The sequence below is a fragment of the Loktanella sp. Alg231-35 genome, assembly GCF_900143545.1.
Classification (GTDB): Bacteria; Pseudomonadota; Alphaproteobacteria; order Rhodobacterales; family Rhodobacteraceae; genus Yoonia.
The window spans coordinates 512693-570363 of sequence record NZ_FREV01000003.1 but is presented as its reverse complement, the minus strand read 5'-3'; the positions used below and the strand labels follow the sequence as shown (position 1 = coordinate 570363).

Genomic DNA, 57671 nt, shown 5'->3' with positions numbered 1-57671 from the left:
GCCCAGACATCTACCTCGACGCCGCGCGTATGCTTGTCGACGAAGGCTTGGCGAATGAGGCTGACTTCCCGTGGGACACTGACGGGTTCAAAGCCCCGACCCCTGCCAGCGATATCATTGATGCCATCTCCTACGATGGTCGTGCACCCAATGCCTATATCGACAGCCTGCCGATTGGCCTGAAGTCCGGCCAAACCGTCCTTGACGGCGAAATCCAAGGCTAAGCCCGATCGCCCGCCTTGCGTAAATGCGGGGCGGGCTAATCCATTTCCAAAAGCAGCAATTGGATACCCGATATGACCGCGATTGACCCCACCGCACTTGATGATGAAACCCGCCGCGCGCGCCGCTTTGCACGTATCAACAAGGCTGATGCATGGTTTCGTGTGCTTGGCCTGTCATGGTTGACGCCGGTTCTAAGGGCCGCCGCAGGCGACAACCCACGCGCGCAGGCCGGGGAAATCTGGCAACTGCTTGGTGTGCCACTTCTTGCGATTGCGGTATTTGTGACACTGTGGGCGACACTTGCCCCAACGGTGCAAACGTCACTTGGGGCAGTGCCAGGACCCATGCAAGTCTGGGAACAGGTCGGCGAGCTGCGCCAAGACGCCATACGGGAAGGCGAAAAAGAGATTGCCTTCTACGAGCGCCAAGATGCGCGCAACGCCGAACATATCGCCAACGGTGATACAGACCGCGTCCGCGACCGCATCTACACCGGCAAACCCACCTATTACGATCAAATCTGGACCTCGATCAAAACCGTTTTCTTCGGGTTTCTGATTGCCTCCATTGTGGCCATTCCGTTGGGTATTGCTGCGGGTTTGTCGGTTACAGCAAATGCCGCGCTGAACCCGCTGATCCAGATTTTTAAACCGGTTTCCCCACTGGCGTGGCTGCCGATTGTCACCATGATCGTCTCAGCGGTTTACACAACCAATGACGGGTGGTTCGAGAAATCATTCCTCGTTTCTGCCATCACGGTCACGCTGTGTTCGCTTTGGCCCACGTTGATCAACACGGCCCTCGGCGTCAGCAGCATCGACAAAGACCTTGTTAGCGTGTCGCGCGTTTTAAGAATGAACACCTACACCAAGATCACCAAATTGGTTCTGCCTTCGGCTTTGCCATTGATCTTCACCGGATTGCGCCTGTCGCTTGGCGTGGGTTGGATGGTTTTGATCGCCGCAGAAATGCTGGCCCAGAACCCTGGCCTTGGCAAATTCGTCTGGGACGAGTTCCAGAATGGATCGTCCCAATCGCTGGCCCGCATCATGGTCGCCGTGTTCACCATCGGCATTATCGGGTTCCTGTTGGACCGCGTGATGTATGCGCTTCAGTCCATGTTCACATTCTCGAACAATCGGTGATCAGCATGAGTATTTTACAAATCAAAGGTGTTTCAAAAAGCTATGGCGACATGGCGGTTCTGAAAGACATCAATCTTGATGTAACTGAGGGAGAATTCGTTGTCCTCCTCGGGTTTTCCGGCACAGGTAAAACCACGTTGATCAATCTTATGGCAGGGCTGGAACAGCCCACCTCAGGCACCCTTACCTACAAGGGCGCGCCAATCACGCAGCCCGGTCGCGAAAGGGGCGTCATTTTTCAAAGTTATTCGTTGATGCCGTGGCTGACTGTGAGCGGCAATGTGGCGTTGGCCGTGGACACGATGTTTCCTGAATCGTCCAAAGCCGACCGCGCCGCAAAAGTCGATCACTACGTTGCCATGGTGGGCCTGTCCCACGCCGCCACGCGCCGTCCGGCCGAGCTGTCAGGCGGGATGCGCCAACGCGTGAATGTGGCTCGCGCGCTGGCCATGGACCCCGAAATGTTGCTGCTCGATGAACCCCTGTCAGCGCTTGACGCGCTGACCCGTGCCAATCTTGCGGACGAAATCGAGGCGATTTGGGACACGGACAAAAAGACCTGCGTGTTGATCACCAATGATGTGGACGAAGCGATCATTCTGGCCGACCGCATCATCGCGCTGAACCCTGACGGCACTTTGGGTGATGAATTCAAGGTCGATATTCCCCGCCCGCGCGACCGGATCGCGATGAACAATGATGCCATCTTCAAGGCGTTGCGTGGTCAGGTCACGGCCTACCTAATGGACGTTGGAATTGCCTCTAAGGTCGAAGAAACCCGCACCCTGCCAAATGTGACGCCGATTCACGGAGTGCCTGCGGCGGTGGCTAAAGTACAGGAAGGCGGGATCGAGGAGCGGTTCTTGAATTTCTCGCAACTCGACAAGGTCTACCCCACGCCCAAAGGTCCGTTAACGGTGGTCGAGAATTTCGATCTAAAAATCAACAAGGGCGAATTTATCTCACTCATCGGGCATTCGGGCTGCGGTAAATCCACGGTGCTGACCATGGCCGCTGGTCTCAACCCGATCTCCAAAGGGGCGATCCGGCTGGATGGCTGGAACGTGGAAGGCGCAGACCCCGAACGCGCCGTGGTTTTTCAATCGCCCAATCTGTTCCCATGGCTGACGGCCAAGGAAAACGTCGCGATTGGTGTGGACAAGGTTTACCCCAAAGCGTCCCAAGCGGAACGTCAGGACGTGGTGGAATATTATCTTGAACGGGTCGGCCTAGCCGACAGTATGAACAAAGGGGCCGCGAGCCTGTCGAATGGAATGAAGCAACGCGTTGGAATTGCTCGTGCTTTTGCTTTGTCACCTAAACTCTTGTTGTTGGATGAACCATTTGGAATGCTCGACAGTCTGACCCGCTGGGAGCTTCAGGAAGTCCTGATGGAAGTCTGGTCGCGCACCAAGGTCACCGCGATCTGTGTCACCCATGACGTCGATGAGGCGATCCTCCTGGCGGATCGCGTGGTGATGATGACGAACGGGCCGCAGGCGACGATCGGCAAAATCACGGATGTGAAACTGCCCCGCCCCCGTACGCGCAAGGCGCTGTTGGAACACCCCGATTACTACGCCTACCGCCAAGAGGTCCTCGATTTTCTTGAGGAGTACGAGCACGGCGCGACCCCGAAACTCAAATCCATCGCAGCGGAGTAATCGGTATGACACAGAAATTGATCGTCATCGGTGCAGGTATGGCCACGGGCCGAATGCTTGAAACGCTGGTCGAGGCAGAGGCGGATTACGACATCACCTTGATCAACGGTGAGGCGCGCGGAAACTACAACCGCATCATGCTGTCGCCCGTTTTGTCAGGGGACAAAACCTACGATGAAATCGTCACCCACGACGATGAATGGTACAAATTGTACAATATCAAAACGCGTTTTGGCTGCTTTGTACAAAACATTGATCGCGCAAAACGAACTGTGACGACCGACGCGGGCGAGGTGCTGCCCTACGACAAACTGGTCTTTGGTACGGGGTCCAACCCGTTCATGATCCCGCTGCCAGGGCATGACCTTGAAGGCGTAATTGCCTACCGCGATCTCGAAGATACACAGCGAATGATGGACCTTGGACCGGCGCACAAATGTGTGGTGATCGGCGGCGGTTTGCTGGGCCTTGAGGCCGCCGCAGGCATGGCCGCGCGTGGCATCGATGTGACCGTCGTGCATATCATGGGCCACCTCATGGAACGCCAATTGGATGAGGCGGCAGGGTATTTGTTGCGCAAGGCACTGGTGGACAAAAGGATCACCGTGAAATGCACGGCGAACTCAAAGGAAATTCTGGGCGATAGTGGCAAGGTAAAAGCGTTGCTGTTGGATGATGGCACGGAATTGCCGTGTAATCTGCTGGTGATGGCTGTTGGCATCCGCCCCAATATAAAACTGGCGCAGGACGCGGGACTCGCGGTGGGGAGAGGCATCCATGTGGATGACCAGATGGTCACCTCGGATGCGGATGTTCTGGCCGTTGGAGAATGTGTGGAGCATGACGGGGCGATCTTTGGCCTTGTCGCGCCGCTTTATGATCAAGCTCGCGTGGCGGCCCAGACGTTGATGGGGGAAGACGCGCAGTTTGTTCAAAAGGAACTATCGACCAAACTGAAAGTGACAGGCTGTGATTTGTTCAGCGCGGGTGATTTCGCGGATGGCGAGGGGCGCGAGGACATCGTGTTCCGTGATCCTGGACGCGGTGTTTACCGCCGATTGGTGATTGAGGAAAACACCGTCAAAGGGGCCGTCATGTATGGCGATACCGCCGACAGCAATTGGTTCTTTGGTCTGATCCGCGACAAGACTGACATCAGCGATATGCGCGACACGCTGATCTTTGGTCCTGCCTATCAGGGGGGGACCCCCCTGGACCCTTTAGCAGCTGTTGCAGCCTTACCGCGTGACGCAGAGATCTGTGGCTGCAACGGAATCTGCAAAGGACAAATCGAAGATGCGATCGCAAACGGGGCCACTGATCTAGGCACCGTACGATCAGCCACGAAGGCCAGCGGATCCTGCGGAACCTGCACGGGGCTGGTCGAACAGGTCTTAGCTGTTACGTTGGGCGACGAATTTGTCGTGCCTGCGGCAGCGGCCATTTGTGGCTGCACCGACATGACTCACGAAGACGTGCGCCGCATGATCAAGTCACAGCGATTGATGTCTATGCCCGCCGTCTGGCAGGAATGCGGATGGAAGACATCCTGCGGCTGCCACGTCTGCCGACCCGCGCTGAATTTTTATCTGCTGGCCGATTGGCCGCTGGAATATCAGGACGATCCGCAAAGCCGTTTCATCAACGAACGCAAGCACGCCAATATTCAGAAAGACGGTACGTTTTCAGTTGTGCCGCGCATGTGGGGCGGGATCACCACGCCCGATGAATTGCGCGCGATTGCCAATGCTGCCGATAAATACATGGTGCCGACGGTCAAGGTCACGGGTGGTCAGCGCATCGACCTGTTGGGTGTGAGAGGTGAGGATTTGCCCGATATCTGGGCTGATCTCAACGCCGCTGGCATGGTATCGGGACACGCCTATTCCAAAGGTCTGCGTACGGTGAAAACCTGTGTTGGGACGGATCACTGCCGCTTTGGAACGCAAGACAGTACGGGCCTCGGGATCAAGCTGGAAAAAGAACTTTGGGGGTCATGGACGCCACATAAGCTTAAGCTTGGCGTGTCTGGCTGTCCGCGCAATTGCGCCGAGGCCACGTGCAAAGACATTGGTGTGATCTGTGTCGATAGCGGCTATCAGGTCAGCATCGGCGGGGCCGCTGGCATGGATGTGCGCGAAACCGAATTGATGGTTCAAGTCGCGACTGAGGAAGAGGCGATTGATGTCATCAAGGCTGTGACCCAGCTGTACCGTGAGAACGCCAAATACCTTGACCGGATTTACAAATGGATGGGCAAGGTGGGCCATGATTGGATCAAAGAACGGGTTGAGGCCGAAGGTCCAGCCTTGGTTGATCGGTTTGAATTGAGCCAGTCGATCTATCGCCAAGACCCTTGGGCAGAACACGCGCAAACCAAAGCGGATCGTTATCAGCCATTGGCAAACTTGTCGTTGGAGGCCGCAGAATGACCGACTGGATTGATATTGCTTCGCTCGAAAACGTCCCAAAGCGGGGAGCGCGCATGGTGAAAACAGCGTTTGGCTGCGTGGCGGTTTTCCGGACCGCTGAGAATGAGGTGTTCGCGCTAGACAACGCATGCCCACATAAGGCAGGGCCTTTGGCCGAAGGCATCGTGCACGGAAAATCAGTGACTTGTCCGCTGCACAACTGGGTGATTTCGCTGGAAACCGGTGAGGCGCAAGGCGCTGATGAGGGCCGCGTCGCAACCTATCCGGCGCGGGTGGAAAACGGGCGTATTCTGCTGGATCGTGTATTTTTAAAAGCACGGGTGGCCGCATGAGCCTGACCCGCACCACATGTCCCTATTGCGGCGTGGGCTGCGGTGTTCTGGCGGGGTCTGATGGCACGATCAAAGGTGACCCGGATCATCCGGCGAATTTCGGACGGCTCTGTTCGAAAGGTGCCGCCCTTGGCGATACGATTGATCTTGAGGGGCGGCTTTTGCACCCGAAGGTCAACGGAGCGGATACCGATTGGGACACTGCCCTTGATTTAGTTACGGAGAAATTCAGTGCGGCGATTGCCGAGCATGGCCCAGAAAGTGTGGCGTTTTATGCATCTGGCCAGCTGCTGACCGAGGATTACTATGTCGCCAATAAGTTGATGAAAGGGTTCATCGGGGCTGCCAATATCGATACAAATTCGCGGCTTTGTATGGCGTCCTCTGTTGCGGGACACAAACGTGCCTTTGGGACCGATACGGTGCCGGGAACGTATGCAGATTTAGAACAGGCTGATCTGGTCGTGCTGGTTGGGTCCAACCTCGCCTGGTGCCATCCCGTGTTGTATCAGCGGATTGCTGCGGCGAAAGAGGCACGGCCCGACATGCGTATCGTCAATGTTGATCCGCGCCACACCGCCACGACAGATCTTGCAGATATGCATCTGCAAATCGCCCCTGATGGCGATATCGCGCTGTTCAATGGGCTGCTTGCCTACCTCGTGGAGGTTGGTGCCGTCGATTTGGCATATGTGCAAGAGCACGTGCACGGTTGCTTTGATGCGGTGAAATCTGCACAGCTGGGTGATCCGTTGAACAGCGGACTTGGTGCGGGCGACCTTGCCGCGTTTTATCAGCTTTGGACGCAGACCAAAAAGGTCGTCACGATCTATTCCCAAGGGGTGAATCAATCCAGTTGCGGAACTGACAAAGTCAACGCGATCCTGAATTGTCATTTGGCGACAGGCCGGATTGGACGCCCGGGCATGGGGCCATTTTCCGTTACCGGACAACCCAATGCGATGGGCGGGCGCGAAGTCGGCGGGCTGGCCAATATGCTGGCCAATCATCTTGAACTGGACAATGCAGATCATCAACACCTGGTGCAGGATTTCTGGGATAGCCCAACCATTTGCACAAAGCCGGGCCTAAAGGCTGTCGATTTGTTTGAGGCCTGCGCACGCGGCCAGATCAAGGCGCTTTGGGTGATGTCGACCAACCCCGCGGTATCGATGCCAGATTCCAACGGCGTAGCGGCTGCGATCGCGGCGGTTCCCTTTGTTGTCACGTCCGACATCATGAAAAAGACGGATACCAACAATCTGGCGCATGTCCTTTTACCTGCCACCGGTTGGGGCGAAAAGGACGGCACCGTCACCAATTCTGAGCGCCGTATTTCGCGCCAACGGGCTTTTTTGCCGTCACCCGGCATTGCGCGGCCCGATTGGGACATCATCAGTGATGTGGCTACGCGCATGGGGTTTGGGGATGCCTTTGCTTATAAAAAACCCGCCGACATTTTTGCGGAATACGTGGCGCTGGATGGCGCTGCGTCGCACATCGCGCGTGATCTGGACCTGAGTATTTTCGCCGATGCTGATTATGCCAAACTGATCCCTACTCAGTGGCCGCAAGATGATCATCGGTTTTTTGCCGACGGGCGTTTTTATCATCCTGACGGCAAAGCGCGGATGATCGCGGTTATTGCGCCGATACTCACAAAACCACGGTTCACGCTCAACACAGGCCGAAATCGCGATCAGTGGCACACGATGATGCGGACGGGTAAATCGGCTCGGCTGAGCGCGCATTTGGCCGAACCCTTTGTCGAGATAAATCCCGCTGATGCCGTTGAATTGGGTGCTGCGGCTGGTGCGTTGATTGAGGTGGAAAGCGTGTACGGTCGCACGTTTTTGCGGGCCCTTATTACGCCGGGTGTGGCCAAAGGGCAGCTTTTTGCGCCGATGCATTGGACACGACAGCGCACGACCAACGGCACGGTCAATAGCGTCGCTGCACCACTGACGGACCCGGTTTCAGGTCAGCCTGCGTTGAAATCCAATGCAGTGATTGCACAGGTCTACAAGGCGAAGTGGTGCGGCTTTCTGGCGTGCATCAATGAACCGACCCCGCAAACACCCTACGCGGCCATCTCGCCCACAAAGACGGGCTGGCAGGTGGAGTTGGCTGGAAGCAAAATGCCTGTCGATTGGGAAGCCGAGGCACGTCGTCTTTGTGGCCAAACGGGGGGCGATGCATCAACCCAAACTGACGCGACCATTGGAAGCACCCGCATCGCCATAACGCAGGACGGTAAAATTACCGCGCTGTTCTTTGCCTCCCCGACCCCTGTTGTCGTGTCGCGCACAGCGATCATTGACATGATCGGCACCGACACAGCGCCGCTTGCCGCATTGGCCGGGCGCAGCCCATCCGATCGACCGGACGCGGGCGCGACCGTTTGTGCGTGCTTTAATGTGGGCCGAAATACTTTGTTGGCCGCCGTTACGAATGGTGCGCACAGCGTTGCCGCTTTGGGTGACGCAACCTGTGCAGGCACCAATTGTGGGTCCTGTAAGCCTGAATTGACCGCCCTTTTGGCGCAAGCCCAGATTCCGATGGCGGCAGAATGACCCTCGCGCCGTTTGTACAGATCGTGGCACGTGGCAAGGGACGTGCGCGGGCGATGACGATGGATGAGGCTCGCGAGGCGATGGCGCTGATCCTGACGGGAGGCGCCGCCCCCGAGGCGGTTGGCGCGTTGCTGATGGTCATGCGCCTACGTGGGGAAACCGAGAGCGAAATTGCGGGGTTCACCGCCGCCTTGCGGGCCCATGTTGCGGGAATATTGCCGAAAGCAGACCTTGATTGGCCATCCTATGCCGCAGGGCGCAGTCGTGGTTCGCCGTTGTTTTTGCTCGCCGCGCGGCTTGTTGGTCAGGCGGGATATACCGTGTCGATGCACGGTTGGAATTCGCATCAATCAGCCACTGCGTCTGTGCGCGAAGCGATTGACCTTGCTGGGCCGCATGTCATCTATTCGCCGCTGGAAACGTTAAGCCCTGAGGCGTTTGCGGTGTTGAATTTGCGCGATACCTTCGGGTTGCGGTCGTGTTTCAACACGGTGCTGCGGATGTGGAACCCGTCGGGTGCCCGCGCCACAGTTCAAGGCGTATTTCATCCGTCATACCGCAGCCTTCAAGCGCAAGCCGCAGCACTTTTGGGGCAAAAAGACCTAAGCATCATCAAAGGCGGCGGCGGTGAATTTGAACGACACCCGTCCAAGGACACCGTGGTTTTCGGGTTGCGCGATGGTGCCCATTTTCAAGAAACCGCAGAGCATATTTTACAAGGCACCCGCAGACTGCATGAAGCAGGTGAAACGATAAATCTGGCTGATCTTTGGCAAGGGCGCACGCATGACCCGTTCGCTATCGCCAAGATCACCGGAACGGCAGCGTTGGCGCTTTGGACGCTAAAGGTGGCCCCGACACCTCATGAAGCACACCAAATGGCGCAGGGCCTTTGGGCCTCGCGTCATCACACAGAAAGCCTATCCGCATGAAAACCTTTCCCATGTTTTTGCAAATGTCGGGGCGCCGCGTTGTTATTGTTGGCGGTGGTGAACAAGCCGCCCAAAAGACGCGGTTGATCCTGAAGACCGAAGCGATAGTGGAAATCTGGGCACCAACGCTCGATCCTGAATTGTCGGGCCTAGCGGTTACGGGGCGGATAACACATCAAACTGGCCCTATTACGCCGGACACGTTTTCAGATACCGCACTGGTGTTCATCGCTTCAGGGTGCCCCGGCATCGACATAGCGCTGCATGCATTGGCAAAAGAGGGCGGTGCGACTGTAAATGTGGTGGACCAGCCCCAGCTTTGTGACGCTATCACACCGTCGATTGTGGATCGCGACCCCGTGGTCGTGGCCATCGGCACCGAAGGTACAGCCCCCGTTCTGGCACGCCAAATCAAGACCAAACTTGAGGAGGCACTTGAACCGCGCCTTGGCGATCTTGCGGCCCTTGCAGGACGTATGCGGGGTGCTGCGGCGGCCAGTCTTGGCCCGCGCGCGCGTCGGGATTTGTGGCACTGGGTGTTCAATGACACGCCGCGTCAGCTGTTCACCAGCGGGGCCGCGCGCGACGCGGCCAAGATGATAAAGACGGCGATTAAGACCGGTGAATTCGAGGCATCAATAGGCGGCAGCGTGAGCCTGGTGGGCGCGGGCCCCGGTGCTAAGGATTTGATCACCCTGCGTGGTGTCCAGCGCCTGCAAGAAGCAGATGTCATTTATTATGACCGCCTTCTTGATCCCGAAATCCTTGAACTAGCGCGCCGTGACGCCGAACGTGTTTATGTCGGCAAAGCCCCGGGCTGTCATAGTTTGCCACAGGAAAAGATCACTCAAACACTGGTCGCTGCCGCCAAACGCGGGCAACGGGTGGTGCGCCTGAAATGCGGTGACCCCGGTGTGTTCGGACGCAGCACTGAAGAAACCGATGCCCTCAAAGCCAGCGATATCCCGTTTGAAATTGTCCCCGGCGTTACGGCAGCCTGTGCGGCAGCGGCGAGTATCGGCCAAAGCCTCACGGAAAGAGGCAAAGTTGACACACTTGTGCTGACCACAGGTCACCGCCAAGACGGATTTACGGTGCCCGACCCCATCAAGGACATCAAACCGGGTACCTGTGTCGCGCTCTATATGGCTGTCGGCGCAGCCCCGCAGATCGTTGCACACCTTGAAACGTGTCATCCTGATGTTCCATTTGACGTTGAGGTCGTCGCAAAAGCCCAGCGAAAGGGACAAATCGTCCTGAACTGCTCTCTCGGCGATTTGGCGCACACCTTGAAGGTCCATAATATTATGGGCGAAGCCATGCTCTTTGTGCGTTGGTCTTTTGGCGTCCAAACGTCAAATGGAGCCATCCCAAGAGCCTTTGCGACCGTGTGACTTGGCGAGCCGCCTCAGCTTGTCGCTCTCTGAAAGCAAGCATACATCGCTAAGACGTCGCGAAACGCGAATTGAAATCCACCTGAATCGGTGGCGTTGAACGGCTGCTTTAACGACACAGGCTGAAACGCAGCAAAAATGCTGCTGCACCTGCGAACGAATGCTGCGTGAGCAATAGCCGCGAGAGCAAAAGGCGGCTTTGTCCGCTCAGCCGCCATTGAAGGAGTTCGTGTGTCCTGAAAGCCCGAGTGAAACCGTCAGATGTCGGTTAAGAGCCCAAAGTGCCAATTGCTGCATGTCGCACGAATGCTCACGAACCGCAGCAGAGCAGACATTGGCAATGGAAGGGGCGATCATTGATGCCAGCTCAAATTGTTGGCAATTTTGCTGCGCTCGACCATTAGCTACCCAGATATGTAGAGTATGAATATGGCGATAGCAGCAGCGGCACATGAAAGTGTATGTGTCGCGTCAACTTGAAAGTTATTGGGATAATGTCGAACAGCGCTTCGCTTTCTGCATAAGCATCTATGCTAGCAAGATATGCGCCTGCAGAGAACGAGAGCTGATAGCTCCCGAACACGAACTCGTCTTCGGGTATGACCAATTCGTCGGTTCGGCCATCCGCGTTTGAAGTCAACGTCCGAATGAGATCATCTCCAGTCTCAGAAAGCCTGAACAGTTCAATCTTGACCCCTTGCGCGGGGCAACCCCGGGCGGTGTCCAGAACGTGGGTAGAGAGATAGCCTGCCATTTCCTATCCTTCGAATGTTCGGGCTGTCCCATCCGTAGACGGGACAGCCACCAGGGAGGTTACTCAGCGATGCCTGCTGCGATGATAAGCGGCTTCCAAACCTCGATCAGTTCACCGACCAAAGTGGAGTAGTCCTCGGTCGACATGGCTGTGTGGGTGATACCCAGCTCGGTCAGGCGGTCCCGGACTTCGGGGATCGCGAAAACTGCCAGTACTGTTTCATTAATTTTTGCGGCCATTGCTGGATCGATCCCGGCCGGACCCGACAGGCCAACCCAATTCTCGATGACGACATCATAGCCCTGTTCCTTGAACGTCGGAACGTCAGGAAGCTGTGGGTTGCGTTCGGGGGACGCAATCGCGAGAGCCACGGCTTCGTTATCTTCGATCATGTCGCTATTTTGAACAACCATGTCATAAAAACTGTCTAGGACTCCTGCTCTGAAGTCCTGAATGGCTGGGGAGCTGCCTTGGTAGGGAACGTGGATCGACTCGACCCCAACGGCGGCATCTACTGCTTCGCCTAGGATGTGTGAAATCGAGCCAACCCCGCTTGAGCCATAGGTCATGGGCGCAGTTTCCACAAATGCAACGTATTCTTCCAAGGTCGTAATCCCTGAGGAAGGATGAACAAAGAGGCCGGGCGCCGAAGCACCGATATAGGCGAGGTGCGTAAACCCGTCGATTGGCTCATAGGGGATCGACTTGAACCGTGTCGGCGCAATTGTGAAGGGCGCGTTGTTGGCCAGAAGCACCGTTGTGCCATCGGGATCCTGCTGGGACACAAAATCAGCCGCGACCGTGCCTGCAGCGCCGGGGCGATTGTCAACCACGGCTTTCTGCCCGAATTCGGTATCAAGATATTGCGCCACCAGACGTGCGACCAGATCACTTGTGCCACCGGGAGGGAAGGTGACGACAATGCGGACTGGCTCATCGCTCCATGGGCCGGGTTCTGCCATTGCAAATGAAGCCGAGAGCGCTGTTAAAGCTGCCAGACTTGTTCCCAATATTGTTCTGCGATCAAGTTTCATACGGTTTACCTTCCTGTTGAGTTTTGTTGAGCCGCACGTGTCTGGCGGCGTTTGCGTTGGGTAGAATACAGACCGAAGATTAGAATTCCGACGGTGATCGCGATCAGTGTCGCGCTGATTGGTCGCTCCAGAAACACCATCGGATCGCCGCGAGAGAGCAGCATGGTCCGACGCAATTGTTCCTCCATTATGGGGCCAAGAACGAAGCCCAAAAGAAGCGGAGCAGGTTCAAATCGAAACAGCCGCATAATGTAGCCCGCAGCGCCGATCACGAGGGTCAGCCAGATGTCGAATACATTGTTGTTCAGGCTGTAAACGCCCATACAAATCAAGACGATAATTGTAGGGTACATGTATTTGTAAGGGATCTTGAGCAGCCGCACCCACATTCCAATCAGCGGCACATTCAGAACAAGAAGCATGATGTTGCCGACCAGAAAACTGGCGACCAGCCCCCAGAACATATCCGGCTGTTCCGTTAACAAGCGTGGACCAGGGGTGATTCCGTAAATCATCAGGGCCCCGATGACGATGGCCATGGGCGGGCTGCCGGGAACGCCCAGGGTCAGCGTCGGGATAAAGGCGGTCTGGGTCGCCGCGTTGTTGGCCGCTTCGGGCACGGCGACACCAGGAACGACACCCGTGCCAAAGCGCTTACGCCAAGGCGAAACGCGCTTTTCGACCGCATAGGCAATGGCGGCGGCGATTGTTTGACCTGTACCGGGAAGGGCTCCAAAGAACGACCCGATCGCACTGCCGCGCAGGATCGGCGCCGGCAGTGATTTCCATTCCTCTTTTGAAGGATAGAGATCGTCGAAATCGACCTCGACGTCGGACTTGCCTTTTAGGTTCGTGCGGATCGACGCGATCAGTTCGGTCACGCCAAACAAACCCATGGCGACGATCACAATATGCACTCCGTCGCGCAGTTCCGGTATGCCCATCGTGAACCGCAGATCCCCGGTTGTGAGGTCAATGCCTATCGTGCCAAGCATCAGACCCGTGACCACCATGGCAATCCCTTTGAGCGCGCCACCATTACTGACCGCCGAAGCCGCAACCAGCCCGAGCAAGATCACCGCGAAATAGTCCGCGGGCCCGAACGACAGCGCAAGTTTGGCAAGTGAGGGCGACAAGAATGCAATGACAATCATGCCAAAAACACCGCCTCCAAAAGAGGCCGTCGCAGTTGAAAACAGAGCAACCCCGGCACGGCCTTTCTTGGCCAGTGCATGCCCTTCGATTGCGGTGATCGATGCTGCAGGCGTCCCGGGCACATTCATCAGGATCGCCGCCGTCGATCCGCCGTATTCAGCACCATAAAACACCGCAGCGATCATGATAATCGCCGGGGTCGGGTCGAGGTAGAATGTCAGGGGCAGGATCATCGCGATTGCGGCCATAGACCCAATGCCCGGCAACACGCCAATGAAGGTTCCCAAGAACACCCCGATGAAACAATACATCAGGTTTTGCGGTTCCAGTACGACCAAAAGGCCCTGACCAAAGCTTGCGAGAATATCCATTACCAGAACCTCACGAAGGGTTTGACGGGAAGGTTCAGCAACTCAATAAAGAGAATCCAGCAGGCCACTGATACAACGACGCCGAGAATTGCTTTTCCCAGCAACGAAAGGCTGGTGTCAGGCAGGCTTGCTATAATGACCGTCAGGAACGCCGCAGGCACCAGTCCGACTTGGTCAGCGGTCAGGGCGAATACCGCAAGGGCCGCGCTTATGGCCAGAAAAGCGATCCAATCAGGTGTGTCGGCAATGCCATCGCCGCGTCGTTCATCAATGCAAATGGCGCACGCCAGAACGGCCAGTATACCGCCCGCAAAGAACGGGAACGCGCCGGTCCCCAGCCGTGTCGGAACACCAAGCCCAAGGCGCCACCCCCCAGCCATAAAGATAATGCTAAGAACGAGTAGTAACAGCCCGCCAATCGCAGACCCCCAACCCAAGGATGTTGCCTCTGCCGGTTCTGCGCCAAGCTCTGTACTGTGGTCAGGCAGTTTTGTCATTATGCCCCATTTCCCGATTTGCCGAAGCTGTTTTCGACGCGCGACCGCATGATCGCAATAATGTGGTCCAAGGCGGTTTTGATCTCTGTGGATTTATCGCCAGTCAGGCGATCTTCGAATTCGGCCAGGACACTGGCCATATCCTCGTGCCGAAAGACCGCGGTGATAAAAGGGAATCCGAATTTCTCGCGGTACGAGACATTCAATTCAGAAATGCGGTTGCGCTCGTCACCAACGCTATCGGTCAAATTCAGGCGTCCCTGCTCAGATTGGGACTCTGCCGTCATAGCCGAGGGATTATCCGGTGCCAATTCCGGATGGGCACAGAACAGCTGAATTGTCTCATCATCGCCCAGCCGCACCAACTCTTTTTGGATGACGGCAGCCAATTTCGTGGCAGTCCGGAAAGGGCGTTGGGCCGCCACTCTTTCGGCAATGTCAGGCGAGCGTTCGATCAGCGGGAGGATATAGGCCTGTGCGGTTTTATCGTCCGAAATGTCGATCTGGGCAATGCTTGTCATTTGGGACCCCATCCGTTTTGTCACTCTTTGATCAAAGGCTACGATTGGTCTGTCGTTGCTGTCTATAGATTAAAAATCAGCCTGCCGTTCTGAAAAATAGAACGCAGAGATGGCGTGTTAACCTATTGATCCTCGGTGTTTCGGCTCATGAGCGGCCCTCAATCCGAACCGATGTGCAATCGTGAACTGTAAAAATCAGATTAAGAAACTCTTTGGGTTGAGGAAAGCGATGCCGCCGTACGTTGAAAATTCTGAACCGCCATTGAAATGACTTTGACAGTCAAATCGGTTTCCATCGCATCCACATTCGAAATGACGCTGATCGTTTGCTGAAGGGCATTCTCATCTTCAACGGGAATGAACTCCAGCAGTCCGGCTCTGATTTCTGACGCCGCATCCAATTCGGAGGTAAGTGCGATGTAGTCGCCCGACGCGGCCAGAACCTTGATGAGATGCGGGGAATTCGCAACGATTGCGCGGGTCGCTTTCTCGAATATCCACCCATGGCGCGCTTCAAGGTGCTTCCTGATAGAAATATAGCTGCTTTGAAAAACCACAGGGTGGGAAATGAATTCTTCCAGAAAGATGGAGGCCCGTCCGGCCAATACGTGCTGGGGAGATACGATACATCCTAGCGGGAAGTCTTCTTTCCAGTGGCAAACCAGCTTTCTGTCCGGTGGGGCATTGGCCACGATGCTGAGGTCATAATCTCCTTGCAGGATACCTTTGACCGCATTGTCCGGGCTAAGAATGTCGATATCGACGTATACTTTCGGCAGCGCCTGGGACACATCCCTGAGTAAAGTAGGAACAAGTCCGTTCACCATCCCATCCATGGCGGCAATCCTGATGTGACCATGCTCGATGCCGCGGTTCGCTTGCACCGCCGACCAAAGCCGGGCGTTGCCCAGCCGCCAGTCCCGCGCAAGGTCCAAGATCAAACGCCCGGTTGGCGTCAGTATCATTCCCTTCGGGTCACGCTCAAACAAGGCCTCGCCAACGGACTCTTCGATCATCACGATCTGGCGTTGAATCGCTGAGGCCGAAATGCCCAATTCACGTGATGCCGCCTGGATCGAACCTTGCAGCGCAACCTGTTCGAAATACTGCAAAGAGCGTGGCACAAGATGGAGGGACATAGCGTTACCTTTTTGAAGGGCCCGTCTTGCCCCTGATGGGAATGGATCGATGACGTCAGTGCTTTGTTCTGAAATTTTGAACGCGCTTGTGATCTTTTTATCGTGGATCAGATTGGCGCCCCATGGCAAGCTTGTTTGGAGAGATGGTACCTTGGAGGGGCAGCGCTCAGGGGTAAGAGCGCGCGCAATAAACAGATGGAACAGGCGAACGACATGGGAACTTCAACCAAAGACCAGCATCGGGTTGGCGGCATTTCAATTCACGCAGTAGATATCGCGCGCGGTGTCCCAGCGGCTGGTTTGAACGTGAGATTGGTCTTTCTAGATGAAGCCCGCCGCGAGATCGCCAGAGGTCAATGTAACGATGACGGCCTATTGCAACACCCGATTATCCAAGGAATTGGCACTACCCGCGGCATGTATGAGGTCGAGTTTGACGTGGGCCCTTTCTATCGCATGTGCGGCGTTGAAGTGTCCGATCCTTCATTCCTAGAAATCGCTATCTTTCGCTTCGGGATCAATCATTTAGAAGAACATTTTCACTTGCCATTCAAATTCACACCATGGGGCTTTTCGTTGTTTCGCGGTGGTGCGTAGAACTTCGTGATTTGGATGCATCGATGAGATTCATTTAAGTTCTTCTCTGACGGGTGCGTATATCAGAACGCGCGCCCTAAATGTTTAACACTCTAATATTGGTTGTGTTTGGCGTGGGTAAAATTCTTGCCCGTGGTTAAGCACCAGGCTCACCGATGTCGCAAAGCGCCCAAAAGAGCCGTTGGGGGCGCCGCAGCGAAAGAGGGCTTGGTCCGCCTTGCCGACCTTGGAGGCCCTCATGCGGGTGAGACGGAACTGACCGCAATTTCAGCTTGATAAAACGGAAGGTTCGCCCACTTTTACCGATTTGGGAAACTTGGGCGATTTATCCAATTTTACCTTGCCGCCTCAACTCAACCAACCTCTTTCGGATTGCCTCCGCACCTATGATCTTGCCTGAACTTCGTATTTGCAGCTCTCGCGGTCTTCTCTCTGTTGCCATGGCAAAAATGGCTTGAGCGGCATTGCTATCGCGCTTCATCACCTCGGCTCCGTGTTCCTGCAAAGCCCTATGCCAATACATGACAAGAACAGTATCCTTGGCTGTAGCTTGCTCTTTCATCCGTAGTTTTTTTGCTAAGTTGGCACGATCTAAAGATCTTTGGTTCTCTCGACCTCGAATTGCCGCATCCTCTTGCTCAAGTTTCCACCACATCTGCGAAAGCAGAATGCCAATCGTCATCGCGTGATCAGGAAGTTTGTGATCTTTGAAGTAGAGATAACTGGCCTTAGCATAGTACCACTCTTGGCTATAGATCAGATCATTTAGTTCGAGTTCTTGGCAAAGGTCTTCAAGGTAGAATTCTAAATCAACTCGCGTTGAGTTTCCCCATTCCGCACGCCAACCATCTACGACAATTTCACTGAATGGGGGCAACCCAGTGGTAGAAAACTGAACGTTGGCATCAAACCATTCGCGACCTTGCAAAAAGCGCAGAGCAACCGATATTTCCGATGCAATATCATACAAAATTGCCTTGGATGCCGCTTGTAACGATACAACAGGAACTCCATCGCTACCGACTTGCGACTCATAAAAAATCTCGGAAAAATAGTTTGTTGTGAGGCCATGGTTGATCTTCCCAAAGACCATCCCAACACCACCATACTTCATTTTTTGAGAGAATCTGTCAAAGCGAATTATTTCAACAAAAGCTTCATTGCTGCCACTCAAGATAGCCCCCCAATGCTTGGGTCAAAACGAATACTGACCACTGCTCTATCAACACCCGCCGCTTATCCAGCAAGTCTGACCGCGCATAGGCACGCTCTACATCTGACCCTACTCTATGTGATAGGCTCATTTCTGCAATCTCTCGCGGTGCATTGGCAACCTCAGACGCCCAATCGCGGAAAGTTGATCGAAAACCGTGGACCGTGACCCCTTGGACATCCATCCGCCGCAACAGCATTAGCATCGACATATTGGATAGCGGCTTGTGGCGTTTCTGGCCCTCAAATACGTACTCAGACTTAAGAGCCTTGAGCGGCTCAATGATCGACAGCATTTCATCTGTCAAAGGAACGCGGTGTTCCGCGCCCGTTTTCATTCGTTCCAACGGACAGGTCCACAGCCGTGCATCAAAGTCTATTTCACCCCAGCGCATCCCCAAGACTTCGCTTGTCCTTGATCCAGTCAAACAGGTGAACCGCAAGGCATGGGCTGACATTGCATTGAGGGTTTTTAAATCGGCGTAGAAGGCTGGCACATCCTGCCAGCGCATAGCCTTGTGGTGTTTAACCTTGGCTTTCACCTTGGGTAGCGCACCTGCGTCCTTGATGGAGTTTACGGGGTTTTCGCCGGACCGAAAGCCCTTGGACTTGGCCACGTCCAGAACCGTCTTGATCCGCTGAGATAACCGCCGCGCGGTCTCGTGCTTTTCCGTCCAGATTGGCGATAGGCACATCATCACTTCAGGTTGGTCGATGCTGTCCAGCGGCATCCGTCCAATCTTGGGAAAGGCATAATCGCGCAGTGTGTTGATCCATTGCTGCCCATGCTTGGCGTTCTTCCACGTCGGCATCCGATCAATGTGAACCTGTTGCGCAAATTCTTCGAAAGTCGGGATTTGGCGCTGGGCATTGAAACGGGGGTTCAATCCCTGTTTTGCCATGCGGCGATATTCCAGCGCACGGTCGCGGGCTTGGTTGATGGTCACTACATCCGCGCCACCCAAACCAAAATCAGTCCGCAATGGCGCACCCTTTTTGTTTTTCTGGCCTTTAACCACAACCCGAACAATCCAGCGCCGCGCGCCGGATGGATCAACCACAAGATAAAGCCCGCCGCCATCGCCGTGACGCCCTGCCCCAAGGTTCTCAACCAGCTTCTTTGTAAGCTTGCCAGATATGGCCATCCAAAATACCACCTTCCATACCACTTCATGAACGAACATAGACATCATCGAAAGAAACTCAAGGTAAGCGGTGAACTGCACATCAAGCATATAAACAAAGCAAAAAAGCCGCCCAAGGCGATCTTGCGAAACTGCTTAAAATGGGATGGTGGCGGACAGACAGGGATTCGAACCCTGGAGACGGTCTCCCGCCTACACACTTTCCAGGCGTGCGCCTTCGACCACTCGGCCACCTGTCCGTGGCGGCGGTTTAGCCCCTTCTGGCCATTGATTGCAAGACCCCACAGCTATGTTTGTGCGTGCCGCATTCCCGGTCTTTACATCAGACATCGATATGGTGAGACTTCACGCCGATGTTGCACGATCCGCCCAAGACCGCCCCCGCCGAAAGGCCCAATGAAACAACGCGCCTGCAAACCGGTGCGCTGGTCATTATTGCCTTTGCTGTGGTGTTGTTCTTGCTGGTGCAGGCGCGGTTTGTTCTGATATCTCTGGCGACGGCCATCATTCTTTTCAGCCTGACCAGTGATGTGATCAACTTTATCGCGCGCCAGCGCATCGGCATGATCCGAATTCCCAACGCGATTGCCAGTATTGCCGCACTGTTCTTGATCTCTGCCGCCTTGCTGACGCTCACGTCGATTCTGCTGGCACAGGTGAACACCGTGCTGGTGACGACCCTGTCTTATACCGAACGCGCACCATCTGCTGTGGCATCGCTTTTTAGTTGGGCGGGTGATGACAGCCAATTGGCGATTTCCAACGCCCTGCGCTCTGTTGATGTATCAAGCTATCTGCGCTCTGCTGCGGGACAGGCAAGCGGGATCACACAGGCCACCGTGCTGGTCATCCTCTTTGTGGGCTTTCTCTTTGTTGAACGTCTCTGGTTTGAAACCAAGCTGCTCAGCTTTCTGGGGGATGAGGAACAGGCCGAGAGGGTGGGCAAGATCATCCGGTCGATCATTCACCGGGTCAACTATTACTTACTGGTCAAGACGCTGATCAGCGCCATTACGGGTGCGATGATATATGTGCTTGCCCGCGCCTTTGAGCTGGAGCTGGCCACATCCATCGGCATCATCACCTTCGTGCTGAATTTCATTCCCAATATCGGGTCTATCGTGGCGACCGCCTTGATCGCCTTGGTGGCCCACGTACAGATCGGTGACGCGACAATCACAGGCATCATTTTCGTCATCTCTGGCGTCATCCAATTCGTGAACGGCAGCATCATCGACCCCATGCTGATGGGGCGTGCGCTGCGCCTGTCCTCTTTTGGAATTATCCTGTTTCTGGCCTTCTGGGGCGCTGTCTGGGGAGTGCCGGGCATGTTCCTGTCGGTGCCGATCATGGTGATGATGCTGGTTGTGTGCAGCTATGTGCCCAAGCTGCGCCCCTTTGCGGTGCTGCTATCGCGCGAGGGGCTGCCGGAAACCGAAAGAATGCTGGATCAACCTCTGGAACGTGACTTATTCGGGCAAGAGGTCGAACCAGATTAACGATCTGCACGCGGCGCTGGTGGCGGTTTGTTTGTCAGTGGCTGACGGGCAAAATAGGTCACATCTTCAGTATAATACTGGTAGCTGTCGGCGTTATCGATGGCACGTGTCGCATCGTTGCTTGCCATTTCTCGACAGATGAGCCGTGAATAGCAGTGATCGTCGGTCCGGGCGACACGCAGGAAATGCGAAATCTCGTGGATCAGCGTCCCTTCGCGGGTACCGTTCTCGCTCCAGCGTGAACCCGGTTGCAGCCGTTCCAGCACAGGCAGGTTAAAGAACGAAGGGCACAGATGTATCAGATAGGGTTCATCCGCATAGACCCAAGCATATTCCCCGGCCGAGCATCCATCCTGTGAAATCTGATCGCATTGCGCGGTCACGCCCCCGCCCCTGATGGCTGTGACAATGGCCTTGAGGTTTGCGCGCACCTCATCTGCATTGGCTTGGGAATAGGTGCCGAACCAGCGATGATAGTCAGGCGTGTCCCCCACGACAGCGGCAGCCTTCAACGTGAGGTCTTTGGCAGAGCGCATCGCCTCGTCGATAATGCGCGCCTCACTGAAATTGCAGCCTTGATAGGACTGCGCAGCGGCGGGTTGGGCCACCCCCCATAACATCAAAAGCGAGATCACAAATGAACGCAAAGCCTTACTCCAAATGCAGATAAACACGCCGGTTCTGGCGGCCTTTCTTTTCAACTTTCCCAAGGCGAACGCGACCGATTTCTTCGGTATTGGCCACATGGGTGCCACCACAGGGTTGCAGATCGGCGGTTTCATTGCCAACCCCAATTCGGATCAGACGGATCTGGCCGCTGCCACGCGGTGGCTGCACCGACATTGTTTTCACAAGATCTGGCTGCGCGTCCAGTTCTGCATCTGTGATCCATTCATCAGTCACGGCCATGTTACAGGCAATCAGACGGTTAAGGTCATCCTCAAGTGCGGCCTTGTCTTCGGGCGCTTCGGGCATGTCAAAATCCAGCCGACCTTTCTCTGCGCCAATGGACCCGCCTGACACTGGCAGCGGGATCACGACCGACAGCAGATGCAATGCGGTATGCACACGCATATGCCTATAGCGGCGGTCCCAGTTGATCACTTGCACAACTTCATCACCTACTGCGGGTATGCCAGCCGGTTCAGCACAGAGCAGCAGGACATCATCGCCCTCGCCTTTCTGGGCGGTTGCAATCTCGACCTCTTTTTTGCCCCAACGCAGACGGCCACTGTCGCCGGGTTGCCCACCAGACGTGGGGTAAAAGATCGTTTGATCCAGCACGATCCCCCCTTCCGAGGTGATCGCAGTTACCGTTGCTGCCGCCTCTCGCAGATAGGCATCGTCGCGAAACAAAAGTTTGGTCATTCAGGTCGCTCCTTGAGCACTTCGGGATTGCGCAACCAGATATCGCGCTGGGCAAATGGGATCTCGATCCCGGCTTCGGCAAATTGCCGGGCAATCTCGACATTCATTTCCGATTGGGCCACCAGAACATAATTCACATCGCGCAGGATTGCCCGAATTTCGAAATCGAGGGAATCCGCGCCAAACCCACGAAACAGCACCGAGGGCGGTGGCGTCATGATCACCAGCGGATGGGCCTCGGCAATGCCGCGCAGGATCTCTGTCACCTTGTCAACGTCGCTGCCGTAAGCAACGCCAACAGGTACAATGACCCGGCCCACCAAATTGCCACGGGTCCAGTTTGTCACCTGCCCGCTGACCAGATCGGCATTGGGGATGATCACATCGGTGCGGTCGAACGTCTCAATCCGAGTTGAGCGTACAGAGATTGACCGGACATAACCCATTTGCCCGCCGACCTCGATCCAGTCGCCTTCGCTAACGGGGCGTTCAATCAACAAAATAATGCCAGAGACAAAGTTTGAGACGATGTTTTGCAGACCAAACCCGATACCAACCGACAAGGCACCGGCCACAATCGCCAGACTGGACAGATCGATGCCCGCGCTGGTGATCGCCACGATCGCCGCCAGAATAACCCCGACATAGCCAAAGCCCGCGACAATGGCGTTCTGCCCACCCAGATCAAGCCGTGTGCGCGGCAGAACCGACTTTCGCAAGGTGCTTTGGATGAACCGCGTCAGCAGATAGCCCAAGGCAAAGACCAACGCGAAGGTCAGGAAATCAGTGGGCGAAATCTGCGTGTCGCCAATGGTAAACCCTTCGCGGAATTGCGTCCAAACCTCGCGCAGGTCGTCCACGCGCGCGCCCCAGATCAGCGCAAAGACGGGCAAGCTTAGCAGATAGATCACAAAACTGGCAAAGACCGGCAGCAGCGCGCGCAACCCTTGTGCTTTCTCTGCGTCCTCGGCGGTGTTCAGATCATGCACGATGCGTTGCAGCAGCAAAATGACCCCGACAAGCGTCAGCGACAGAATGAATGCCAGCATCAACTCCTGACCAGCAACCGTATACCCCAGACCGGCCAGCAGCGGGCCCGCGACAGCCACAAGCGTACACAACCGCCCCACAAGGTTTCGCATCTGCCCCGCCGATACGGTTTTGCCTTCAATCTCCTCTGGACTGGTCTGGACGGCACGGCCCAGACGCCACAATAGAACTCCAAGCACCACCAGTACCGGCCATCTGATCGCGGCCAATGTGGCATCGGTCACATCCATCGTGGTCAAAACGACCTCAAGCAGTGCTACGACGGCCATAACCCAGGCCAGTGCAAGCGCATAGCGGCGACCCGATGCCCGGACCGTTTTATCATAGCCCAGAAATCCGTTGGACGCTCCGCTTGGGAACAGATGCCGGGCCAGCCACCAACCAAGAATGACAAACAGACCTGCAACAGGAATTGCCTCAACAACAAGATCCCCCCGCAGCCCGAAGATATCAAACTCCTGCAAGCTCGCCGTGAGCAGCACCAGCCCCAGCAAAGGAACAATGATCTGCACCAAAGACAGCAAGAACAGACGCAACGTCAGCCACCGCCCGCCACGCTCGGCCAGATTTGCGCGCAGGCGGGTGATGTAGCGGCGACCGCCACCGATCAACGCGATGCCGACAACAAGCAAGGCCAGCGCGCGCGGCAGCACGGCAAGCAACGCGCCCGACCCAAAGCGCACGCCGATCTCAGTTGTGGTTTCGGCACCGATGAACCCGAGTATCTGCCAGATAGCCGCAACTGCCGCCGCCAGATGCGTGGGGTTCAGCGGCGATGGCCCTCGTTGGCCCAGTTGTGCCGTCTGCTCGCGCAAAACAAGGCCATCGAACTCGGAAATAATACCATTTGCCCGCGCATAGGATTCTTGCGCCAGCAGACGCGGCGCGGTCAGATTGGTAAGTTGTGCCTGAAGCGCAGCACGCCTTGCCGCCACGGCTTCCGGCTCTATTCCGCTTTCCGGCACTGGGCCAAGGGCCGCAATTTGCGTATTGACCGTGCCAATGCGCCCGCCATTGACGGCACTGTCCGCCAGAAACTGATCACGCCATTTGACAAGCTCTGCGCGCAAGCGCTGGATAGTAAATAATGACGGGTCTTCTGATCCGGCCAATGCCTCAGCGCGGGTGGCCAGTCTTTCCCAGTCGTTTTGTTCTGCAATAACGTCAACCGGACCGCTGGCGTCTTGCGCCATTGCAGCAAGGGGCAGTGATATCGCGACGATTGCGACCAATAGGAAGGCAGAGAGGCGCCGGATCATGCGTCCTCGAACACAGTGGGCACATCGACGTCAGCTTCGAGCCATGCAGGCACCGGCAGGCCCTTGCCCCGCAAGAAATCGGGGTTGAAGATCTTGGACTGATACCGCGTGCCATAGTCACACAGGATCGTCACAATTGTATGCCCCGGCCCCATCTCACGGGCCAACCTTATCGCACCGGCTATGTTGATCCCAGTCGAACCGCCCATGCACAGCCCTTCGTGCTGCAACAAATCAAAGATGAGCGGCAGCGCCTCGGCATCGGGGATTTTATAAGCGAAATCAGGGGTAAAGCCTTCAAGGTTCGCGGTAATCCGCCCCTGCCCGATCCCTTCGGTGATCGAGTCGCCCGCCGGGGGCACCTTGTCGGTATAGAGTTTGTAAAGACCAGATCCATCAGGATCCGAAACGCCAACCTTCACGCCCTTGGGCTGCAAAACCTGCGCGACACCGGCCAGCGTGCCTCCCGACCCACAGGCACAGGTAAAGCCATCAACCTTGCCACCTGTTTGTTCCCAAATCTCGGGGCCTGTTGTTTCGACATGGGCTTGCCGGTTGGCGGTATTATCGAACTGATTGGCCCAGATCGCGCCATTTGGCTCTGTCTCGCTGAGTGCGGCCGCCAAACGGGCCGAATATTTGACGTAGTTATTGGGATTGGAATAGGGCACCGCCGGAACTTGGACCAGATGAGCCCCGGCTACGCGGATCATCTCTTTTTTCTCTTCGCTTTGGGTTTCGGGGATCACGATCACCGTTTTGAACCCCATGGAGGCACCCACCAGCGCCAACCCGATACCGGTGTTGCCTGCCGTGCCTTCGACAATTGTCCCACCGGGTTTTAGATCACCGCGTGCAATCGCATCCTTGATCATGAAAAGGGCCGCACGATCCTTGACCGACTGGCCGGGATTGAGGAATTCAGCTTTGCCTAGGATGGTACACCCCGTTGCCTCTGAGGCGGCGCGCAGCTTGATCAGCGGCGTGTTTCCAACGGCATCTGCAAGGTTCTCTTTGATGGTCATGGCCCGGCCCCTTTATTCGGTCCTCTCTGTGTAGGACTGCACCCTGCCAACATCAAGTCATCTGCGTTGATCACACTGCCGCAAGACGTGCCCGATGGCGCAAAATCCAGTAGAGCAGAAACAGCGCCGGGCCAGTTGCGATTTCGCCACTGTCAGCCAACGCCAAACCTTCATCCAAGGACATCGGGTGCAGGCGTAAATCCTCGGCCTCATCGGGCAGACCGCCCAGATAGGTTTCGCTCTGCGGCAGATCGCACAGGCCGACGTAGGTGTAAAAGTAATCGGTCGTGGCCCCCGGCGAGACATAGAACTGCCCTGCCCGCTCCAGCGAGGTAAACGTCAGCCCAGCTTCTTCGTGGCCTTCGCGCATTGCGGCCTGTTCCGGCGTTTCGCGGGCATCAACGATCCCGGCCACAGGTTCAAGCATCCACGGATTAGGATCATGGCGCAGCGCAGGCCCCATGCGGGCCTGTTCGACCAGCAGGATGCGGTCGCGTTTGGGGTCATATGGCAGCACAATCGCAGCATCGATGCCAAAGAACCCTTCGCGGTGCAGCACATCACTGCGCGCGCCCGAGAACATGCGGTGTTGCACATCCATGCTTTGAAAACTGAAGAATCGGCCCGCTGGCGGATGCGCATGCAGAACAGCGAAATCACCCTTTGATGGGGTAAATCGGCGCGCCGCCGGCGCCGCTTTTGGCCGGTGTTTTGACCACGCGCGCGCCTCGATCATCGGCCACATGCCCCGCAAGGTGGCAGCGTCAGGGAGCGGATCAAGCGAAAACACCTCTTGGGCGCCCAAGATGGCGGGGGCCAGATGGTCGGCCTCCCACACGGCCAACGACCAGGCGCCGTCACCCACAGGCAACCCCGCAGGTGGCATATAGCATTGCACAATGCGCGCGCCTTGGGCGGTGCTGACGGTGGTCTCCTCCAAGACATACCCAAACGCGCCTTCATAAACGTCTAGACGGGCAACCTGTGCTGGCGTCAGACCCTGCCAGATCAGGCCGAATGCGGCGGCACCGGGTGAGGCACGGATGAAGGGGACCACGTTTCCGGCCAATGGATAAACGGCGACATCAGGCAGGCGCGCCTCAACTGGGGTCATCGGACCTTCACCAGCCACCGCGGCCATCAAGGCATGCGACCGCAACGTGCCGTAAACAAAAATATCCATGGGTTCAGGGGAAACGCCGGCCAAAGAACTCTGTGGCAAAGGCACAAACAATTGCACCGATGACCAGAGTGGCAATCAGACCCCAATCGTAGAAATACAGTGCGAATTCCAGCATCTGGCTAAAGACATCCATCACAGCGTCAATCGGACCATCGTAGAACAAGCGCATCGCGTTCGAGATCATCTGATTGAACCCCAAGGCAAACAGCAGACAAAAGGCGATCGACCCGGCGGCCGTAATCCCTGTGGCGATGGCCTCATTATAGCCGCGTCCAGCGCGGGAGCCGCAAACACGCCAGCCGATAATCAGGCTGATGCCTGCACTTGCAGGGATCCAGAAATCAGGCGCATTGGATTCTGGAAAGAATGGAATGGTTATCCCTGCCAAATACCACCCGAAGAGGCCGAAAATCACGGCTCCGGCAAGACGTCCGGCTGTAGGCATGTCACTGCGTCCTCGTATTGGCGCGCACGACCTGATCTATGCAGAGCGCGTCACGGTAATCTGCGTTACATCACAGTTTCGGCTATCAAATGTCGCGGCACAAGAGGTCAGATAAAAATCCCACATCCGTTTGAACCTGTCATCAAAGCCCAAAGCGGCAACCTGATCCCATTTTTCGTTGAAGGTCTCGTGCCAGCGGCGCAGCGTCAGGCTATAACTGTTACCAAATTCGATTGAGCATTTCACATTTAATCCAGCCTTTTCAACCTCTTGGCGCAAAACTATCGGGCTAGGAAGCATGCCGCCGGGGAAGATGTATTTCTGGATAAAGTCCACGCCACGGCGGTAACTTTCCCAACGTTCATCCTTCACGGTGATGATCTGGAGTGTTGCGTGTTTACCCGGTTTGAGCCGCTCTCGCACCGTTTCAAAGTATGTGGGCCAGTATTGTTCACCGACCGCTTCAAACATCTCGATGCTGGCGATGCCGTCATAGGTGCCCTTTTCGTCGCGGTAGTCTTGCATCTTGATCTCGACCATATCCGACAGGCCTGCCTTGGCCATCCGCGCGACCGCATAGTCGTGTTGTTCTTTGCTGATCGTCAGCCCGGTCACTTTGATCCCGCGTTCCTTGGCGGCATATTCCGCAAAACCGCCCCAACCGCAGCCGATTTCAAGCACGTGATCTCCGGCCTTCGCGCCCATCTGATCGACCATGCTGGCGTATTTGGCTGTTTGTGCCGCTTCGGTGCTTTCTTGACCCGTCTCAAAGATCGCCGACGAATAGGTCATCGTATCGTCCAGCCACAGACCATAAAATTCATTACCCAGATCATAGTGATAGCTGATGTTCTTGCGGGCCTGCGATCTGGAGTTGCGCTGCATCCAAAAGCGGACACGCTCGTAAAACCGGATCAGCTTTTGGGCGGGGAACCCGTCGTAGATATGATCGGCATCATCATGCATGAAATCCATCACGGCCATCAGATCAGGCGTTGTCCACCAGCCGTCCAGATAGGCTTCTGAGAAGCCCATATCGCCTTCGCGCACAGTGCGCGCAAAAACATCATCGTTGTGAATATGCACTTCGGCCACATGCCCCGGCTCTGGCCCCTCGGCGCGAAACTGGCGTCCGTCTGGTAGGACAATATCAACGCGCCCCTTGCTGAGGTCCTTGATCTGGTCAAAAACCCGCGCGAAGTAACGCGGCAGTCCGGTTTGGCCCTTGGTACTGGTTAAGATCATGCGTCTTCCTGTCGTCTTTTCTTGCGCGGGCGTCCCGGCCCACGGTATTTCGGTTGAAGGTAACTCTTGATACGGCGAAGTCACTGAAAACGATCAAACTTTGTTAAGGGTGACGTAACGGCATCTAAAATCCGCGCGTTTGATAGGCGTCAAGCGCGCGCTGCCGTCCAACGTCTGCAGGCACCACAGCGTCTGGATACCTGTCCATTGGCGACATGCCCCAACTGCCGGGGATCATATCATAATATGACAAGGCTGTCGCGCTGGGCGCGTTGGTGCCTTGAGCAATCCAGCGTTTGACATAAACCCTGTCCTTGTCGAACTTGTCCAACTGCGTGACCGGATTGAACACCCGAAAGTAGGGCGTGGCATCCGGGCCGGAGCCAGCCGACCACTGCCAACCCATCGCATTGCTGCACGGGTCCCAGTCGGTCAGACAATCGGCAAACCACGCCTTTCCGATCTTCCAATGGCTGAGCAGATGTTTGGTCAAATACGAGGCCACAATCATCCGCCCCCGGTTATGCATGGTGCCTGTCACATACATCTCGCGCATGGCCGCATCGACGAAACGGATACCGGTGCGCCCTTGTTTCCATGCGGTCACGTCGGGGGTCTCTTCCGTGTTCCAGGGAAAAGCGTCCCACTCCGGCTTCCAGTTGTCGCTGACAATGCGCGGCGTATGAAACGCCAGATGATAGGCAAACTCGCGCCAGACCAGTTCTTTGAGGAACACTTCTGCATCGGCCTTGCCGTCGTTCAGCGCCTTCCAGCCTGCATGCCAGCAGATGCGCGGGCTGATCTCGCCGTAGGTCAGGTTCTCGGACAGGCCAGAGGTGCCTGTGACACCGGGAATGTCGCGGTTTTTGACGTAAGCACTGACATTATCGGCGATAAACGCCCCTAGCCTGCCCAGGGCCGCCGTTTCACCGACCGTGCAGTGGTTGGTCAGGATCGCGGCACCACGCCGCATGGCGGCACCCATCTGCCAATCCTCAAGATTGTCAGACGCCGGCCAATCGTCAGGTGTCGGAACCCGGCCCGGCGCAGGCAGCGCGCTGGGCACATCATTGCCCCGTACAGATTTCCACATCGGGGTGTAGACCTTGTAATAACCACCCGTCTTCGTCTCGACGGTCCAAGGTTCAAACAAGACATGCCCGGCAAAGCTCTTGGCTTCTACACCATCCGCTTTCAGCGCTGTCTTCACGAGGGTATCACGCGCACGGCTGGCCGGATCATACTGGCGCGACCAATAGACGGCCCCTGCCCCCGTCTGGGCGATCAACTGGCGCAGCACCTCATCCGCATTCCCACGCCGCAGGATCAGCTTGCTGCCTTCATCGCCCAACGCCTTGGCAAGATCCGCAACTGACAACCCCAGCCGCATTTTGGGGGCGGCTCCCATTTCTTCCGTCAGCTCATCAAGGATAAACACCGGAATGACAGGATGGCCCGCAGCACAAGCCGCCGTCAGGGCCGCATGATCGTCCAGACGCAGATCGCGCCGGAACCACATCAGAATGGGGGATTTGCTCATCAGACCTCCGCGCAGGTCGTCTTGGCCTGCTTACAAGACTTGATCTAGCGCGCCCATCAATCCGTCAACGTCTGCTTTGGTTGTGTAGTGGACAAAGCTGACGCGCAGCACGCCCTTGGCAGGGTCGACACCCACCGCAGCCAAGGGGCGTTGGGCATAAAAATCACCACCACCGGCCATGATGCCAAGCGGGGCCAAAGCGGCGGCTGTGGCGTCGGCATTGGTGCTCAAGGCCATCGCAACTGTCGGCGCACGCGTGGACGCGTTGGCAGGGCCGATCAGCCGCACCGAATTCTTGGATGAGACATAATCCAGTAGCGGTTGCAGCAAATCGACCTCATGATCGCGCATCAGATTATGGGATAACCGCGCAGCATCTGCCGCCGACCCGCCACCATGGTGGGCTGACATCGCCTCAAAATAGTCGGCCATCCCCGCGGATGCAGCGACCTGCGCATGATCCGGCCCCGCAGGGGTGAAGCGTTTGTAAAGGATGTCACCATTAAAATGATGCCCCTGATTGGGCAGTTCAAAACCCCACGCCTCGCGGATCACCATGAGGCCCTGATGTGGGCCAAAGGTCTTGTAGGCACTGAACAAATACACGTCACAGCCCAAGGCACCCACATCAGGAAACCCATGCGGGACATAGCTGACACCATCCACGACAGTGCGCGCACCTGCGGATCTGGCCAGTGCAGTGATTGCCGCCACATCATTGATCGCCCCCACCACATTGGAACAATGCGGAAAGCAGACAAGGGCCACGTCCTGTTCTAGCAGTGCTGCCAGATCATCAAGGTGAAGTTCACCCGTGTCAGGGTCAATCTGCCATTCCAGTATCGAAACACCATCCTCTGCCAAACGTCGCCACGGGCCGCTGTTTGCTTCGTGATCCTGATTGGTCACAACAATGCTCTGGCCCGGTTTGATCCATTTGCGCACGGCCTGCGATAGAACGTAAGTGTTCTGTGTGGTCGAAGGCCCAAAGGACAGCTCTTGCGTTTTCACACCCAGCATTTCAGCCAGCCGCGCCTGCGCTTCGTCCATCTCTTCTCCGGCAAGGCGCGATGCCTCAAAGGGGTGATGCGTCTGCACCTTTCGTTCAGTATAGAACCGATACAAACGGTCGATCACCTGACGGCAGGCATAAGACCCGCCTGCATTTTCAAAATGCGCCTGATCTTGCAGCGACGGTTGGTCAAAGGCGGGGAACTGGGCACGCACCCATGCGATATCTAAAGTCATATGCGCATGGGGCCCAAGCACCGCCCAAAGGTCAAGCCAAACTATCACCCATCGATGACCACACGCATGCCTGTGTCGTGGTTAACTTGGCCAAAGAGCAAACCGTGGACATCAAACCCGGCGCAATCATTGCTGAAACGACGGCGCAACAGCAAAGCGATGCTGCAACCGCAGCAAGCGCGCACGCCAATAAGGACTGCGCTGACAGGGCAGAGCGGTCCCGCAAAATGACGTATTCAGTACGCAAAGCGGGCATTTTCGCACATTATTCGGGCATTCTATGGTACCATTGCCCGCAATCAGGTTCGCCAAACCTGATCAAATTGATGGGCGCACATAGATTGCGTCCACAACAGGAGGGAAAAATATGGCCGTTAAACCACCGTTCACAGATGTGGACATCAATACACAAGACAGCGGATTCTACGAAGGGTACTCCCTTCCGATCGCGCTGATCTCCAAGATATCAATGGTCGTTTTGGTGCTATGGGCACTGATCTGGCCGCTAGGCGCCGGCACAGCGCTTTCCAGCTGGAACGCAACGCTGCTGAATGGCTTCAACGGCTTTTACGTAATTGCAACGGGCTGCTTTGCCGTCTTTCTGTTTGCTGTGGCTCTCATCCCGTCAACAGGCAAGCGGATCCTCGGGCAACCCGGCGACACGCCCGAGTTCTCGAACTTTTCGTGGTTTGCGATGATGTTCGGTGCCGGTTTGGGTGTTGGTCTGATGACCTTTGCCACCGCAGAGCCTGTGGGCCTTTGGGGCTCTAACCCGCTGACCGTCGCCGGAGACGTCGCACCCAATACCGAAGAAGCCCTTACAGGTGCCTATCGCTATACCTTCGCGCACTACGGGTTTCACGCATGGGCCATCTATGTGGTGACTGGTTTGTCGCTGGCCTATTACGCCTATACACGCGGCATGCCGCTCACGATCCGTTCGGCCCTGACACCACTGATCGGCAAATGGGCAAACAGCCCGCTGGGTCACCTGATTGACGTTCTGGGTGTTGTCGCAACGATCCTTGGTGTGTCTGTGACGATCGGCTTTGGTGTCGCCCAGTTTGTTGACGGTGTGTACTCTGTCACTGGAATGGCATGGCTACAGGATACATCTGGTGATGCCCCTGCCCCATCGACCATCGGTCTGCTGGTGGCGCTCTTTATCATCATGTCGCTGTCGATCATCTCGGCTGTGTCGGGCGTTGGGCGCGGGGTAAAATACCTGTCGAACCTCAACCTTGTGCTTTCGGTGATCTTGCTCCTGACATTCGTGATCTTTGGCAGCTTCCTGTTTGCCATGACCACCTATGCAACCGCTTTCGCCGATTATGTCTTCAACTTCCTGTCGCTTAGCTTTGGGGCGCATTCGACACAAGACATGGCGACCTTCACGGCAGCCTTGCCAGAAGCGGCAGCCGCGCTGTCCGCTGAGGACCTTTCGGCGCTTTATGCATCTGCAAGCGGCAACCCTTGGGGCTCATTCGCGAGCTTCAGTGAAGGCGCACCTGCTGCGGCACAAGGGCTGGGCGAGGAGACACTTACCGCCATTTATGCAGCTGGCACCGAAGGGCGTCTGTTTGCATGGCAGGCCGGTTGGACCACTTTCTACTGGGCCTGGTGGATCGCGTTTTCGCCCTTTGTTGGTTTGTTCCTTGCGCGCATCTCGCGCGGGCGCACTGTACGTGAATTCGTACTGGGCGCTGTCATCGCACCAAGTCTGGTGTGCTGGGCATGGATGACCATCCTGGGTGGCACAGCGATTGATCTGGAACTCTCCGGTGCGGCTGATGGGGCCATCATCGCAGCGTCCAACTCTGCCAAGCTCTTTGTGACCATGGAGGCCATGCTGCCAGATGCACTCTATGGCATTCTGGTTGTGATGTGCGTGATCCTGATCATGACGTTCCTTGTGACATCCGCTGACTCCGGCATTCTGGTGATGAACACCATCATGTCAGGCGGGGCCGAAGAAACCGGCGTGTTCCACCGCATAATCTGGGGTGTGATCATGATGCTGCTGATCGGTACGTTGCTTGTCGCAGGTGGCGGCGGTCTGTCGGCCTTGCAAAACGCGATGATCATTGGGGCGCTGCCCTTCTGTATCATCATGGTGGGCATGATGCTTTCACTGGCCAAGGCGATGTGGAACGATCACCGCCGCGACAAGGCTGGTGTTGCGGTTGATACCAGTCAGGCACAACCGGCTGAGTGATCCTTGCCACAAACAAAAAGAAAGGGGCGCCCGGTTCGGGCGCCCCTTTTTCGTTATCCGTTGGGCTGGGATCAGCCGTTTACATCAACAACCACGCGGCCCTTCACCTGACCTTTCAGAATACCACGCCCCAGATCAGGCAGATCGGACAGGGTCGCTGGCTGGATCATCGCCTCTAGCTTGTCCATCGGCAGATCTTTGGCGATCCGTTCCCATGCACGCAGACGGTTCTGATACGGCTGCATCACGCTGTCGATGCCTAGCAGGTTCACACCGCGCAGCAGGAACGGAATGACAGTTGCAGGCAGACCGGCACCACCGGCCAAACCTACCGCTGAGACGGACGCCCCATACTGCATCTGCCCCAGCACCCGCGCCAGCATGTCGCCGCCAACAGCATCAACACAGCCGCCCCATGTTTCGGCCTCAAGCGGGCGCTTGGTGGTCTCATTGATCTCTTCACGTGGCACAATCTGGGTCGCCCCCAGCGATGTCAGATAGTCCGCCGTTTCAGGGCGTCCTGTCACAGCGGCAACCTCATGACCCAGATTGGCCAGAATCGCCGTCGCAACGGACCCCACACCGCCAGCCGCACCGGTGACCAGCACAGGACCATCCTTGATGCCGTGATCCTCTAGGGCCATCACCGCCAGCATCGCCGTGAAACCTGCCGTACCCACAGCCATCGCCTGACGGGTATCCAGACCGCTGGGCAGCGGCACCAGCCAATCGGCCTTGACCCGCGCCTTTTGGGCATACCCACCCCAATGGGCCTCGCCCACGCGCCACCCGGTCAGAACAACCTTGTCTCCGGGCTTGTAACGATCATCATCTGAGGTCTCGACCGTGCCTGCAAAATCAATCCCCGGCACATGCGGATAATTACGGACCAGACCACCACCCGGCCCAATGCAAAGACCATCCTTGTAGTTCACCGTCGAATAATCGACGGCAACGGTCACATCGCCTGCTGGCAATTGATCAAGGCTGATCTCTTGCACGGCGGCGCTGGTCTTGCCCTCGTCGTTCTTATCGACCACCAAAGCGTTAAACATCTTCATTCCTCTCCGTCCGGGCGCCGGGCCCATCTTTTTCTTCGTCCAATCAGACTTCCGTCGGAGTCTCCGACGGCGCATCACGCGCTATAGCCAGAAGTCCTCGTTTACCGTCACATCACGCGGCCCATCGGGTGTGTCCACCTGCAAAACTGTGCCCTCATCCCAATGGGTCATACGCACCATGCCAATGGCCACATTGGTCTTGAAATCCGGTGATTTCGCGGCAGATGTGATCTGCCCCACCCGCTTGCCCTTGGCCATCAGCGGCCAGGCGGCATCGCAAGGGGGAATGTCACCATCAATCGAGATCGCCCGGATCTGCTGGGTCGGCCCTTCTTTGGCCACCCGCAACAGCGCATCACGTCCCACACAGCCAATGGCCGTTTGCGTTGAGCAAAACCGGCCCAATCCACATTCATGCGGTGTGTTCTCGCGGGTCATGTCATTGCCATAAGACAGCAAACCGCCCTCGATCCGTTCAATCAGGTTGGGGCAACCGGCATAAACGTCAAGGTCCCTGCCCGCCTCCATCAGCGCATTCCACAGCGGCATCCCGTTCTTGGTGCCATCGACGTAAATCTCAAACCCGCCCTGCTTGGAATAGCCCGAGCGGGCGACGGCCATGCTGACACCGTCAAAATCAAACCAGCCAAAGCGGAAGAACTTGATCGCACGGACCGCATCCCCAAAGACCCGCGCCATCAGATCATCGGCCAAAGGCCCCTGCACGGCCAAAGGCGAGATGTCGGGCTCATCCACCAGCACATCAAGCCGGTACCCATAGGCAAGCCCTTTGACCCAGAACAGCAAATCACTGTCGGCGATCGAAATCCACCAGCGGTCCTCGGACAGCTTCAGCGCCACCGGGTCATTCAGCATTCCGCCGGTTTCATCAACAATCGGCACATAGAAACACTGCCCCGGCATCATCCCGCGCAGGTCGCGGGGCGTCAGCATTTGCATCAGTCGGGCGGAATCTGGGCCGCGCAGTTCCACTTGCCGTTCAACAGCAACATCCCAGACCTGCACAGCGGACTTTAGATGGTGATAGTCCTCTTCCACACTGCGAAACACAGTTGGCAAAAGCATATGGTTATAAACGGTATAGCCCTTCACCCCGGCAGCTTCGACGCCAGGGGTAAAGGGGGTGCGCCGGATGCGGCGCGAAGGTGCAATGACGGCCATGGGCGTTACTCCGGCATGAATGGCAGATCAGTGTCGTTGGGTTTCAAACCCAACGCCGTCAGCATGGCATGAACCTGCCCGCGGTGATGAGTCTGATGATTGAACAACTGCATAACGCAAAGCGCCTTGGGTCTTGTGATTTCGCGACCCGCCATGTCCGAGTACCACGTCAGATCGCCCACCAGATCAACGGCACTGACACTTTGCGCCCATAGCGTAACGCGCGCATCCATGCGAAACCTCTCTGCCGCCCAAACGGCAGGCGTCGGGGTAATCTCGCGGTGGTCCTTGGCAGGCACAGCAGGCCCTTGACCGCCATCGAAACGGCTGATCCAGATCGTGTCACCCCACAGCAGATGGTTCAGCGTCGCAAAAATAGACCCGAAAAATGCGCCACGGTCTTCGATCAGGTCTGCGACGCTCATTACGCCAACCATCTTGCGCAACCCATCATTCTGCCACGCATTATAGCGTGCCATGGTCTGGCAATACGCGGGGCTGATCACGGCTTGGGGCCCTTCCAGTCGATCGCGCAGACCTCTGCCGATTTACCGCCAAAGTCCCAGACACGGCCATAGTCGCGGACCTTGGACCGTGTCCCAGTGGCCGCGATGATATCGGGGCCCATCCAGTATTTGGAATTTGAGATCATCACCGGATGATCGGGGCTCGCGCCCTTCATCAGCTCAATCTCTCCTTGGATTTTGCGACCAATGTAGATACCGCGCTTGCTGCCTTCGCGCACAATCTCGACTTTCTCGCGCTCGGCCCCGATGATCTCGGAGACCAGCATGGTGAACAGGCCTGTTGTGCCCCCCGCAGCGCCGCTGAAAATCTTCAGAATGCCATTATAGGCTTTCTGGGTAGAGCGTTCATCCACATAGGCCGCAACCTTCCAGTTGCCCTCGGCCATGCGGCCCGGAATATCGACCAGCAGACCCACGTTCAGACCTGACAGGTCCTCGCCCTCAAAATGCCCTTCATCAATGGCAATCGCCATCCACGCATGGCAGTGCCCTTCCGTCGGAGGGTGCGCGCCGAGGCTCACGACGCAAGGGCAAAACACTGTGCAAGAGCAGTTCAGGAACAGCTCTCCCTTGATCGCCCATTCGGTGGGCTTCATCTTGCGACGCAGCGGATTGCTTTCCATCCGCTGGTCAATGCGTTGCGAGATCGGCAACCTGTCAGCGGGTGCGCGTTCTTTTTCAGCCATATCTCGTCCCTTTCGTTAGAAAAATGCCAGCACGATGCCTGCGCCGATCAGCACAACACCGGTAGGCTTGATAATACGATGCCCGATGTCGGGCAGTTTCTCAAAGACCATCAGCAACGTCGCTAGGCCCATCCAGGCCAGGCTCATCACGCCGCCAACAAAACCCAAGGCCATGAAGCCCCAACAACAGACCACACAAAAAGCGCCCAACCCAAGGCCCATGCGCAGACCACCACCAAAACCAGTTTTCCAATGGCCTAGGAAGTAATTCATCGGCGCATGACAGACACCATGGCAGACCTCTTTGGCGCGGGTGAACTGAAACGCCCCAACCACCACAAGCAGTGTGGCCGACAACCACGTTGGTGCAATCCCCAGCATATCTATCACGCCGCCAAACAGCAGGATCAATTGGACACCTGTAATGACGGCAGCAAAGGCGACCCAGACGATGAAATACCCCAGCAATACGCCCAGCCACCCGGCCCGCGTGCCGTCGGCACTGACCATCAAACTTTCATAGGTTGTCAGCGTTGGCACCATTGTGGGCAACATCATCGCAGCCATCATAATGGCCCACATCGCAAACAGCGGACCAAACCGCGCCATGGGCATATCCATCGGCATGCGTGGATCCATTGCCGCCATCGCCTGCCCCATCGGCCCCGGACGGCCCAACAGGTCAAGATCCATATCCATTGCCATGACATACATGATCCACCAAGCAACAAGGATCGCTCCAAAGAACGACAGCCATAGCGTTGATCGGATCAGATGTGGCACGAACGTCCTCCTACGATGCATTATTTGCGACTCAAGACTTGCCTAATCATATGTCAGACGTTTAATTGTCTGACAAATGAAAATTGATCCCTCCAGCTCTGCCGATCTTTCGGCCCAGATCGCCAAAGCGATCCGCGATGCCATCATATCGGGGGCCTTGCCCGTCGACGAACGCCTGCCGTCCGAGGCAGAATTGGCCGAACAATTCGACGTCTCGCGCCCCACCGTGCGCGAGGCATTGAAGCGGCTTGCCGCCCAATCGCTGATCCGGACGCAGCGTGGGGCCACTGGCGGGGCCTTTGTTAACCGACTGAAATTCGAAGATGCCTATGGGCAGCAAATCACGACCTCGACTTTGCTGCTATCCATGAATGCGGTCAGCTTTGCCACAGCCTGCGAAGCGCGTTACGCACTCGAACGTGCCTGCGCGCCACTGTCGGCCCAGCGGCGCAGTGCAGATCATCTTGCCACCATGCGCGCCGAGGCGCATCGGCAATCACAACCGGGCCTGACGGACGAGGCCTTTTGCGCCTCTGACGTAGCCTTTCACCGTGCGTTGGTGGATGCAGCAGACAACCCGGTTTTGTCCTATCAACTGGCAGGCGCGGTTGAAGCGATGCAGCCGCTGATGAACATGATCACCTTCTCAGCGCGCTCGCGCGAGAAAATCATCGGTTTGCACCAGATGATCGCCGACGCGATTGAAGCGCAGGACGCCGGTGCCGCCGACGCGAACCTCGCAGCACTTGCCACCTATACGCAAGAGCTCGCGCAGGGTGTGATTGCCGCACGAGACAAGGCCGCACGGTAGCGGCAATCGGTCACGCATCTTTGCGTTGCAGCCCGCCGCGATCGGCATAAAGTGCGCCCAAATCGAATAAACAGGAGCAGGTTATGAAAGCCGTCATCTTTGGGACAACCACCCTCGCCGTGGCCGCCGCATTAGGGCTCTATGTCTGGCAGTCACAAAACGCGTCATACGATCCCTGCGGCAACACCGCCGTTGCAGGCAGCACGATTGGTGGACCATTTGAACTGGTCTCGGAAACCGGGGAAACTGTCACCGACACTGATGTCATCACCAAACCGACGCTGGTCTACTTTGGCTACACCTTCTGCCCTGATGTGTGCCCCATCGACAGTGCACGCAACGCCTATGCCGCAGAACTGCTGGCCGAAGACGGGTTGGACATTGGCACGGTCTTTATCTCGATTGATCCCCAGCGAGACACGATTGAGGTCGTGCGCGATTATACCGACAACTTTCACGACGACATGATCGGACTGACGGGCACGCCGGAACAAGTGAAAGCGGCCTCGCAGGCCTACAAAACCTACTACCGCGCGCAGGACGATGATCCAGAGTATTATCTGGTCGATCATTCCACCCAGACCTATCTGATGTTCCCTGAAACGGGCTTGGCGACGTTCTTCAAACGCGAATCCACCGCCGAGGAAGTTGCAAGTATTTCAGCCTGTTTCATGGAACAACTCAGCTAAGCGCACTTGATCCTGCCGCCCGTTGGGCCACATTGCCATGCACCACATAAGAGGCGGCAGTCATGGACATCATCAACATCATCTTTGCAGTGCTCAGCATCGGGCTGGGCTGCTTTGGCTGGCTGGCGCCACGCTATACGCTGGGCGCGCTTGACCTGACCATGGGCGACACCACGATGGGCATGTCAGAAATCCGTGCATCGGTCGGTTGTCTGTTCGTGGGCATGGGGATCGGCGCGCTGATCCTTGGCTCAGCCGAGGCATATGTGATGCTGGGGTTCTGCTGGTGTGGTGCCGCCGCCGGGCGACTGACCTCGGTGATCATTGATGGCGCGAGCCGCAAGAAATGGATCTACTTTTGGGTAGAGGCCGTCGTGGGCGTGCCTGCAATCTGGCTCAACCTCTGAACCAGACCACCGATGATCTTAGGTTCACCAGCAGGAAACGGACACTGCGATCTCAGAAGCGCTGCGACAGCTTAGAAAGGGCAAGCAATGAAGCCAATCAAACTACAGGTCGTTTCAGATAGAGGTGTCGAAGCGACGATATCATCCGATGGCAGCCAAGCCGGTGTAGAAGACTATTACGCCGTTGTTTCTGTTGAAGGCTTTGTCGAAGAAAAGCGCGTTTACGGCATTGATCCCATTCAGTCGTTCTCTCTAGGCTTAGGATTGATCGAACAACTCACAGAGACAATGCGCATCGGAGCCGATGATGAGGAGCCGGTGCCGGGCGCTTCATGGCGCATTGAGGTGGTCGAAGAGTAAACCCGCAGGCTTTTTACCCCTGCGATATCTGACGTCTCCGGGCTATTACGCCCTGCCCAGTCAGCGGAGTTAATAGCACTTCAGCTCTGCACAACCGGTGACATTGCCACTTGGTTGCAACACTGAATGCTGTGGACACAGTGTCTGTACACAGACCACAGAATTCATGCATCTCGTTTGCCTTTTGACCCAAATCGCCAAAGGTCCCAACTACGGTGAGAGTTAGCTCGCACGCCCAATTGCCCATCGTCTCTTTTCTAAGCAGACAGGAAAAGGCCAATGACGCGACGCTTATGGAAACCGGATGTCCACCCAAAGCACAGAGGCATGCGCTGTCACCGTGTGAAACTGGGACTGCACGAAGAAGCGCGCCGCGCGCTAAAGCTGCGACGACCTGTCCTGAGTGGTGCGCCGCCCGCGCTTGAGATGTGCTAGCCCTTGCGCGCGCCTTCGCGCTTGCCTATCTATAAGAAGTTCTTCGGGACTATGGACATAAACGCGCTCGTAATAAGCGGATCGGACCCGGGGGCGGTACCCGGCGTCTCCACCAAACACCCTTCATTTGAGGGCTATGGGGACGAAATAGGATCGACGAACGTCTAAAGGGGTTTGCTTTGTCTCGGTGAGATACCACCGTTATCGGTTCAAATTGTATAGTTGCAAATGACAACAATGCACCGATGGCAGTCGCAGCGTAAGCTGTGCCTAATATCGAAACTTAACTCCTTGGGTTTTGCGACCTAGGGCGGGGTTCGCAGGTACCTGGCAACAGAAACCTGCACTTACCCCACCTTTTGACGCGCCCGGCCAAAGCCATTGTGACTTGCAATGCGCGGTCACTCTGCGCACCATAAACCGATGAGATTTCTACGGTTTGCCTGTGCCGCCATGCTGTCCGCGGCCCCGATTGTTGCTGAGGCCTGTGACACGGCGCTGATACTGACAATTGATGTGTCCAATTCCATTGATTCCGCTGAATACCGCCTGCAAACAGACGGCCTGGCTGACGCCCTGCAAGACCCTGAAATCATAGACACAATGGTTTCGGGCGGCACAACGGTTGCCGTGGTGCAATGGTCCGGGGCAGACAGGCAGACTGTCTCGATCCCATGGACGCAAGTGCGCACGGCGCTGGATGTTCAATCGCTGTCTGATCAGGCCCGTCTGATGCCCCGCGCCTTTGTGCTGTCCGATACCGCCCCGGCCGAGGCGATTTATTTTTCATTGAAACTTTTTGATCAGGTCCCAAATTGTGCGCGCCGTGTGATCGATGTCTCTGGCGATGGTACGCCAAATGGCGGCACTGACGTGCGCGCGGCGCGCAATTCAGCCGAGCGTGCCGGTGTGACCATCAACGGGATTGCGATTGAATCGATGGGATTGGCCATCACCAATTTCTATCGGGGGGCCGTGATCACCCGGAACGGCTTTGTCATGACCGCCCGCACCCACCGCGAATACCCCCGGACGATCCGTGCCAAGATCCTGCGCGAGATTAGCCGGATTGTTGGGTAGACTTGACTGCATTCTCCTGATCTCGCATCAATGGCGCATGGGGTCCGCGAACGCCCCGTGAGGCCCCGGCCAAAGCGTCGCATCCACTGACCACTTCAGAAAGGATGCACCTATGGCTGCTTTCAACGAAATCTCACCCTCCCAACTGATGCGGCTGATTGGCACGGTTGACTGTCCTGCCATCATTGACGTCTGTGTTGCCGAAGACTTTGCCGAAGACCCGCATTTAGTGCCTTCGGCGTTTCGGCATTCGCACCGCGATATCGACGGATTGCTGGCACGGCTTGCCGGTCAGCAATGCGTTGTTGTCTGCCAGAAAGGCCTGAAACTCTCGCATGGTGTTGCGGCCTTGTTGCGCAGCCATGGTATTCCCGCGCAGGTGCTTTCAGGCGGTAACTATGCGTGGCGCGACGCCGGTTTGCCGCGTGTGCCTGCGGCGGCAATTCCCGGATCGCTTTGGGTGACGCGTCACCGGCCCAAGATCGACCGTATTGCTTGCCCGTGGCTGATCCGGCGCTTTGTCGATCCTGCCGCGCGTTTCATGTTTGTGCCACCCGCGACTGTCGCTGATGTGGCCGTAAAGTTCGACGCCACACCCTTTGATGGTGATCAGGCACCCTGGACCCACGACGGCCCGCTTTGCACCTTTGATGTGATGGTACGCGACTTTGGCCTGCGCCACCCTGCCCTTGATACGCTTGCCACCGTGGTGCGCGCTGCCGATACCGACCAGCATGACTTAGCACCGCAAGCCGCTGGTCTGCTGGCCATTTCGGTTGGGTTGTCGCGCATGTACCGCAATGACCCGGCACAGTTGGAGGCAGGTATGTTGATCTATGACGCGCTATATCGTTGGGCGCGCGATGGACAGGATGAAGGGCATGATTGGCCAACCGGTAGCACGGCATGACCTCTGACCTGATCCGCGTCTTTGGCCGCATCGGGCTTTTGTCTTTCGGCGGCCCGGCGGCACAAATCGCCTTGATGCACAAAGAACTGGTCGAAAAACGCGACTGGCTGACCGAAGCGCAGTTCCTGCGCGCACTGTCATTCTGCATGCTGCTACCGGGGCCGGAGGCGATGCAATTGGCCACTTATGCAGGTTGGAAACGAAAAGGCATCATCGGGGGGCTGATCGGCGGCGGGTTGTTTGTGCTGCCGGGGGCTGCGGTGATCTTTGCGCTGGCGCTGGCATATGGCGCATACGGCAATCTGCCGATCGTGCAGGCGCTGTTTCTGGGCGTCAAAGCCACTGTTGTGATCATCGTGATCGAGGCGTTGCTAAAGATCGCCAGACGGGCGCTGATATCGCAAAAACACATCCTGATCGCCGCCTGCGCATTTGCGGCACTTTTCATCTTCGCGCTGCCCTTCCCATTGGTCATTGCTGTGGCTGCGGTCATTGGTGCTATCGGCGCGACCGATGATGGCACAACTGCCCTCCCCGCATCTGGCAGCTTAGGTGGCAGTCTGCGTATTCTGGTGATCGGGCTTGTGATCTGGGCCGTACCCTTTGTGCCAATCGCGGCCACCGGCAACGGATTTCTGATGGATGTAGGTGTTTTCTTTTCGACCCTTGCGGTGGTCACATTTGGCGGGGCCTACGCGGTACTGGCCTATATGACGCAAGAGGTCGTTGTCGGGTTTGGATGGCTCAGCACGCCACAAATGATGGATGCCTTGGGGTTGGCAGAGACAACGCCGGGGCCGCTGATACTTGTGACCCAATTTGTGGGCATGGTTGCCGGATTGGCCAATGCCGGGCCGGGCATGGCGGTGCTGGCGGGGATGCTGACACTTTGGGTGACGTTTGTGCCTTGTTTTATCTGGATTTTCGCTGGCGCCCCTCTGATTGACTGGCTGGATGGCAGGCCACGGTTGCGGGCCGCGTTGGCGGCAATCACCGCTGCGGTCGTCGGTGTTATTGCAAATCTGTCAGTGTGGTTTGCGCTGCATGTGATCTTTGAGAGGGTCAATCCCGTTGTCATTGGCCCCATCAAGACGGTCCTTCCGGTGTTCAGCACCCTGAACCCACTTGCCTTGGCGTTGGCATGCACTGCCGCCGTTCTGCTGCTTTGGCGGCATTGGTCGCTGCCGCTGGTCCTGCTCATTTCGGCAGCGCTTAGCCTGCTTGCCAGCATTGGATTGGGATTGATGTAATCCGCCCCTTTTCACGCCCAAGGAATCCCCTATGGTAAGGGCGAACCAAGGGGAAAAGCACCGTGACCAGCACCATCGACTATGGAAATCTGATGCACAGCGCTATGCGCAGCCTGATCCAAAAGGTGTTGACGGACGTGCAAAAGGACGGGCTGCCCGGCGCACATCATTTCTTTATCACCTTTGATACAATGCACCCTGATGTCGAGATCGCCGATTGGCTGTCGGACCGGTATCCCGGTGAGATGACCATCGTGGTACAGCATTGGTTTGCCGATCTTGAGGTTACCACTGAGGGCTTTACGATTACGCTGAATTTCGGGGACAATCCTGAAACACTTTATGTGCCCTATGACGCCATCAAGACCTTCGTTGATCCATCTGTTGAATTCGGCCTGCGCTTTGAAACGCAGGACGAAGACGACGAAAACTTGGCCCTAGGCGCGGATGCCGAAGAAGCACCGATGGAAGAAATGGTCGAACCCGAGGACGAAGGCCAAGACGCCCCGAAAGAGGCCGAAGTTGTCAGCCTCGATCAGTTCCGCAAGTCCTAAGCGCCCAGCGACGTATCAAAAAGACGTCCTTTGACCAGCCAAGCAATGCCAAAGGCCCAAAGTGCGACTGCTTCGCCATAAAGAATGACCCTCTGCGAGAAATAGCCGCTGATGGCGTCAATCTGACTGAGCCCCATCACAATCATCGCCGCTGCAATCACTAACGCACATGCCGCATAAATGCGATTGCGCTTGCGTTTCACCACCAGCAACGCCTGCGTGTCGGGGTCACGATCCTGCGCACCGGAGCGGCGAAAAACAATGGCGCAAAAATACAGCATAATGGCAAAAAGCACGAAGGCCGCAATATAGTGAATAGTCCCGACACCGGGAAACAGAATGAACGCCGTCGCAAAGACAACCATCGGCGTTTCAGCGTTGATTGATCCAAACATCCGGGCGGTAAACGCAGCCTCTGTGCAGCCCGGCCCTTCTGTCGGGAAGACCGCCACCAATAGCCCCGCCATGCCTGCGACAATCGCAAGACGACGCACAAAACGCGCCTCGGCCCGGTAGGACGACAAAAGCGTGCCAATAAAAGCCAGCGTCATGACAAAGACCACACCAGCGCGCTGGCTATAAAAATAGTGGCTCAGACTGTCGCGGAAACAGGGCGACGGGGCAAAACGATCCACGATTACCACAGCAGGCGGCAAGAGAATCGCCGTCAGACCGATGATAGAAATCAGAATACGCTGACTGCGCAGCGCTGCATCCTTGTCGGGGCTCACCCAATTGGGATCAAAGGGTTTTTCCTTTTCGGGGTCTAATCCAAGCATTGTAAATCTCCTCTGTTAAAATACCCCTATTTCACCACGCAGTGACCGATCTGTCATCAATTGCCTTCGCCAGCCTGATTGGATATCCCTGCGCACAACCAGCAACGACAGGGTATTCCCATGACCGACACACGCACAGAAACGGACAGCTTTGGCCCTTTGGAGGTTCCCTCTGATCGGTACTGGGGCGCGCAAACGCAGCGCTCGATCATGAATTTCCCCATCGGTTGGGAAAAGCAGCCAGTGGCGATTGTGCGTGGGCTTGGCGTGATCAAACAGGCCTGTGCGATGGCCAACAAAGACCGTGGCAAGCTCGATCCTGCTTTGGCCGACGCGATGATCGCCGCCGCCGCAGAGGTAGTAGCGGGCAAGCTAGATGATCATTTCCCGCTGGTGGTCTGGCAGACCGGATCGGGCACGCAATCGAACATGAACGCCAATGAGGTGATCTCGAACCGTGCAATTGAGATGCTGGGCGGCACAATCGGGTCCAAGGAACCGGTGCACCCCAATGATCACTGTAATATGGGGCAATCGTCGAACGATACGTTCCCGACAGCGATGCATATCGCCGTGGCCACAACCGCGCACAACGTGCTGCTTCCGGGGCTAGAGAAACTGCACAGCGCCTTGGCGCAAAAGACCAAGGATTTCGACGATATCATCAAGATCGGCCGCACCCACACAATGGACGCGACACCGCTGACATTGGGACAGGAATTTTCCGGCTACACCCATCAGGTTTCCATGGGCATGCGCCGTATCAAAGCCGCCCTGCCCGCCATCTATGAGCTGGCCCAAGGCGGCACGGCTGTCGGCACGGGATTGAACACGCCAAAAGGTTGGGGCGAAACGGTTGCGGCCAATATGGCAGAGATCACCGGCCTGCCCTTCGTGACAGCCCCGAACAAATTTGAAGCACTCGCCGCACATGACGCGTTAGTTGAAATGTCAGGCGCGCTCAAAACCGTAGCAGCGAGCCTTTACAAGATAGCGGCTGATATCCGCATGCTGGGTTCCGGGCCCCGTTGTGGTCTGGGCGAGTTGATGTTGCCCGAAAACGAACCCGGATCGTCGATTATGCCCGGCAAGGTGAACCCAACACAGGTTGAAGCGATGACGCAGGTTTGCGCCCATGTCATGGGCAATGATGCGGCTGTCGGGTTCGCTGGATCACAGGGGCATTTTGAGCTGAACGTGATGAAGCCGATGATGGCCTATAACGTGCTGCAATCCATGCAGCTAATCGGCGACGCCTCGGTTACCTTTACCGATAACTGCGTGACCGGCATTCAGGCGGACCGTACGCGGATCGAAAAACTGATGCGGGAATCGCTGATGCTGGTGACGGCACTTGCCCCCACAATCGGTTATGACAACGCCACAACCGTTGCTAAGACCGCGCATAAAAACGGCACCACCCTCAAGGAAGAGGCGATCAAGCTGGGGTTTGTGGACGAAGCGACATTCGACAAAGTCGTGCGCCCAGAGGATATGATCGGCCCGAAATGAAGCCGGTCAACCTTAACAAGGCACGCAAGGTGAAAACCCGCGCCGACGCAAAGGCCAAGGCGGACGAAAACGCCGTCCGCTTTGGCCGCAGCAAGGCCCAGCAGGTGCTAGAGGCATCGCAAGCCGAGCAGGCAAGCAAGCGTCTGTCACAACTCAGGTTTGAAGACGAATGACCCACCGTCGCCCTGTCAAACGCTCGCTCACGCTGCGCGGCCACCGCACAAGCGTGTCACTGGAAGATATATTCTGGGATGAGTTCCGCCGGATCGCGGAAGCGGACGCAAAAACCATCAATGGGCTGGCCGCAGAAATAGACGAGACGCGCGGCGATATTGGCCTCGCGTCTGCAATCAGGGTTTACGTTCTGGAACGCGCCTTGGGCTGAAGTCAGTCTTTGGCGTAAAGTGCGCCGCGCAGTGATGACAGCCGGTCACGCTCGCGCGTTTCAGAGGCATTCATCTTGGCAGGCTTGACCGCTTTCGGCTTTGGCGTGGATTTGTCGAAAAGACGCGCCAATTGCTCACCTTCAAGCGGTGCCTTCGTCTTGGTGATATTCAGATCAAGCGCCTTCTTCTTGCGCCCAAATAGTCCACCACGAGAAGATCCTGGAAGAGAGATTGTCATGGAGACCCCCGGTTTACTGACAAAAAATAACTAACATAACACTGCCACATTTGTGTCATGAAAAGATGAACAGCACAATTATGTGACAGGTCAAATCTAACTCAAACCGCAGAGGTTTTCACCTTAAGTAATTGAAATTGAATGATTTCTAAAATTTCATCGCATGAGTGGAAGATCGCCGACGCGTTTCGGACTAGACTGCGATAAGTACGATTATCCTATTCTGTCTCCGGTTTGGAAACAAGGACGCCATTCCGCGACCCGATTCGCAAAATGATTCCCTGACGCGCGCGGACCGTCAAATGCGCAACCGGCACCGGCACCTGCCCATCAACCGGGGAAAATCGGTAGGCCCGCAGCAAACCGGCCAGAACCACCACACCTTCGATCATGGCAAACCCTGCCCCGGTGCAAACACGCGGCCCGGCAGAAAACGGCATATAGGCCGTCCTTGCGCTGAGCGTGCCTGCATCAGTGTCCCATCGGGCGGGATCGAATGCATCTGGGTTCTCCCACAACCGGGTGTGCCGGTGTTGATGCCATGGCGATAGAACGATTTGCGCGCCACGTTTGATCTGGCGCTTGCGAAAGACCGTCTCTGCCTGTGCTTCGCGCACCATCATCGGGACCGGGGGATACAGACGTAGCGTCTCGCGGAACACATCGCGGGTTTGCTTGAGCTGCGACAGCTCAGAAAATTGCCCCGAGAACACCGCCGCCTCTGCCGCCAGCAGATCCTGCCAGTCTGGGTTAGTCGCCACTAGGTACAATGCCCATGCGATGGCTGACGCACTGGTTTCATGTCCGGCTAAAAAGAAGATCGCGACCTGATCGACCATCTCATCACGGGTGAATGTCTGGCCGGTGTCAGGATCGGCCGTGGTCAGTATCTTCGTGGCCAGATCATCGGGCGCCTCACCAGAGGCAATCAGGGCCAACCGCTGTTCCACCAACTGCGTGATCAACCGGCGAAGGTGCCGCGCTGTCTGCCGCGTCTCGCGTTTGAAGAACCGGGGCATCCAAGACGGCCCCCTGACAAATGCTGCAAGGTTCACGATTGGCTGGCTGCGTTGGTAATCGCGAAAGGCGGAAAAGACTTCTTGCGCTGTTTCATCCTCAATCGGGATCGAAAACAACGTGCGAAAGATCACGTCAGCGGCGATATGGCTGGTAAGCGCCTCGATTTCCTGCGGCGTATCGTTTGCCACGTGGGCAAGACGCGCCACCCCGGCCTCAGTCGCCGCGAGAATACCGGGAAACGTGTCGCGCAACCGCCCGCCTTCAAAGGCCGGATCAATGATCCGCCTTTGGCGTTTCCACAGCTCTCCGTTGGTCAGGAACACGCTGTTTCCCAGCAAGGGTCGCAACCCGGCCCCTATCCGGTCAGATTTTGGATAGGCATCAGGATTGTCCCGCAGCACCTCTTTGACCAGAACCGGATCATTCACCAGATAACTGCGAAAGAAAGGGGTCCGAAACTCGGCCATCCATGCGCGGTACAGTTTGGCTGGCTGCGCTGACAGGATATCCTGCCGGAACAGCCGCAGATACCGCCATAGCGACACCTTCTCTGGCCGGGAGGGCGGCTTGGGGGGCAGCGCTGTCATGGTAGCATGGACGTGTATTTCGACACCGGTGTGTCGATGCGGGATTTTGAGGGTTTGCGCCCACGATACCGTTCGCCCAGAAACATCGGCCCTGCCGTGATCTGAAAATAGTCATAGTCCTTGGGCTGATCAAAGGCGCAAAGGTACTGAAAATGCAGCCGGAAGAACCGCCATCGCAGCGCCTTCCACTTTGCCGGTGACAGGCTTTGGGTGAAGGCCGCGGATATGACCAACGGCCAGCGTTTGCCTTCAGGCGCGACGCCGCTGACCCCCACCGGATCACAAAGCGCAAAACAGCAGCCATCGCCGGGGGCAGAGACATCCACCCAGGTGAAATTCTCTTGCGTGGCCAGAAAGGCCAGATCGCGGCGCAACCGGCGCGCGCGTGGCAGGAATGACATCATCGGCACCACATGGCCCAGCGACAAAAAGGCCAACCGCGTGCCATCTGCTGTCACATGCCCGCCACGGATCACATCGGCCAGGATTGACACAGCCAGATGCGCGCCAGAGGAATGGCCCACGATCAGCACTTCGTCCACGTCTTCGGCCAGTGCCGCCGCGATCGTGTCCGAGAATTGCGTCATCCGCGCTGCCAACTCTGGCGGGTCTTCCCCACTTAGACGGGCGGAAAAGGCGTAGTCGTGCATTAGGTAATAGGCAAAGAGGGTGTTGTCCTTGGTCTTAAACCAACGCAGCAACACCACCACACTGGCAAAGAACAACACCCAATAGATGCCCCATGCACCCCATGCGACACTTTCAAAAACCACCCCTTCGGTGAACCCGACAAGCCCCAGTGCGCCCATGATCAACCGATGGGCCAAACCACCAAGACCCGCCCCAACAAGCACTGCGGCGGCAAGCTGCGCCAAAAGCATCACTACTGGATAGAGTGCGGCAATCACTGGCCCTTTGCGCATCCACATCAAACGCCGCAGCGTACCAGTGCGGATGTAGATCCACGCTGTATGGACGAGCTGCCAATAGGTTGCCGGGATCGACTGTGCCATGCTCTCACGCACGATGTCGGACCAAACCAGCATATCGACTTGCGCCAGCGTCGATTGCCCATCAATCCTTGCAGCCACCGACCAGCGAAAACTGTCTGCGGCGGTTTCGGCCTTCACTGCGATCTCATACCCGCTGATTTCGGCCTGTGCGGCGGCCTCTTTGCGATAAAGCTCGCGGTAGCGGCGGGGATGCATAGGGTCATAGCCGGGAATATGAAAAACCCGACGTCTGGTGACCTGTTGATTGGCTGCGTTCATCCCTGCCCCGTGCTGACGTTCCGCTTAGGTTAGCGGCACTCTGATCAGCCCACCAGAGCGAGTGCAGGGAATTGCTCAAGCAGCCAATAGCTGAGAGCGGCAAACTGGCCTGTCATCATCATCAGGCCGACCGTCCAGAGCAACAGACCAGAGGTCCTTTCGATCCGGTCCATATGCCGCTTCATCCAGCCCATGACACCTTTGAGGCGCGGAAAGAACGCGGCAACCAGCAGAAAAGGAGTGCCAAGCCCAAGCGCATAGACCGCCAAAAGCACCGTACCGCGCGACACGTCACCCTCCGAGGCCGCAAGGCTAAGGATCGCGCCAAGGATCGGGCCAAGACAGGGTGTCCAGCCAAAGGCAAAGGCAAGCCCCAGCAGATAAGCGCCAAAGGCCGAACCGCCCTTGTCGCCCGCATCGACACGCAATTCACGGTCCAGAAACCCGATACGGAAAACACCCACAAAATGCGCCCCGAGGATCATGATCATGGCGCCCGCCACGACGATAAACCAGTCCTGCACTTGCAGCATCATCCGGCCCATCTGCGAAAACGCGAGGCCCAGCAGCAAGAACACGGTGGACAGACCAAGCACAAAGAACACCGCAGACACGAATACCCTGCGGCGGGCCTGTGCGGTTTCTTCCATCTCGCTGACAGACACCCCACCCATATACGCCAGATATGGCGGCACGACAGGCAATACACAGGGGCTAAGGAATGATAAGATGCCTGCCAACATGGCAACCAGCATGGCCGGCAACAGGGCGGCATCAAAGATCAGGGCAGTGTCGAGCATTGGGTCTTCCTTCCCGTCCTACCTAACCACGGATACCGGACAGGTCACGGGTCTTGTTGTCACAAGTTAGTGGACAAGTTGAAACATCCCACATACCTCCGACCCATGACATACGACGCTGATCTTGACGCCAAGGGATTGCTTTGCCCCCTGCCCGTTCTCAAAGCCCGCAAGCGGTTGCAGGCGCTGCAATCAGGTCAGGTTTTGCGGGTGCTGGCGGATGACCCAGCAGCGGTGATCGACGTGCCACATTTCTGTGCAGAGGCCGGCCATGCCTTGCTGGCCAGCGAAGACAGCCCCGACGGTCAGGTCTATTTCATTCGCAAGGCCTAAGCCAAAACGAAAAACGCCGCCCCTGAGGGACGGCGTTTTTTTGTTTTATGGTACGCAGATTGCCTGTTAGCGGCCCAGTGACCACCAGCCCTTGCGCTTTGGCTTGTCGGCCGCTGGCTCTGCGGCGGCAGGCGCTTCGACAACTGCTGGCGCGGCAGGCGCTGGCGTTGGTTCTGGCGCCGCTTCTGGTGCCGGTTCTGCCTTGGCTGTCTCGGCGGCGGGTGCTGCTACAGCAGCCACCACATCCTCAACCTTCGGTTTCGCGCGGCTACGGCGTTTTGGCTTTGGCTTAGGTTTTTCCTCGGCTGCCGGGGCTTCGGCCTCGGGTTCTGCCGCCGGGGCCTCTTCAGCCGGTGCATCGGCGACGACGGGTTTCTTGCGGCTGCGCGTGCGTTTCTTAGGGGCTGGCGCTTCCTCTGCCGCAGGCGCGTCGGCCTTTGGTTCCGCTTCTGCGACCTCGGCATCATCCGCTTTCTTGCGGCGGGTCCGGGTGCGCTTGGGCTTTTCTTCTGCCTTGGGGGCCGCGTCCTCTTCAGGTTTGGCTTCTGGGGCGTCTTCCGTCTTCGCTTCAACTGGCTGGGCGTCTTGGTCAGCCTCACCTGATGGTGCGTTTTCGCCTTCGGCCTGCTGCTGGTTTTGGTTCTCACCATTGCCACCGCCGCCACGACGACGACGACGACGACGACGCTTGCGCTTGGGCCGCTCTTCACCGTCGTTGCTTTCGGCGTTTTGCGGTTCTGCTTCATCCTCGATGGGATCAATGATCACACCCTCGTCAACATCATCCATGATGACAGAGGTGCTATCAACGGCCGCAGCTTCGGGTACAGAGCGGGTAGCCGTCTTGAACTTTTCAATCGCATAATCCGGCGACACCAGCGTCGGATCACATTCGATCCGTACCGACATGCCATAGCGGGCCTCGATATCGGCGATATGCTCGCGCTTGCCATTCATCAGGAAGTTGGCGATCGAAATTGGCGCCTTGACCAGCACCTCTTTGGAACGACCACGCACGCCCTCTTCTTCCAAAGCGCGCAGGATCGACAAAGAAACGTTATCATCAGAGCGCAGCAAGCCCGTGCCGTGGCAGTGCGAACACATCTGCGTTGTGGCCTCTAGCATGCCGGGGCGCAGGCGCTGGCGTGACATTTCCATCAGGCCAAAGCCGGAAATGCGACCCACCTGAATGCGCGCACGGTCCGTCTTGAGCTTGTCTTTGAAGCGTTTTTCAACGGCCGTGTTATTGCGACGTTCGTCCATATCGATGAAGTCGATGACGATCAGACCGGCCAAATCACGCAAACGCAACTGGCGTGCCACCTCATCGGCGGCCTCAAGGTTGGTCTTCGTCGCGGTTTGCTCGATCGAGCCTTCTTTGGTCGCACGACCAGAGTTCACATCGATGGCAACAAGCGCCTCGGTGATCCCGATCACGATGTAGCCACCTGATGGCAATTGAACGGTCGGGTTGAACATGCCGTTCAGGTAGCCCTCAACCTGATAGCGGGCGTAAAGTGGCAGTTGTTCGCTATAGTATTTCACGTTCTTGGCGTGGGACGGCATGATCATTTTCATGAAGTCCTTGGCGGTGCGGTATCCCGCCTCGCCTGCGACGATCACCTCGTCGATCTCTTTCGAGTAAAGATCGCGGATCGAGCGTTTGATCAGGTCACCTTCTTCGTAAATCTTGGCCGGGGCCGTCGATTTCAGGGTTAGCTCGCGGATTTGTTCCCACATCCGTTGCAAGTATTCATAGTCGCGCTTGATCTCGGCCTTGGTGCGCTGAGATCCGGCGGTGCGGATGATCAGACCAGCACCATCAGGCACCGTCATTGATCCCGCAATGTCCTTGAGCTTCTTGCGGTCGGCAGCATTGGTGATCTTACGGCTGATGCCACCGCCACGGGCAGTGTTGGGCATCAATACGCAGTAACGGCCAGCGAGCGACAGGTATGTTGTCAGGGCGGCACCTTTGTTGCCGCGCTCTTCCTTCACAACCTGAATCAGCAGGATCTGGCGAACCTTGATGACTTCCTGAATTTTGTAACGCTTGGGGCGCGGTTTGCGTACCGGGCGAACCTCATCAGTGTCGTCTTCTTCGGCGACGCTTTCGATGCTGTCGTCCTTGGGCTTTGGGTCCGACTTTGGCTGCTCATCGTCGGCGCCATCATCAGCGTCATCACCATCGTCGGCTGCTGGTGTCTCAACCGGGGTTTCGGCGACCAGCTCCATGGGCGAGCTGCCCTCTTCGCTGTCGTCAATATCGATGGTTTCCATACCCGCGATATCGCCCGAGGTTTCTTCCTCTGGCGTTTCCACCTCTTCGGTGGCTACGGCATCGTCAGTCGCAACTTCTGCGGCTTTCGCCCTGCTGCGGCGGCGGCGCTTGGGTTTGGGTTTTTCATCCTCAGCTTCGGCCTCGGCTTTCATCGCCTCGGCATAGGCCTTTTCTTCGGCGATTAGCGCTTCGCGGTCGGCGACCGGGATCTGGTAATAGTCGGGGTGAATTTCCGAGAAGGCAAGGAAACCGTGGCGGTTTCCACCATAGTCCACGAAAGCAGCCTGCAACGACGGTTCAACCCGCGTGACCTTGGCTAGATATATGTTCCCAGCAAGCTGACGCTTGAACTGGCTTTCAAAATCAAATTCCTCGACTTTGTTCCCGTCGACCACAACAACGCGGGTTTCTTCCGCGTGTGTGGCATCGATTAGCATTTTCTTTGGCATATTTTCCGTTCGCACATAACCCCGGTGGCGCCCCAGGGGGCGCAGGTGTCCGTGTTACATGTCTGATTAAGGCGATCTGCTGCGCGCGGACAGTGCCAGCGCCCCTTGGGGCGGCTACATCTTGCCTCATATGTTGCGCGCGTTGCATCGCGTTTCTGCTCCGACCCCAGCAATTCTGGGGCCCGTTCATGGCCCGGTCGGCGTTGAATGCGCGACGCAGGGCGTTCTCCTGATCCCGAAGGATCAAATCAGCTGCTGGATTATGGGTTATGACCACTCACCCAACAGAGAATCTCGATCAGATAACACCGTGCAACCAAAGCACGAGCATCTGTAAGACATACATAAGGGAGGATGGTATGCGAATACAATGCCAATTTGATATGAGGGGCCGCTTGCCCATTGCGGACTTGACGTCGATCAGCGCTATGCCAACAAAAGGCAAACCGTTTCGCCGTGTCTAAGTGGCGTATTGCAGGAGAAGTCAGTGCAGGTCATTCCCCTTACCGGCAGCCTTGGGGCCGAAATATTTGATGCGGACCTCAAAGACCCGGCGCAATTTTCCGCGATCAAAGCCGCCTTCGCGCAACATTCTGTCATCACATTGCGTGCCCAAGCGCTGACGCCAGACGATCTGCTCTCGTTTGCGCGTCGTTTCGGGCCGATCAACGTCAATCGTTTTTTCACGCCCCTCAAGGGTCACCCGAAAATCGCCATTGTCCTTAAAGAACCCGACCAGACACGGGCCATTGGCGAAGATTGGCACACTGATCATGCCTATGATCAGGCCCCTGCTATGGGATCAATCCTGCATGCGATTGAAACACCGCCGTCAGGTGGCGATACGGTCTTTTGTTCCATGGGTGCGGCCTATGACGCGCTGAGCGATCGGTTCAAATCCATGCTAGAGGGCCTTTCTGCCTGGCATTCGTCGCGACATGTCTTTGGCGTCAGCCAAGCGGACGCGGAAAGTGTCACGTCGGGCCGTGTCGGCAATGCGAACCTTGCGACCCAGGACGCGCTGCATCCCGTTGTGATCAAACATCCCTTGTCTGGGCGTCTTGGTCTTTACGTCAATCCGCAGTTCACGACCCATATTGATGGCTTGGCCAAACCCGAATCCGATGCCCTGCTACAGATGCTTTATACCCATTGCCAAAAGCCAGAGTTCCAATGCCGCGTCAGATGGCAACCCGGCGACGTCACCATGTGGGACAACCGCGCGACATGGCATAAGGCTATCAACGACTACCAAGGGCACCGGCGCTATATGCACCGGGTGACCGTGGAAGGTTGCCGATTAGACGCCCCCTAAAGGTAGTCAGATCGCTGCAATCCGTATTTCGCCATTTTCTCGTTCAAGGTCCGGCGCGGCAGGCACAGTTCTTCCATGACTGACACGATTGACCCTTTGTGGCGGCGCATCGTGTTGTCGATCAGCATCCGCTCAAAGGCTTCGACGAACTCTTTCAGCGGCTTGCCTTCGGTTGTCATCGCAGGTTTGGCTTCTTCGGTGTCGGCCATCAAAAGCGATGCAATTGACCCGGTGCCACGGCGGTTTTGTAGCACTGCACGTTCTGCCACGTTGATCAACTGACGCACGTTACCCGGCCAAGGGGCCTGTAGCAGTTGGGCTGCTTCCTGCGCATTCACTTCGGGGGCCTCGCAACCATATTCCTCAGAGAATTGTTCGCCCAGACGGGTAAACAGCGACAGGATATCCTCACCACGTTGGCGCAAAGGTGGCACTGTGATGCGCAATGCGGCCAAGCGATAGAACAAATCGGGACGCAACACGCTTTCGCAGGTCTTGTCCTGTTCTTGCAAGTTACAGATCGCCACGATCCGTGTTTCGGCAGGCGTGCCTTGCTCATTGATGGCCGTCAGCAAACGGGCTTGCAACGCGTGGCTGAGCGCTTCGATATCTTCCAGCACCAGCGTACCGCCACGGGCCTCTTCCATCGCTGGGATCGGTTCATCATCCTTGGCAGGACCAAAGATGATCCGGCCCAGCGTTTCCTCGTCATACGCCGAACAGCTGAGCAGGACGAATTTCTTGTTGGCACGGGCACCCACGGCATGCAGGGCGTGCGCCACAAGGGTTTTGCCAGTGCCGGTCTCGCCCTCGACAAGGACATGGCCGTCGGCCTGCCCCAGATCAAGGATGTCTTCTTTCAGACGCTCCATTGGTTGGGACTGACCAATCAGTTTCTTGATAATGGCGGAACCGTCCGACAGCTCACGCCGCAGCGCACGGTTGTCCAAGGTCAGACGGCGGGCCTGCGTGGCCTTTTTGGCCAATTCGGTCATGCGATCAGGGTTAAACGGCTTTTCCAGAAAATCGAACGCACCAACGCGCATCGCTTCAACCGCCATGGGCACGTCACCGTGGCCTGTGATCATGATCACAGGCAGGCTGCTATCGAGACCCTTGAGTTTCTTGAGAAACAGCATGCCGTCCATGCCCGGCATCTTGATATCGCTGACCACGATGCCCGGATAGTCATTGCCAAGCCCTTTCAGCGCATCCTCGGCCGAGGCAAAGGTTTCAGTGTCGAACCCTGACAGGGCCAGCCACTGTGAAATCGACTGACGCATATCTTTCTCGTCATCGACAATCGCGATCTTCATGACCTTACTCATGATCTTTTCCTTACTCTGCCGCGGCGACGTCCTGCCGGATGATCGGCAGTTGCACCTCGAATATAGCCCCGCCATCAACCGCATTGCGTGCAGTCAGGCGCCCACCCAAATCGTTTACGATGCCAGAGGAGATAGCAAGCCCCAGACCGACCCCATCGCCCGGTTGTTTCGTTGTGTAAAACGGCTCGAACAATTCATCGAGGTTTTCGATCCCCTCACCGTTGTCCCGGATCTGGATGCTAACGGTGTCACCGGCCGCCAGAAGGATCTCAACCGTTGGGTTGGCGGCGGTCTTTGTGGCGTCCAATGCGTTGCGCAAAAGATTGATGATCACCTGCTCTAGCCGCAGCCTGTCACCAAGGATCATCACCGGTTCATTGGGCAATGTGCGGATGATATTGACCGCGCGGGTTTTCAACTGCGGCTCCATTAGCGCCAGTGCGGTGGACACCGCAGCCCTTGTATCTACGGGTTCAAAGGCTTCCCCACCCTTGCGGGCGTAGGATTTGAGTTGCCGCGTGATCGCCCCCATCCGTCCCAGCAGATCATCAATGCGCTGGAACGATGACAACGCCTCATCTGGGCGCTCGCGTTGCAGCAACAGCCGCGCACCGGCAAGATAGGTTTTCATTGCCGCCAGCGGTTGGTTCAACTCATGGCTCACCGCTGCAGACATCTCGCCCAGTGCGGCCAGTTTTGAGGACTGCGCAATTGTCTGTTCGGCCACCTGAAGGGTCTTTTCCACCTTCTCGCGTTCGGCAATTTCCCGCTGTAGGCGTCGGTTCAGTGCGCGAAGCTCTGCTGACTCGCGTTGGAAGAAAAGCAGGCGCGATGCGGTCTTGCGCGAGGTTGTCCAGAACACCAGCGCCAGCAGAATCGCGAATCCCATGACTTCGAGCGCCAGAATGCCATTCACCCGCTCGCGGACTGACGCATAGGTCGTGAAACTGACCAGCGTCCAGCCCTGATGCGGCACACGGGTTTCGCGGCGCAGCACGGCTTCGCCCGCCAGATAAGCGTCAGCAGGCAAGGCAGCCCAACCTTGGGTCACACGAATGGCCCGCTCAATCGCGGAAGGTGCAGATTGGCGCGCCAAAGCCTCTTCTTCTACCAGACCACGCCAGCGCGGCTCTGTGGCCATGATGATCGTGCCATCGCTATCCGTGACCAAAACGGCATCAGCGACCCCAACCCAACCGCGTTCAAGGCGAGAGGTATCAACCTCAACCATCAACACGCCCAAGAAACCAAGGCTGCTTTCGATCCGACGCGAATAGATGAAGGCGTAACCGCCTTCGTCGGTCTCATAGGTGGTATAGATTGTTTGATTGGTCCGCACCGCATCCACAAAATAGGGCAGATTGCGGTGCATCTCGCCAATCTCATTGCGATCCGTGGCAGCAACGGTGCGCCCATCCCGGTCCAGCAATGTCAGCGA

General features: G+C 56.8%; 54 protein-coding genes, 1 tRNA gene and 1 other RNA gene (2 of these 56 running past the window's edge). 25 read left to right on the top strand and 31 right to left on the bottom strand.

Annotated elements, in window-relative coordinates:
• From DHN10_RS09740 to cysG, 8 genes are all read left to right on the top strand, one after another.
• Positions 1-224 carry the 3' end of a CmpA/NrtA family ABC transporter substrate-binding protein gene (locus DHN10_RS09740; protein ID WP_108815098.1) on the top strand. It extends 1147 nt beyond the left edge of the window, so only the last 224 of its 1371 coding nucleotides appear in the window; its start codon lies beyond the left edge, outside the window; the stop codon is at positions 222-224.
• Positions 225-296: 72 nt separating this feature from the next.
• Positions 297-1370 (top strand): ABC transporter permease, encoded by a 1074-nt coding sequence (locus tag DHN10_RS09735; RefSeq protein WP_108815097.1) that lies wholly within the window; start codon positions 297-299, stop codon positions 1368-1370.
• A 5-nt stretch (positions 1371-1375) separates the two neighbouring features.
• Positions 1376-3034 (top strand): ABC transporter ATP-binding protein, encoded by a 1659-nt coding sequence (locus DHN10_RS09730; RefSeq protein WP_108815096.1) that lies wholly within the window; start codon positions 1376-1378, stop codon positions 3032-3034.
• Between the two features lie 5 nt (positions 3035-3039).
• Positions 3040-5466 carry a nitrite reductase large subunit NirB gene (nirB, locus tag DHN10_RS09725; RefSeq protein WP_108815095.1) on the top strand — a complete coding sequence of 809 codons (2427 nt, stop codon included), beginning with the start codon at positions 3040-3042 and terminating at the stop codon, positions 5464-5466.
• The gene (gene nirD, locus DHN10_RS09720) at positions 5463-5798 is read left to right on the top strand and encodes a nitrite reductase small subunit NirD (protein ID WP_108815094.1); all 336 of its coding nucleotides are present in this window, start codon (positions 5463-5465) and stop codon (positions 5796-5798) included. Before nirB ends, nirD begins: the two co-directional genes overlap by 4 nt.
• Positions 5795-8371, top strand: a complete 2577-nt coding sequence (locus tag DHN10_RS09715; protein WP_108815093.1) for a nitrate reductase — start codon at positions 5795-5797, stop codon at positions 8369-8371. Before nirD ends, DHN10_RS09715 begins: the two co-directional genes overlap by 4 nt.
• Positions 8368-9303, top strand: a complete 936-nt coding sequence (locus DHN10_RS09710; protein WP_108815092.1) for a glycosyl transferase family protein — start codon at positions 8368-8370, stop codon at positions 9301-9303. Before DHN10_RS09715 ends, DHN10_RS09710 begins: the two co-directional genes overlap by 4 nt.
• Positions 9300-10697: a siroheme synthase CysG gene (gene cysG / locus DHN10_RS09705; protein WP_108815091.1), complete on the top strand. Its 1398-nt coding sequence runs from the start codon at positions 9300-9302 to the stop codon at positions 10695-10697. Before DHN10_RS09710 ends, cysG begins: the two co-directional genes overlap by 4 nt.
• Before the next feature lie 400 nt (positions 10698-11097).
• Here cysG and uraH read toward each other — a convergent pair whose 3' ends face one another.
• The 6 genes from uraH to DHN10_RS09675 all read right to left on the bottom strand — a co-directional run bounded on the left by uraH (position 11098) and on the right by DHN10_RS09675 (position 16297).
• The gene (gene uraH, locus DHN10_RS09700) at positions 11098-11451 is read right to left on the bottom strand and encodes a hydroxyisourate hydrolase (protein WP_108815090.1); all 354 of its coding nucleotides are present in this window, start codon (positions 11449-11451) and stop codon (positions 11098-11100) included.
• Between the two features lie 59 nt (positions 11452-11510).
• Entirely contained in the window at positions 11511-12413 is a 903-nt protein-coding gene (locus DHN10_RS09695; protein ID WP_159086966.1) for a Bug family tripartite tricarboxylate transporter substrate binding protein, read from the bottom strand.
• A 77-nt stretch (positions 12414-12490) separates the two neighbouring features.
• Positions 12491-14011: a tripartite tricarboxylate transporter permease gene (locus tag DHN10_RS09690; RefSeq protein WP_108815088.1), complete on the bottom strand. Its 1521-nt coding sequence runs from the start codon at positions 14009-14011 to the stop codon at positions 12491-12493.
• Entirely contained in the window at positions 14011-14508 is a 498-nt protein-coding gene (locus DHN10_RS09685; protein WP_108815087.1) for a tripartite tricarboxylate transporter TctB family protein, read from the bottom strand. The genes DHN10_RS09690 and DHN10_RS09685 overlap by 1 nt, the downstream gene beginning before the upstream one ends.
• A complete protein-coding gene (gene uraD, locus DHN10_RS09680; protein WP_159086965.1) occupies positions 14508-15029 on the bottom strand; it encodes a 2-oxo-4-hydroxy-4-carboxy-5-ureidoimidazoline decarboxylase in 522 nt (173 codons plus the stop codon). The genes DHN10_RS09685 and uraD overlap by 1 nt, the downstream gene beginning before the upstream one ends.
• A 200-nt stretch (positions 15030-15229) precedes the next feature.
• The gene (locus DHN10_RS09675; protein ID WP_108815085.1) at positions 15230-16297 is read right to left on the bottom strand and encodes a LysR family transcriptional regulator; all 1068 of its coding nucleotides are present in this window, start codon (positions 16295-16297) and stop codon (positions 15230-15232) included.
• A gap of 66 nt (positions 16298-16363) precedes the next feature.
• Here DHN10_RS09675 and DHN10_RS09670 point away from each other — a divergent pair, with 66 nt between their 5' ends.
• On the top strand, positions 16364-16765 hold the full coding sequence (locus tag DHN10_RS09670) for a hydroxyisourate hydrolase (protein ID WP_234417090.1): 402 nt from the start codon (positions 16364-16366) through the stop codon (positions 16763-16765).
• A 325-nt stretch (positions 16766-17090) separates the two neighbouring features.
• On the opposite strand, the gene DHN10_RS09665 is transcribed toward DHN10_RS09670, so the two are convergent.
• From DHN10_RS09665 to DHN10_RS09655, 3 genes are all read right to left on the bottom strand, one after another.
• Positions 17091-17939, bottom strand: a complete 849-nt coding sequence (locus DHN10_RS09665; protein ID WP_159086964.1) for a hypothetical protein — start codon at positions 17937-17939, stop codon at positions 17091-17093.
• Positions 17923-19122 (bottom strand): tyrosine-type recombinase/integrase, encoded by a 1200-nt coding sequence (locus DHN10_RS09660; RefSeq protein ID WP_108815175.1) that lies wholly within the window; start codon positions 19120-19122, stop codon positions 17923-17925. The genes DHN10_RS09665 and DHN10_RS09660 overlap by 17 nt, the downstream gene beginning before the upstream one ends.
• Before the next feature lie 149 nt (positions 19123-19271).
• Positions 19272-19361, bottom strand: a tRNA-Ser gene (locus DHN10_RS09655).
• Positions 19362-19475: 114 nt separating this feature from the next.
• Between DHN10_RS09655 and DHN10_RS09650 the strand changes: the two genes are divergently transcribed.
• Positions 19476-20621 (top strand): AI-2E family transporter, encoded by a 1146-nt coding sequence (locus DHN10_RS09650; RefSeq protein WP_108815083.1) that lies wholly within the window; start codon positions 19476-19478, stop codon positions 20619-20621.
• Here the strand turns inward: DHN10_RS09650 and DHN10_RS09645 are convergent.
• The 9 genes from DHN10_RS09645 to DHN10_RS09605 all read right to left on the bottom strand — a co-directional run bounded on the left by DHN10_RS09645 (position 20618) and on the right by DHN10_RS09605 (position 30984).
• Entirely contained in the window at positions 20618-21268 is a 651-nt protein-coding gene (locus tag DHN10_RS09645; RefSeq protein ID WP_108815174.1) for a M35 family metallo-endopeptidase, read from the bottom strand. The genes DHN10_RS09650 and DHN10_RS09645 overlap by 4 nt on opposite strands.
• Before the next feature lie 4 nt (positions 21269-21272).
• Positions 21273-21989, bottom strand: coding sequence for an alanyl-tRNA editing protein (locus DHN10_RS09640; RefSeq protein WP_108815082.1), 717 nt, complete (start codon positions 21987-21989; stop codon positions 21273-21275).
• On the bottom strand, positions 21986-24298 hold the full coding sequence (locus DHN10_RS09635; RefSeq protein ID WP_108815081.1) for a DUF3772 domain-containing protein: 2313 nt from the start codon (positions 24296-24298) through the stop codon (positions 21986-21988). Before DHN10_RS09635 ends, DHN10_RS09640 begins: the two co-directional genes overlap by 4 nt.
• Positions 24295-25323 (bottom strand): cysteine synthase A, encoded by a 1029-nt coding sequence (locus DHN10_RS09630; protein ID WP_108815080.1) that lies wholly within the window; start codon positions 25321-25323, stop codon positions 24295-24297. The genes DHN10_RS09635 and DHN10_RS09630 overlap by 4 nt, the downstream gene beginning before the upstream one ends.
• A gap of 70 nt (positions 25324-25393) precedes the next feature.
• On the bottom strand, positions 25394-26506 hold the full coding sequence (locus DHN10_RS09625; protein ID WP_108815079.1) for an NUDIX domain-containing protein: 1113 nt from the start codon (positions 26504-26506) through the stop codon (positions 25394-25396).
• A 4-nt stretch (positions 26507-26510) separates the two neighbouring features.
• Positions 26511-26951 (bottom strand): TrgA family protein, encoded by a 441-nt coding sequence (locus DHN10_RS09620; RefSeq protein WP_108815078.1) that lies wholly within the window; start codon positions 26949-26951, stop codon positions 26511-26513.
• Between the two features lie 36 nt (positions 26952-26987).
• Positions 26988-28196, bottom strand: a complete 1209-nt coding sequence (locus DHN10_RS09615; RefSeq protein WP_108815077.1) for an SAM-dependent methyltransferase — start codon at positions 28194-28196, stop codon at positions 26988-26990.
• Between the two features lie 124 nt (positions 28197-28320).
• Positions 28321-29736, bottom strand: a complete 1416-nt coding sequence (locus DHN10_RS09610; protein ID WP_108815076.1) for a cryptochrome/photolyase family protein — start codon at positions 29734-29736, stop codon at positions 28321-28323.
• A 30-nt stretch (positions 29737-29766) separates the two neighbouring features.
• The gene (locus DHN10_RS09605) at positions 29767-30984 is read right to left on the bottom strand and encodes an aminotransferase class V-fold PLP-dependent enzyme (RefSeq protein ID WP_108815173.1); all 1218 of its coding nucleotides are present in this window, start codon (positions 30982-30984) and stop codon (positions 29767-29769) included.
• 367 nt (positions 30985-31351) lie between these two features.
• Between DHN10_RS09605 and DHN10_RS09600 the strand changes: the two genes are divergently transcribed.
• Entirely contained in the window at positions 31352-33199 is a 1848-nt protein-coding gene (locus tag DHN10_RS09600) for a BCCT family transporter (RefSeq protein WP_108815075.1), read from the top strand.
• A 71-nt stretch (positions 33200-33270) separates the two neighbouring features.
• On the opposite strand, the gene acuI is transcribed toward DHN10_RS09600, so the two are convergent.
• The 5 genes from acuI to DHN10_RS09575 all read right to left on the bottom strand — a co-directional run bounded on the left by acuI (position 33271) and on the right by DHN10_RS09575 (position 37459).
• Entirely contained in the window at positions 33271-34254 is a 984-nt protein-coding gene (acuI, locus tag DHN10_RS09595; RefSeq protein ID WP_108815172.1) for an acryloyl-CoA reductase, read from the bottom strand.
• An 87-nt stretch (positions 34255-34341) separates the two neighbouring features.
• Positions 34342-35442 carry a dimethylsulfoniopropionate demethylase gene (locus DHN10_RS09590; RefSeq protein WP_108815074.1) on the bottom strand — a complete coding sequence of 367 codons (1101 nt, stop codon included), beginning with the start codon at positions 35440-35442 and terminating at the stop codon, positions 34342-34344.
• Between the two features lie 5 nt (positions 35443-35447).
• The gene (locus tag DHN10_RS09585; RefSeq protein WP_108815073.1) at positions 35448-35921 is read right to left on the bottom strand and encodes a DinB family protein; all 474 of its coding nucleotides are present in this window, start codon (positions 35919-35921) and stop codon (positions 35448-35450) included.
• A 23-nt stretch (positions 35922-35944) separates the two neighbouring features.
• Positions 35945-36655 (bottom strand): DUF1326 domain-containing protein, encoded by a 711-nt coding sequence (locus tag DHN10_RS09580; RefSeq protein WP_108815072.1) that lies wholly within the window; start codon positions 36653-36655, stop codon positions 35945-35947.
• A gap of 15 nt (positions 36656-36670) precedes the next feature.
• Positions 36671-37459: a DUF2182 domain-containing protein gene (locus tag DHN10_RS09575; RefSeq protein ID WP_199910657.1), complete on the bottom strand. Its 789-nt coding sequence runs from the start codon at positions 37457-37459 to the stop codon at positions 36671-36673.
• Between the two features lie 55 nt (positions 37460-37514).
• On the opposite strand from DHN10_RS09575, the gene DHN10_RS09570 reads away from it, so the two are divergent.
• The 9 genes from DHN10_RS09570 to DHN10_RS09530 all read left to right on the top strand — a co-directional run bounded on the left by DHN10_RS09570 (position 37515) and on the right by DHN10_RS09530 (position 43934).
• Positions 37515-38249, top strand: a complete 735-nt coding sequence (locus DHN10_RS09570) for a FadR/GntR family transcriptional regulator (RefSeq protein WP_108815070.1) — start codon at positions 37515-37517, stop codon at positions 38247-38249.
• A gap of 83 nt (positions 38250-38332) precedes the next feature.
• A complete protein-coding gene (locus tag DHN10_RS09565; RefSeq protein WP_108815069.1) occupies positions 38333-38938 on the top strand; it encodes an SCO family protein in 606 nt (201 codons plus the stop codon).
• Between the two features lie 62 nt (positions 38939-39000).
• The gene (locus DHN10_RS09560; RefSeq protein ID WP_108815068.1) at positions 39001-39345 is read left to right on the top strand and encodes a DUF4345 family protein; all 345 of its coding nucleotides are present in this window, start codon (positions 39001-39003) and stop codon (positions 39343-39345) included.
• Positions 39346-39432: 87 nt separating this feature from the next.
• Positions 39433-39705, top strand: a complete 273-nt coding sequence (locus DHN10_RS09555; RefSeq protein ID WP_108815067.1) for a hypothetical protein — start codon at positions 39433-39435, stop codon at positions 39703-39705.
• Positions 39706-40139: 434 nt separating this feature from the next.
• Positions 40140-40488, top strand: a transfer-messenger RNA (tmRNA) gene (gene ssrA, locus DHN10_RS09550).
• 75 nt (positions 40489-40563) lie between these two features.
• Positions 40564-41220: a DUF1194 domain-containing protein gene (locus DHN10_RS09545; protein ID WP_108815066.1), complete on the top strand. Its 657-nt coding sequence runs from the start codon at positions 40564-40566 to the stop codon at positions 41218-41220.
• A gap of 112 nt (positions 41221-41332) precedes the next feature.
• Positions 41333-42130, top strand: a complete 798-nt coding sequence (locus tag DHN10_RS09540) for a chromate resistance protein ChrB domain-containing protein (RefSeq protein WP_108815065.1) — start codon at positions 41333-41335, stop codon at positions 42128-42130.
• Positions 42127-43380 (top strand): chromate efflux transporter, encoded by a 1254-nt coding sequence (chrA, locus tag DHN10_RS09535; RefSeq protein ID WP_108815064.1) that lies wholly within the window; start codon positions 42127-42129, stop codon positions 43378-43380. The genes DHN10_RS09540 and chrA overlap by 4 nt, the downstream gene beginning before the upstream one ends.
• 62 nt (positions 43381-43442) lie before the next feature.
• Positions 43443-43934, top strand: a complete 492-nt coding sequence (locus DHN10_RS09530) for an SspB family protein (protein ID WP_108815063.1) — start codon at positions 43443-43445, stop codon at positions 43932-43934.
• Here the strand turns inward: DHN10_RS09530 and DHN10_RS09525 are convergent.
• On the bottom strand, positions 43931-44713 hold the full coding sequence (locus DHN10_RS09525) for a hypothetical protein (protein ID WP_108815062.1): 783 nt from the start codon (positions 44711-44713) through the stop codon (positions 43931-43933). The genes DHN10_RS09530 and DHN10_RS09525 overlap by 4 nt on opposite strands.
• 120 nt (positions 44714-44833) lie before the next feature.
• Between DHN10_RS09525 and fumC the strand changes: the two genes are divergently transcribed.
• From fumC to DHN10_RS09510, 3 genes are read left to right on the top strand one after another with little or no spacing between them, the layout of a single operon-like run.
• Positions 44834-46225, top strand: a complete 1392-nt coding sequence (gene fumC / locus DHN10_RS09520; protein ID WP_108815061.1) for a class II fumarate hydratase — start codon at positions 44834-44836, stop codon at positions 46223-46225.
• A complete protein-coding gene (locus DHN10_RS09515) occupies positions 46222-46398 on the top strand; it encodes a DUF4169 family protein (RefSeq protein ID WP_108815060.1) in 177 nt (58 codons plus the stop codon). The genes fumC and DHN10_RS09515 overlap by 4 nt, the downstream gene beginning before the upstream one ends.
• Positions 46395-46610 (top strand): ribbon-helix-helix domain-containing protein, encoded by a 216-nt coding sequence (locus DHN10_RS09510; RefSeq protein ID WP_108815059.1) that lies wholly within the window; start codon positions 46395-46397, stop codon positions 46608-46610. Before DHN10_RS09515 ends, DHN10_RS09510 begins: the two co-directional genes overlap by 4 nt.
• A 2-nt stretch (positions 46611-46612) precedes the next feature.
• Here the strand turns inward: DHN10_RS09510 and DHN10_RS09505 are convergent, their stop codons facing one another.
• The 4 genes from DHN10_RS09505 to DHN10_RS09490 all read right to left on the bottom strand — a co-directional run bounded on the left by DHN10_RS09505 (position 46613) and on the right by DHN10_RS09490 (position 50527).
• Complete coding sequence (locus DHN10_RS09505) at positions 46613-46849, bottom strand: hypothetical protein (protein WP_108815058.1); 237 nt, start codon at positions 46847-46849, stop codon at positions 46613-46615.
• 218 nt (positions 46850-47067) lie between these two features.
• Positions 47068-48456 carry a cytochrome P450 gene (locus DHN10_RS09500; protein ID WP_108815057.1) on the bottom strand — a complete coding sequence of 463 codons (1389 nt, stop codon included), beginning with the start codon at positions 48454-48456 and terminating at the stop codon, positions 47068-47070.
• On the bottom strand, positions 48453-49727 hold the full coding sequence (locus tag DHN10_RS09495; protein ID WP_108815056.1) for a hypothetical protein: 1275 nt from the start codon (positions 49725-49727) through the stop codon (positions 48453-48455). The genes DHN10_RS09500 and DHN10_RS09495 overlap by 4 nt, the downstream gene beginning before the upstream one ends.
• A gap of 44 nt (positions 49728-49771) precedes the next feature.
• Positions 49772-50527, bottom strand: coding sequence for a cytochrome c biogenesis CcdA family protein (locus DHN10_RS09490; protein ID WP_108815055.1), 756 nt, complete (start codon positions 50525-50527; stop codon positions 49772-49774).
• A 105-nt stretch (positions 50528-50632) separates the two neighbouring features.
• Between DHN10_RS09490 and DHN10_RS09485 the strand changes: the two genes are divergently transcribed.
• Complete coding sequence (locus DHN10_RS09485) at positions 50633-50860, top strand: sulfurtransferase TusA family protein (RefSeq protein ID WP_108815054.1); 228 nt, start codon at positions 50633-50635, stop codon at positions 50858-50860.
• Positions 50861-50926: 66 nt separating this feature from the next.
• Here DHN10_RS09485 and DHN10_RS09480 read toward each other — a convergent pair whose 3' ends face one another.
• Positions 50927-53590 (bottom strand): Rne/Rng family ribonuclease, encoded by a 2664-nt coding sequence (locus DHN10_RS09480; protein WP_108815053.1) that lies wholly within the window; start codon positions 53588-53590, stop codon positions 50927-50929.
• Positions 53591-54077: 487 nt separating this feature from the next.
• Here DHN10_RS09480 and DHN10_RS09475 point away from each other — a divergent pair, with 487 nt between their 5' ends.
• Positions 54078-54905: a TauD/TfdA dioxygenase family protein gene (locus DHN10_RS09475; protein ID WP_108815171.1), complete on the top strand. Its 828-nt coding sequence runs from the start codon at positions 54078-54080 to the stop codon at positions 54903-54905.
• Here the strand turns inward: DHN10_RS09475 and DHN10_RS09470 are convergent.
• A complete protein-coding gene (locus tag DHN10_RS09470) occupies positions 54902-56233 on the bottom strand; it encodes a sigma-54-dependent transcriptional regulator (RefSeq protein WP_108815052.1) in 1332 nt (443 codons plus the stop codon). The genes DHN10_RS09475 and DHN10_RS09470 overlap by 4 nt on opposite strands.
• 10 nt (positions 56234-56243) lie before the next feature.
• Positions 56244-57671, bottom strand: partial view of a sensor histidine kinase gene (locus DHN10_RS09465; protein WP_108815051.1) — the 3' portion only. The gene runs 330 nt beyond the window's last position; the window shows 1428 of its 1758 coding nt (coding positions 331-1758); its start codon lies beyond the right edge, outside the window — the gene reads right to left on this strand; its stop codon occupies positions 56244-56246.

Excerpts from the sequence above, each read along its gene's own strand:
- DHN10_RS09735 (WP_108815097.1), top strand. The coding sequence starts at position 297 with ATGACCGCGATTGACCCCACCGCACTTGATGATGAAACCCGCCGCGCG.
- DHN10_RS09730 (WP_108815096.1), top strand. The coding sequence starts at position 1,376 with ATGAGTATTTTACAAATCAAAGGTGTTTCAAAAAGCTATGGCGACATG.
- nirB (WP_108815095.1), top strand. The coding sequence starts at position 3,040 with ATGACACAGAAATTGATCGTCATCGGTGCAGGTATGGCCACGGGCCGA.
- nirD (WP_108815094.1), top strand. The coding sequence starts at position 5,463 with ATGACCGACTGGATTGATATTGCTTCGCTCGAAAACGTCCCAAAGCGG.
- DHN10_RS09715 (WP_108815093.1), top strand. The coding sequence starts at position 5,795 with ATGAGCCTGACCCGCACCACATGTCCCTATTGCGGCGTGGGCTGCGGT.
- DHN10_RS09710 (WP_108815092.1), top strand. The coding sequence starts at position 8,368 with ATGACCCTCGCGCCGTTTGTACAGATCGTGGCACGTGGCAAGGGACGT.
- cysG (WP_108815091.1), top strand. The coding sequence starts at position 9,300 with ATGAAAACCTTTCCCATGTTTTTGCAAATGTCGGGGCGCCGCGTTGTT.
- uraH (WP_108815090.1), bottom strand. The coding sequence starts at position 11,451 with ATGGCAGGCTATCTCTCTACCCACGTTCTGGACACCGCCCGGGGTTGC.
- DHN10_RS09695 (WP_159086966.1), bottom strand. The coding sequence starts at position 12,413 with ATGGCAGAACCCGGCCCATGGAGCGATGAGCCAGTCCGCATTGTCGTC.
- DHN10_RS09690 (WP_108815088.1), bottom strand. The coding sequence starts at position 14,011 with ATGGATATTCTCGCAAGCTTTGGTCAGGGCCTTTTGGTCGTACTGGAA.
- DHN10_RS09685 (WP_108815087.1), bottom strand. The coding sequence starts at position 14,508 with ATGACAAAACTGCCTGACCACAGTACAGAGCTTGGCGCAGAACCGGCA.
- uraD (WP_159086965.1), bottom strand. The coding sequence starts at position 15,029 with ATGACAAGCATTGCCCAGATCGACATTTCGGACGATAAAACCGCACAG.
- DHN10_RS09670 (WP_234417090.1), top strand. The coding sequence starts at position 16,364 with ATGGAACAGGCGAACGACATGGGAACTTCAACCAAAGACCAGCATCGG.
- DHN10_RS09660 (WP_108815175.1), bottom strand. The coding sequence starts at position 19,122 with ATGGCCATATCTGGCAAGCTTACAAAGAAGCTGGTTGAGAACCTTGGG.
- DHN10_RS09650 (WP_108815083.1), top strand. The coding sequence starts at position 19,476 with ATGTTGCACGATCCGCCCAAGACCGCCCCCGCCGAAAGGCCCAATGAA.
- DHN10_RS09640 (WP_108815082.1), bottom strand. The coding sequence starts at position 21,989 with ATGACCAAACTTTTGTTTCGCGACGATGCCTATCTGCGAGAGGCGGCA.
- DHN10_RS09635 (WP_108815081.1), bottom strand. The coding sequence starts at position 24,298 with ATGATCCGGCGCCTCTCTGCCTTCCTATTGGTCGCAATCGTCGCGATA.
- DHN10_RS09630 (WP_108815080.1), bottom strand. The coding sequence starts at position 25,323 with ATGACCATCAAAGAGAACCTTGCAGATGCCGTTGGAAACACGCCGCTG.
- DHN10_RS09625 (WP_108815079.1), bottom strand. The coding sequence starts at position 26,506 with ATGGATATTTTTGTTTACGGCACGTTGCGGTCGCATGCCTTGATGGCC.
- DHN10_RS09620 (WP_108815078.1), bottom strand. The coding sequence starts at position 26,951 with ATGCCTACAGCCGGACGTCTTGCCGGAGCCGTGATTTTCGGCCTCTTC.
- DHN10_RS09615 (WP_108815077.1), bottom strand. The coding sequence starts at position 28,196 with ATGATCTTAACCAGTACCAAGGGCCAAACCGGACTGCCGCGTTACTTC.
- DHN10_RS09610 (WP_108815076.1), bottom strand. The coding sequence starts at position 29,736 with ATGAGCAAATCCCCCATTCTGATGTGGTTCCGGCGCGATCTGCGTCTG.
- DHN10_RS09605 (WP_108815173.1), bottom strand. The coding sequence starts at position 30,984 with ATGACTTTAGATATCGCATGGGTGCGTGCCCAGTTCCCCGCCTTTGAC.
- DHN10_RS09600 (WP_108815075.1), top strand. The coding sequence starts at position 31,352 with ATGGCCGTTAAACCACCGTTCACAGATGTGGACATCAATACACAAGAC.
- acuI (WP_108815172.1), bottom strand. The coding sequence starts at position 34,254 with ATGTTTAACGCTTTGGTGGTCGATAAGAACGACGAGGGCAAGACCAGC.
- DHN10_RS09590 (WP_108815074.1), bottom strand. The coding sequence starts at position 35,442 with ATGGCCGTCATTGCACCTTCGCGCCGCATCCGGCGCACCCCCTTTACC.
- DHN10_RS09585 (WP_108815073.1), bottom strand. The coding sequence starts at position 35,921 with ATGGCACGCTATAATGCGTGGCAGAATGATGGGTTGCGCAAGATGGTT.
- DHN10_RS09580 (WP_108815072.1), bottom strand. The coding sequence starts at position 36,655 with ATGGCTGAAAAAGAACGCGCACCCGCTGACAGGTTGCCGATCTCGCAA.
- DHN10_RS09575 (WP_199910657.1), bottom strand. The coding sequence starts at position 37,459 with ATGCATCGTAGGAGGACGTTCGTGCCACATCTGATCCGATCAACGCTA.
- DHN10_RS09570 (WP_108815070.1), top strand. The coding sequence starts at position 37,515 with ATGAAAATTGATCCCTCCAGCTCTGCCGATCTTTCGGCCCAGATCGCC.
- DHN10_RS09565 (WP_108815069.1), top strand. The coding sequence starts at position 38,333 with ATGAAAGCCGTCATCTTTGGGACAACCACCCTCGCCGTGGCCGCCGCA.
- DHN10_RS09560 (WP_108815068.1), top strand. The coding sequence starts at position 39,001 with ATGGACATCATCAACATCATCTTTGCAGTGCTCAGCATCGGGCTGGGC.
- DHN10_RS09555 (WP_108815067.1), top strand. The coding sequence starts at position 39,433 with ATGAAGCCAATCAAACTACAGGTCGTTTCAGATAGAGGTGTCGAAGCG.
- DHN10_RS09545 (WP_108815066.1), top strand. The coding sequence starts at position 40,564 with ATGAGATTTCTACGGTTTGCCTGTGCCGCCATGCTGTCCGCGGCCCCG.
- DHN10_RS09540 (WP_108815065.1), top strand. The coding sequence starts at position 41,333 with ATGGCTGCTTTCAACGAAATCTCACCCTCCCAACTGATGCGGCTGATT.
- chrA (WP_108815064.1), top strand. The coding sequence starts at position 42,127 with ATGACCTCTGACCTGATCCGCGTCTTTGGCCGCATCGGGCTTTTGTCT.
- DHN10_RS09525 (WP_108815062.1), bottom strand. The coding sequence starts at position 44,713 with ATGCTTGGATTAGACCCCGAAAAGGAAAAACCCTTTGATCCCAATTGG.
- fumC (WP_108815061.1), top strand. The coding sequence starts at position 44,834 with ATGACCGACACACGCACAGAAACGGACAGCTTTGGCCCTTTGGAGGTT.
- DHN10_RS09515 (WP_108815060.1), top strand. The coding sequence starts at position 46,222 with ATGAAGCCGGTCAACCTTAACAAGGCACGCAAGGTGAAAACCCGCGCC.
- DHN10_RS09510 (WP_108815059.1), top strand. The coding sequence starts at position 46,395 with ATGACCCACCGTCGCCCTGTCAAACGCTCGCTCACGCTGCGCGGCCAC.
- DHN10_RS09505 (WP_108815058.1), bottom strand. The coding sequence starts at position 46,849 with ATGACAATCTCTCTTCCAGGATCTTCTCGTGGTGGACTATTTGGGCGC.
- DHN10_RS09500 (WP_108815057.1), bottom strand. The coding sequence starts at position 48,456 with ATGACAGCGCTGCCCCCCAAGCCGCCCTCCCGGCCAGAGAAGGTGTCG.
- DHN10_RS09495 (WP_108815056.1), bottom strand. The coding sequence starts at position 49,727 with ATGAACGCAGCCAATCAACAGGTCACCAGACGTCGGGTTTTTCATATT.
- DHN10_RS09490 (WP_108815055.1), bottom strand. The coding sequence starts at position 50,527 with ATGCTCGACACTGCCCTGATCTTTGATGCCGCCCTGTTGCCGGCCATG.
- DHN10_RS09485 (WP_108815054.1), top strand. The coding sequence starts at position 50,633 with ATGACATACGACGCTGATCTTGACGCCAAGGGATTGCTTTGCCCCCTG.
- DHN10_RS09480 (WP_108815053.1), bottom strand. The coding sequence starts at position 53,590 with ATGCCAAAGAAAATGCTAATCGATGCCACACACGCGGAAGAAACCCGC.
- DHN10_RS09470 (WP_108815052.1), bottom strand. The coding sequence starts at position 56,233 with ATGAGTAAGGTCATGAAGATCGCGATTGTCGATGACGAGAAAGATATG.